A 57,671-nucleotide genomic window follows, 5' to 3' on the forward strand; every position below is an offset into this window, starting at 1 on the left:
ACATTTCGAATTTTTAACTCAAGAAGAAGGCGTTTATCTTTATCATAATGCCGACACAGCATCGCTGATGTTTGTAGCCAATGAATTGCGCAAAATTCAGGTCCCGAGCGGCAAAGTGACTTGGCAGATCGATCGTAATGTAAACACAACCAATGTTTGTATTGCGAACTGTAAATTCTGTAATTTCTTCCGCAGACCTGGCCACGACGAAAGCTATATTACTGATATTGAAACTTATAAAGTTAAAATTGAAGAAACTTTTCGTTTAGGTGGCGATCAACTATTATTACAAGGTGGTCATCACCCAGATTTAGGTTTAGCTTTTTATGCTGATCTTTTCAGAAAACTAAAAGAATTATATCCCGATTTAAAGCTTCACGCTTTAGGTCCGCCAGAAATTGCGCACGTTGCAAAACTAGAAGGCATTAGCCATACCGAAGTTTTAAAAGCACTAAAAGAGGCCGGAATGGATTCACTTCCAGGAGCTGGTGCAGAAATTCTGAATGACCGTGTAAGAAGATTGATCTCCAAAGGAAAATGTGGCGGACAAGAATGGCTCGATGTGATGCGGGCTTGCCATCAATTGGACATCACTACTTCGGCAACGATGATGTTTGGTCACGTAGAAACCATTGAAGAACGTTTTGAACATTTGGTTTGGATTAGACAGGTTCAGAGCGAAAAACCAGCAGATGCAAATGGATTCCTTGCCTTTATTCCTTGGCCTTTTCAAGATGATGGAACTTTGTTAAAAAGATTAAGAGGCATAACAAATGATGTTACTGCTGATGAATATATCCGAATGATTGCCTTGAGCCGCATTATGTTGCCCAATATTAAAAACATTCAGGCCAGTTGGTTAACGGTTGGTAAAGCAACTGCACAATTGTGTTTACATGCAGGTGCAAACGATTTTGGCTCGATCATGATTGAAGAAAACGTAGTTTCGGCAGCTGGTGCGCCACACCGTTTTACGGCAAATGGCATTCAGCAATCTATTAAAGCTGCCGGTTTTGAGCCACAACTCCGTGGCCAAAAATATAATTACCGAAGCCTGCCAGAACACTTAGAAGAACAGGTGATAACTTATTAATGAAATCAGTCATCCGATGAACCTGAACAATTTGCAGATATTCATTGGATGATTGTTTTTAAAGATTAGGAATTATCTAAAAACGGTCATCACCATAAATCCAATTCTGGGTATTAATAGCAGGAAGGATGCTGAAATAAATTCAGCATGACGAACTGGCTAGCATATCGCTCTAAGAGCAAGTATCACATAAAATAATAATCGAAATCATATTCGTCTCAGGAAAGTTTAGATAGTCAACGGATGACTGATAAAATATTTAAGCACCCAGCCGAAAATATTTCTTCCAATTGCCCACCTAAACCCGATATACGTGGAAAGCCACCGATTTTTCTTCGGTGCTTGGAACATTAGCGGGAAGAAACTCAAACAAGTATTACTTCAATTGCTTTCCACAAAAACTTAGTTATGATAGAAAGTCCCGTTTGAATTTAGGTATTCGATGAACTTTTTTCACAATAAACCTTGCAGGTTTTTAAAACCTAAGAGGTTTGGACGAACTAATGTCCCTCATCATTCATGGTATCGCTATAAGGATTTGCATGGGAATAATCGACAGCCGAAACTTTGTAATCTGTTGGTGCAAAGCTTTTCGAACTGCTCAGGGCCATGCCCAATTCGAAACGGGTTGGATAGGGCGTTTGCAATAAACTACCTGCAGGGATGTATGGAAAACTTTCTAAGTAGGTTTGCATTACACTCGGACTAACCCTTCTATTAATATAAGCCCTACTTAACTGACTAGTTTCTTTTAAACCTGCAGCGCCCAACAACTCTACCGCACTGGCCACAGTTAAATTATGGAAGTTTTTAACCCTTACCGTTTTATCTCCAACAACCAAACCTTTCATTAAACTCTGGTCTTGTGTAGCCACACCTGTAGGGCAAGTATTGCTGTTGCATTCCAGCGCTTGGATACAGCCCAAAGCGAACATCATTCCGCGGGCTGCATTACACATATCTGCTCCCAATGAAATATTTTTAACTAAATCAAAGCCCGTAGCAACCTTACCAGAGGCAATAATTTTAATATGTTTTTTAAGATCGAAACCATTTAAAACATCATACACAAACGCAACACCCTCACGCAGTGGCATACCTACAGAATTCGAAAACTCTTGAGGTGCTGCACCTGTTCCACCCTCGCCACCATCTACAGTAATAAAATCTGGATAGATTCCAGTTTCAATCATCGCTTTGCAAATGGCGTAAAACTCACTCTTACGACCAATACATAGTTTGAAACCCACAGGTTTACCATCAGATAAATCTCTTAAACTTTTAACAAACTCTAATAAGCCAATTGGCGAGTTGAAAGCTGAATGTGAAGGTGGAGAAAGTACGTCTTTACCCTCGGGCACTAAACGAATTCTTGCAACTTCGGCAGTTACTTTTTTGGCTGGCAACATACCGCCATGACCAGGTTTTGCTCCTTGAGACAATTTAATCTCGATCATTTTTACTTGATCAGTTTTCGCTCTCTCCGCGTAAGCATCATAATTGAAAGTTCCATCATCGTTACGGCAACCGAAATAACCTGTACCAATTTGCCAAATTAAATCGCCACTCGGCTGACGGTGATAATCACTTATTCCGCCTTCTCCCGTATTGTGAGCGAAGTTTCCCATTTTAGCACCACCGTTTAATGCCAAAATTGCATTCTGACTTAACGAACCAAAGCTCATGGCAGATATATTATAAATACTTGCCGAATATGGCTTTTTACAATCTGGGCCACCAACTAAAACACGTGGATCGAGATTTAATTCGTGATGGGAAATTGCCGCAATGCTATGACTTAACCACTCGTAACCATTTTCGTAAACGTTCAGTTGGGTTCCAAATGGAATAGTGTCGTTATCTTTTTTAGCTCGTTGATAAATTAAAGATCGGTTTAAGCGGTTATATGGCGTTCCGTTGGTATCGCTTTCTACAAAATATTGATAAACCTTTGGCCTTAATTCTTCCATAAAGTATCTTAATCGGCCAAAAACAGGATAATTTCTTACAATACTATGTTTTGGTTGATATAAATCGTAAACCCCAAGGATTACAAAAGGACCTGTGAAAAGGAATGTCCACCATAAAAAAGGATGGTATAAGCCCAGCATAATGGTTAGGGCAATTAAAAATGCGGCAATCGCGACGAAAGCTTTTCTCATGTTTTGTTATATTAAGTATGGTACCTACACTGTAGAATAATTATTGCTGAATTTTCTACTTTGTAAACCAATCGATGTTCTAAGTTTATTCTGCGAGACCACCAACCAGAAAATTGGTGTTTTAATGGCTCTGGTTTTCCTATTCCCTCAAAAGGAGTTCGCTCAATTTCTTTTATCAGGGCGTTTATTTTCTTGAGGATCGATTTATCCACATCCTGCCAATAGAGATAATCTTCCCTTGCACCCTCAAGAAATAATTTATTCATTCTCAACTAAGTCTTGCGCCTTTGCCAAACCTTTTTCATAATCGTTTAAGCCTTTTTCCAAACGAAGCGCATTTTTCGGGCTTTTTAACAAATAAAAAGTTTCCATCATGCTATCATAGTCAGCTTTCGAAAGCACTACAACATCTTCTCCCTTTGCACGGGTAACAAATAATGGGGTATGATTGGAAAAAACCTTATCCAAATAAGACTTTAAACTCTGCCTAAAAGAGGTGTAATTAGTAATTTCCATTCTATTGAATTAAGTCTCAAAGTTAAAAATAAAAAAATAACTGTACAATTATTTGTACATATTTAAAATCTTTATCATTAATAATTACTTTTAAACAACCAACCCATTAAATTGTTATTTTTACGCTATGCTTATCAAGATCTATCCAGAAAACCCAAACGAAAAGGCCATTGAACAGGTTGTAGAGATACTAAAAAAAGGCGGAATTATAATTTATCCTACTGATACCGTATATGGTTTGGGTTGCGATATTACCAATCCAAAGGCCATCGAAAAAATCGCTCGCATTCGGGGCATCAAACCAGAAAAGGCTAACTTTTCTTTTATTTGTCACGATTTAAAACACATTTCCGATTATATTAAACCGATCGACAATACCACTTTTAGGGTTTTGAAAAAAGCTTTACCTGGCCCTTTTACCTTTATTTTTAATGCCAATAACAACGTACCTAAATTACTAAGCTCGAATAAAAAAACAGTTGGTATTCGTGTGCCAGATAATAATATCGCCCGTTGTATTGTAAAGGAATTGGGTAATCCTATTTTATCAACTTCAATTAAGGATGATGATGATGTAATCGAATACTCAACGGATCCAGAATTGATACACGAGAAATATGAAAATTTGGTTGATTTGGTTATTGATGGTGGTTATGGAGATAATGAAGCATCGACAGTTATTGATTGTACCACCGGCGAATTTGAAGTAATCCGGGAGGGAAAAGGAAATATAGAGGATTTTTTATAGGATTTACCTTATAATTATTCTTAAAAACGCTAGACAACGCATTCATCATCATAAAATTATTCAATATTAGATTTATTTCTCCACAATCGTTAGAATTAACATTAAGTTAATCTGATAATAAGGCTTTTGCATATACATTTGTTGTAAACAAAACAAACTATATGAAAAGACCTTTACTTCTCATTTTATTTTTCCTCTTTTCTCTTCCAATTTTCGCTCAGGTAACGTTAACTACATCGCCTTATGCCGAAAATTTTAATGGAATTGGAACAGGATTGCCAACAGGCTTTACGGTAAGAACAGGTGCAAGCGCAACAACTTTAGGTGCAACAGCAATATTAACAACTGCGGCAACGGCCTGGAACAACACTAGCGGCGCATTTAAAAACTTCGCTTCTGCAACTGCAGGTTCTGCGGCTAGCACGGCTACGCAAGCCGCTGCCACTGATAGAGCACTTGGACTTAAACAAACAGGTGCTGTGGGAGATCCAGGTGGTGCTTTTGTATTTCAAATTGATAATACGACTGCCAAAACGGGCTTCAAACTATCTTTCGATTTGCAATCTTTAGATGTTGCGGCGGGTAGAACAACAGGCTGGAGAGTTGATTATGGCTTTGGAGCCACACCAACTTTTACAGATGCTGGCGCTGGAACAACAAATACTTCTACAGTTTTTGCAAACACAACAATTAACGTAGATTTTGGTACTGCATTAGATAATAGCGCAGGTCCAGTTTGGATTCGCGTGGTTGCACTTGTAGCCTCAACAGGTTCTGGAAGCAGACCTACAACAGCTATTGATAACTTCAATTTAACCTTTACATCTGGTGCAACAGCATCGCCAACGTTAACAGCAACACCGAACAGCTTAGATTTTGGAACGCAACTTACCAACACATCTTCAGCAGAAAAAACATTTGTTTTAGGATCAGCTAATTTGAACGCAACAAGTGTTGGCTTAACCACAGCAGCCCCTTTCGCTATTGCTAAAACTTCTGGAGGAACTTTTGCAACCTCCTTAACTTACACCAGTGCAGAACTCACATCGGGAAGTAATACGGTTTACACCAAATTTACGCCCTTAACTACTGGCACTTTAAATGGTTCTATTACTATTTCTGGAGGTGGAGCATCAACTCCGCCGTCAGTAGCTTTAACTGGTATTGGTCAATCTGCTGTTTTAACGGTTGATAAAACCTCACTAGATTTTGGTTCGCAAGTTTCAGGAACAAATTCAACAGCACAAACCTATACGTTAAGTGCAACAGGCTTAACAGACGTAGTCACAGTAGCGACAAATACACCTTTTTACATTTCGAAAGATAATGTAACTTTCAGTACTTCATTAACTTATTCCATTGCAGAATTGGCCACCAGTAAAACAGTTTATGCTCGTTTTACACCCTCAACGGCAACTTCATCAACAGATAATATTAGCATAGCAAGTGCAGGAGCAACTACACAAACCATTGCAGTAACAGGGATTGGTACTACACCGCCAGCGGCCCCAACACATATCGTGATCTCTGAAGTTTATGGTGGCGGAGGAAATTCTGGCGCTACATTCAAGAATGATTTCATCGAATTATATAATCCAGGTAACACTGCTGTAGATTTAACTGGCTGGTCTGTTCAATATTCAAGCGCTGCGGGAACAGGAACATGGGCCAAAACCGATTTAGCCGGAAGTATTCCCGCAAAAAGTTTCTTCTTAATTCAGGCAGCGGCTGGCACGGGCGGAACCGTTAATTTGCCAACACCAGATGTAATTGGAACTTTAGCACTTTCTGGTACAACTGGAAAAATTATTTTAAGCAATTCAAATTCATTGCTAACTGGCGCCAATCCATCTACAGCTGTTGTAGTAGATAAAGTAGGTTTCGGCCCAACTGCTACGGGCTTTGAAACCGCTCCAACTCCTGTAATCTCCAATACAACTTCTATCGAACGTAAGGCAGGCGCAACATCAACTGCTGCAACTTTATCCATTGGTGGCTCAGAAGAATTTAATGGAAACGGATACGATACAGATAACAATAATACCAATTTTGTAGTTACTGCACCAAATCCTCAAAACAGTTTAGTAAAAGAACCCACTGGTGCTAATCACCTTGTAATTTCTGAAGTTTACGGTGGCGGTGGAAACTCTGGTTCGGTTTATAAAAATGACTTTATCGAACTTTACAACCCTACATTAACAGCTGTTAATTTAACAGGTTGGTCGGTTCAATACGCAAGTGCCGCAGGTACTTCATGGCAAATCACACCTTTGAGCGGAACAATCGCACCAAAAAGCTTTTACCTCGTTCAGGAAGCTGCTGGAACTGCGGGCACAACAACCTTGCCTACTGTTGACAAGGCTGGAACCATTGCAATGGCTGCTGGTGCGGGTAAAGTTTTATTGGCAAATGTAGCTACAGCACAAACAGGAACAACGCCAACAGGAACGCAAATTGTAGATTTGGTGGGTTATGGTTTAACTGCAGTAGGTTTTGAAGGAACTGGGCCTGCACCTGTTCCAAGTGCTACATTTTCTGTAGAACGTAAGGCAAGTGCAACTTCTGATGCCACAACACTAGGCATTGGTGGCAGTGAAGAATTTGCAGGAAATGGTTATGATAGCGATGATAACTCCGTAGATTTTGTAAGCAAAGTTGCTAATCCTCAAAATTCTACGGTAACAGAACCGGCATCAACCTCTGGACCTTATTTAGTGACTACGCCAAAAACATTAGTTTTCAGTAATCAGGCGATTAATACTACATCAGCAGCTAAAAGCTATGTTTTATCTGCCGGAAACTTAACCAATACAACTACTCTAACAACAAGTGCACCTTACACTATTTCTAAGGATAACGTTACATTTTCAACAACCATAAATTACACTGCTGCAGATTTGGCAACAAATCAAACTGTTTATGTTAAATTTGGTCCGACAGTAATTGGTAATGCCACAGGCAGTATTTTACACGCAAGTGCTGGTGCAACTTCAGTTTTACTTTCTTTAACTGGACCAGCTGTTGATCCAAACCAAACTGCTTTTACTTTCGAAAACTGTACAACCGTTGGAAGTGCAGCTTTATCTGATGGCTTTTATCAATACAACGTAACTGGCCCTCAAACTTGGGGCTGTACCACAACTTTCGGTCATGATGCTGCTGATCCAACCGGTGTAGCCAGCTTAGGAAATGCATTGCAAATTAATGGTTATTCGAGCGGTAACATCCTGAATGAAGATTGGTTAATCTCTCCAGCTTTAAATATCTCGAGCTTTAATTATGCAATCTTATCTTTCTGGACTCGCTCGGCTTTTGCAGGAGATAAACTTCAATTAAAAATCTCTACAAATTACACGGGCTCGGGCAATCCTGCGCTTGCTACATGGACAAGCATCGATGGTAAATTTCCAGAAACAGGATCGGATAAATGGACTAAATCTGATAACATCGATTTATCAGCATACAAAGCTACTCCAGTTTATGTAGCTATTGTTTATAATTCTACCACATCATCTGCAAGCCGCTGGACGGTTGATGATTTTGCCGTAACCAATTCGAGTACACCACCAGCTGTTGATATAACGACTTCTCCATCAAGCGTGAGCTTTGGTTTTCAGGTAGCAAATTCTACTTCTCCTGCAAGCACATTCGGTTTTTCTGCCGGTAATTTAACTGGCGATGTAACCTTAACTGCTCCTGCTAACTTCACATTATCAAAAACAAGCGGTGGCACTTTTGGCAGCACATTAACTTATGCTAAAACAGATATTAATAATACATCACCAACTGTTTACGCTAAATTTTCTCCAACTACGGTAAATACGAGCTACGCTGGAAATGTATCCATCGCAACAACAGGCTCCGTTAACAAAACTGTTGCCTTTACCGGAAACACATTCGACATTGCCAATACTTTAGAAGTGGTAAACTGGAACATCGAATGGTTTGGTAGTCCTGCTCAAGACCCATCGAACGATATTCTTCAGGCTGCGAATGTTAAAACAGTCATCAACAATTTAAACGCAGATATTTATGGCCTTGCTGAAGTGGTAGATACAACCTTATTCAGAAACACGATTTTACCTGTGGGATACAATGTTTTATTCAGCGAATTTGGTTCTTATGCTGATGATAAAGCTGATGCTGATTATCCTTTAGCACAAAAACTGGCCTTTATGTATCGTACAGATTTAATTAAGCCGATTTCAACTTTAGGAATTTTAAGAGATACTTACAATCCTGCTGTTGCATCTACAAGTGTGGATGGAACTCCATACAAAAACTGGTCGTCGGGTCGTTTCCCTTACATGATGCAGGCCCAGGTAAAAATCAATAATAAGCTAGATACGGTTTATTTTATCGAGATCCACGCAAAGGCAAATACAGGTACTACCGCCGATCAAATTGATTCTTATAATCGTAGAAAAGGTGGAAACAAGCAAATGAAAGATTGGATTGATGCAAATCTTGCTGGTAAAAAAGTAATTATTCTTGGTGATTTTAACGATGTTTTGGATGCTGATAAAACCATTGCGCCAATGCCGGGAACAGGAACTTCTTATTCTGATTTTACGCAGGATGTTGCAAATTATTTCCCTGTAACCTTGCCTTTAAGCTTGACAGGAAAGCAATCGACAGCTGGATTTCCAACCGTTATTGATAACGTCATCATTACGAAAAGCCTTAACCTTAACTACATTCCAGCATCGGCTGAAGTATTAGATGCTGTTAAAAACCTGGTTACCAATTACAGTTCTACAACAACTGATCACTATCCGATTAAATCGAGATATCTATTTGGCAACGGCATTCCTACGATTGATGCAGTAGCAAATCAAGCCGTTTGTTATTCATCGGCCAATCAAACCATTGCGGTAACAGGAATTTCTTCAGGTCCTGAAACCTCACAAACTACTACCCTTTCAATAACTTCTGATAACGCAAACTTGTTCGATGTTTTATCAATCGCAGCAAATGGCACCGATAAAGGAACCATCACTTATCACTTAAAAAACAATGTAAGTGGTGTGGCAAATATTACCGTTACGGTAATGGATAACGGCGGAACAGACTTTGGAGGCGTAAATAAAATCTCTAAAACATTCAAATTAACGGTTACAGCGGCTGCAACAGGAACAATAACTGGAACAACAGCTGTATGTTTAAATGGTACAGCGCCAACCATCACTTTTACGGGTGCAAATGGAATAGCTCCATACACATTTACCTACAACATTAATGGAGGAACAAGTCAAACGATTACTACAGCCGGAACAAATTCTACAGTAACAGTTACTGCTCCAGCTACGGTTGCAGGCACTTTTACTTACAACTTAGTGAATGTTAAGGATGCAAACTGCGGCCAGCCACAAACTGGAACAGCAACGGTAACAGTTAGGGCTTTAGCAACTGCAAGCATTTCTGGTTCAACAGCCATTCCGCAAAACGGTACTGCTCCAGTAATTACTTTTACCGGCGCAAACGGAACTGCTCCATATACTTTCACCTACAATATCAATGGTGGAACAGGCAGAACAGTAACTTCAACGGGAAATACGGCAACAGTTTCTGTACCAACTACAGCTGTAGGAACGTTCGTTTATAATCTTATAAGCGTTGCTGATGTAAATTGCGGTCAGGCGCAAACAGGTTCGGCAACTGTATTGGTTCGTCCATTACCAGTAGCAACCATCGCAGGAACAACTTCAGTTTGTATTTTCAGCACATCGCCTGCGGTTACTTTTACAGGCTCGGTTGGAACAGCGCCTTACACTTTTACTTACACGGTAAATGGAAGTAGCAACAGAACGGTTACCACAAATTCAACAACAGCAACAGTTAGTGCCCCAACTGGAACAGCTGGAACTTTTACTTATACATTAGTCAGCGTTGCCGATGCTTATGCAAATCAATTGCAAACTGGAGCAGCTACGGTTACGGTAAATCCGTTACCTATCGTTTCCATCAGCAGCAATAAAGGCGTATCTATTTCAAAAGGCGACGCAATTATCTTATCAGCAACTGGCGGTACACAATACAGCTGGACAGGTGCAGAAATTACTGGCGGACAAACAACTGCGGCAGCAATCATTAGACCAAAACAAAGCGGAACCTACAAAGTAACGGTTACCAATGCAAGTGGCTGTGTAAGCGATCAATCCATCACCATTACGGTTATTGATGATTATAAATTAGAGGCAAGCACGGTAGTTACGCCAAATGGCGATGGTTATAATGATAAGTTCATCATCAAAAACATCGATTATTATCCTAACAATACTTTGAAGATTTTTGATAAGGCGGGTCGAATTTTGTACACGAAACATACCTACGCCAACGATTGGGATGGAACTGTAAATGGTAGTCCACTTTCTGAGGGAACCTACTACTACATTATCGATTTGGGAACAGGCATCGGTACTTTCAAAGGATTCATTAACATCATTAGAGACTAATTACAGACATGAAAGCAATTACAAAAAACATAAAGCAAATGCGTCGCGTAACGTTTCTATTTGCAGCAAGCACCCTATTTTTTAATACGGCAAAAGCACAGATTCTGCCTTTAAATGCGCAATATTTTCAGAACCGATATTTAATTAATCCATCAATGGCGGGTATTAATGAGGGTTTTAACATCAATGGAAGTTTTCGTAAGCAGTGGTCTAATATTCCGGGCGCACCGATTACCCAAAGCGTAACCTTAGATCAACAAGTAAACAAAGTGGGCTGGGGTGTAAATATTTACAACGAGAAATCGGGAGGAATTCAGCGCACCAAAGCCGTTGGAACATTTGCTTACCATTTACCTTTAAGTGATGATGACCAGAAGTTAAACTTCGGTATTTCATTTGGCGCTAGTCAGGATAAATTGGATCTAAGCAGTGTTAGAAATAGCGATTTGAACGACCCATCTATCGCCCGTTTTAACGACAGAGGTTATTATTTAGATGGTGATTTCGGTGTTTCTTATACTTCAAAAGGCTTAACCGTTGAGGGAGCTGTTCCAAACATGCGCTCAGTTTTCAGAAAAGATGATTTAAACTTTGCTGATAAACCTACATTTTATTCTGCTGTAGGTTATAAATTTAATTTAGGAACGGGAATTAATGGAATCAGTTTAGAGCCTAAAGGTGTTTTCAGGGGAATTAAAAATTATAAAAACCTTTGGGATGCTGGTGTAAATGCAAATTTCGCAAACGATAAATTATATGTGATGGCAATGTACCACAATACACAAAACGCAACAGTGGGTTTCGGAATGAACTATAAATCAACATTGTATTTTATGGCCTATTACAATACGGCAACATCTGCAATTGCAGGTTACACCGATGGCGATTTTGAAGTAAATATTAGGGTTAATATTGGGAAGAAACCATAACATGTCGTCATGCTGAACTTGTTTCAGAATCTTAGCTGTAAAAGTTTAGCCACAGATTCCATTCAGCGTCTTTCTGAACTTGATTCAGAATATTTTTGAAAGAAACAATAAATCAATAGCCGCAGATTCGCAGATTTTAAATCTATGAATTTGTGGCTTTTTTGCTTTCCGAGTTTTAATTGCCACAGAAGCTCAGAATACACAGAAAGTAACCTTTAGCTATAGCATTAAACCTCTATCCGCCTATCGGCACCTTTCTCCTTTAAGAGAAAGGGCTTGTAACAAAAACTTACTACTCCTTGCAATTTCCAACTTGCTATTCCGCCCTGCAATCCAGCCTAGAAACTGATGGCAGGAGAAAACGTCAAAGCTTTCGCAGAAAAAATTCAAAACACCAAATCCAAGGCATCGCGTACTCTGCGATTCTTCATCGCAGCTTGTGATGCCGCAATAAAAGCTTTGACGAATTTATCCAACATCAGTACCAAGACTTGGGTTTTTGGTTACTTTTGGGCTAAGCCAAAAGTGACTAAGCCCGCCGGCTAGGAGGCTCCAAAACATCCTTTTAACAACCCAAAAAAACATTTCTCAGCAAGCCAGTCTAGCGAAAAAACCTCTATCCGCCTATCGGCACCTTTCTCCTTTAAGAGAAAGAGCTTGTAACAAAAACTTACTACTCCTTGCAATTTCCACCTTACTATCCAGCTTAGTATATAATCTTAAAAATTACATTTATATTAATCTGCGAATCTGCGGCCAACTTTTTCTTATTTTTACCTCATGCCAAAACTCATCAACCTCGAAGTATTTCAACGTTTCTTTAAATCCGGACAAGTTGGAGGCTTTCTACTTCTCATCTGCGTGGCCATCTCCCTCCTCATAGCAAACACCGCATCAAAGGAAAGCTTTGAAGCTTTTTTAGAAACGAAACTTGGATTTGGCTCAGTTAACTACACCGTATTGGCATGGATTAATGATGCCTTTATGGCGATATTCTTCTTACTGGTCGGACTAGAAATAAAACGTGAATTAGTCGAGGGTGAATTATCGTCAGTTAAAAGCGCTGCTCTCCCGGTAATCGCCGCTTTGGGTGGAATGCTTATTCCGGCATTAATCTATACCCTCTTTAACAAAGGAACAGATACCGCTGGCGGTTGGGGAATCCCGATGGCGACTGACATTGCTTTTGCTTTGGCCATTATTGCCATGCTCGGTAAAAGTGTTCCAACTAGTTTAAAGATCTTTTTAGCGGCTCTGGCCATTGTTGATGATTTAGGTGCAATCCTTGTTATCGCCATTTTCTACACCAACCAAATTCATTTTGAATACTTAGCGATGGCGGGCGGGATTTTAGTTTTATTGAGCTTGATGAACTATTTCGGCGTAAAGAATTTAATATTCTATTTAATCCCAGGTATATTCCTTTGGTACTTCATTCATCATTCGGGCATTCACGCCACCATTGCAGGTGTGCTTTTGGCTTTCACCATACCTACAAATGAAACCGATGTTTTATCTCCTCTGGAGAAATTAGAACACGCTTTAACCGTTCCTGTAAACTATTTAATTATGCCAATTTTCGCCTTGGCGAATACCAATATCACCTTTCAAAAAGAAATGATTTCGGGTTTAATTTCTCCTTTGGGCTTGGGAATTATCGTAGGCTTATTTGTAGGAAAAACCATTGGCGTTACTTCCTTTAGCTGGCTAGCTGTGAAACTCAAATGGGCCGATTTACCAACTGGTGCCGGCTGGAAACATGTTATAGGTTTGGGTATGTTAGCAGGCATCGGTTTTACGATGTCGATATTTATTGCTTTGTTATCTTTCAGCGATGTGCTGCATGTTTCAGAGGCGAAGTTTGCGATATTAACGGCTTCGGTATTATCGGGTGTGGTGGGTTTTGTGTTTTTGAAATCGCTGAGGAATTAAGTTTAGTACATAGGAAACAGAGGCTATCAAAGAGCGTACGGAATTTTATACCAAGTAACTCCAATATTTCGAGTAAATGAGGTTTTCAGTAAACTGAATTTAAAAAAATCTTATTAGCTAACAGTTGTATAAATAAAAAACCCGAGGCTTGCTCGGGTTATAAATGTTTTTATAGTGCAGAAATAATGCTTTTTAAAGCATGACCCTCAAAATTATAGGTTATTTTAACTGTAATTTGAACGGGTTATTTACAGAATATTCGCCAAATAATTCTAACAGTTTAACTGTATTTTTACTTTCTGTTGGATGTTTTGCGATGTATTCTTGAACACGTGGCTGCTTAAGTGATGGGATACGGTTAGAAAAAAATGGCCATAGAATTTCAGATTTATATGACTTATCTAAATCCGGAAAATCAATTAGAGGTGTTATTTCATTCTGTTTTTTAAATAACTCTGAATATTCAAATATCCATTTGTTATTAATAAATTTTAAAGAACCCATCTCCAGATCTTGATATTTTAATGCAAAAAGATGACTAGTCTCTTGATGTTCAAGTGAAATTGGATGAGTTGTTTTATTAGAAAATATTTTTTTTAATTTATTTATCATAAGAATTGTTCAAAAGAATTTTGCTTATTTTTTCAAATCTGTTTGTTAAAACATAATCGATAACTTTTATCCTCTCTTTAATAAACAAATTACTAAAGTTTTTGTGTAATTTATTTAAAATTAAATCAAGTTTATTTCTATCTGTCCAAACTTTTATGTGAGCTGCATTGAAGCAACTATTTTGATGTAAATGATTGATTAAATCAAAGTGGTTACACTTCGCATTATTAGGAACGCTAATTTTTGGAACTGAATTTATAACGTATTTAGTGAGTTGTATCTTATCATTACTTGCCAATTCTTTGTACAAAGATATAACTTTTTCATCAGAATAATTCCATAGCAGACCTCTGGCAGTATCATAAATAGGTGAAAAGTAAGGCTTATGGTGGTTTTTAATGTGCGAAATTACACCCCAGTTATAATAATGCCTATCATTATTACCAGAGAGTGCATCGAATAAAATCATGTGCAAAAAGCTGTCTATTATTTCATCTGCATCATCGTGAAAAACTTTTCGAAGTGCAAATAATACATCTTCAATGTTAATCTCGCCTTTAAGCTTGTTATTTCTATCTAGTTCATCAATCCATTCTGTATTAGGTTCATTTAAATAACTGGTTAAAATATTTGCACCATGACTCAATAACTGTTCATCTGAATGGAAGTGCTGACTTAAATACCTAACATAGTCTTCTGCAAAAATTAATTTTGAATTAGCAATCGAAATATCAAAACTCTGGCCTAAAACTGTTAAAAAATGTTCTGTAATACTTTCATTAGGATACCATTTGTGCCCAATTTTCGCAATATATTTTTTCCAGGTTTTAGTGTTACTCTTTTTACCCTCCTTATAAACGTAAAGCCTGATTAAATCTTTTGGTGCATCGCCGCCAACAGTTTCTGATAATACTACTACTTGATGGCTTTTGGCCACATAAAATTGGTTTATTGAGGGAACAAAACCCGACCGCTTTTCAATTTTATAAGAAATTAATTTTTTGCTTTTTTTCAAGTTAAAATCCTTTAAAGTGAATTACGCTATACTTTGATTTAAGCCGTCAATAATCTTGATGATTTTAAAAGCATCCTCATCTTCGAACAAACCTAAGATTCCATTTTGATTAATGTCTGTAAAAGGCCTATCAAACAACATCGATTTATTAATTGTACCATTTTGAGTTAAATAGTCAATCAAGGTATTCATAAAGGTCATTTGCTCTGCTGAAATATTTGGACGATTGATAAAATCGGCAAACATCTCTTTGGCAACACTGGCTTCTAAACCAATAATTGAACGAATAAAAAGCACAAAATTTTCTCCGTTCAAAGCCTCATCAAGATGCGATGCTGCTTCAGGGTCTTCCTCAAACAAAAGGTTCTTAATCTGCGCTAACTCATCACCCGAGATGGGTTGATTATTTTTTATTTTATTAATTACCAAGAATGTTCTATGTTTCCTTATAAAAGATTCAACTCTTGCTTTGTAAGTGGGCAAGCCCTCGTACGGAATCAAAATATCGTGTATTTCAATCTGCCCCGTCAACTCATCAGTAAAATTAGTGTAAACTTGTGGTTGTTTAGGTTTATCCAAAAACTTCATCAATTCTCTTATTTCAATTCGAAAATTTTCTAAAGCCTTTAAATCTATGTTTTGCCAAAAGGTATCATTAAGCGATTTTTTCAGTAAATCTTTCTTAGCCGCAACATGCGGAATGGTCGTTTGCTTTAGTAATTCGTTTGAAGTTGTTTTTACCTGCTGAATCAAATTGGCAATAGATTTGTCTTCATTCAGGTAATAATCCATTATACGGTAGCTAATTACATCGAGTTTTTTGGCATCGAAATCGGGGTCGGCATTTACAATTAACGCTGTAATTGTTTTATCGAGCGAGCGTACTTTATCTTCTGTTAAATTGTTCCAATAATTACGGTCGGAGAAAGCCTTAATTAACCTTAAATAAGGCCTGTTAACGAAACTGTTCTCATCAAGCCTGATAACTTCGGCAAGTAATTCATCTAATAATTGATTTCTGAATTCATTCAACTCATCATCTTCAATTAAACTTTCCAGGCTTACTGCCAGCTTAACTTTTAGCTGAAATATTCTTTGTGTAATTGAAATGGTTGCTCCAGGTTCAATTCCTTTTGGGTTATCGCCAAAAAATTCAATATTCCCGCAATAATCAAAAATGTAAAATTCCTTTTTATCTTTTCCGATATCAAAAACATCGGCACAAAGTCGTGTACCTCTACCCACCATTTGCCAGTATTTGGCACTCGAGCGCACAGGTTTAAAAAATACCAGATTTAAGATTTCAGGCACATCTATACCTGTATCCAACATATCTACCGAAACTACAATTTGAGGAAGTTTATTGGCTTGCTTAAATAAATTAATTGTTTCTTCTGGTTGGTCTGATGAGTGTGTAACCACTTCCAGGAATTTACCTTTTAAGCTCGGGTACATTTTATTAAAGCAAGTTTCGATAAATCTTGCATGGCTTTGATTTTTAGCAAAAATGATGGTTTTGCCAATGGTATCGCCATTATTCACTTTCAGGCCTGTATCCATTAATAGCTGAAGTACCTTATAAACCGTATTCTCGTTAAACAACCATTCGTTTAAAGCTGCCGAATCAACTTCATCAGGAATATTATCCTCATTATCGGCAAAGGTTTCTTCATATTTTAGTTTATCCTCATCAGATAATTCTGCATACTTAATACCTTGCCTCGGAAATTTTAAAGGAACTTTTAAAGCCACGGGAGGCACTAAAAACTTATCATCAACAGCTCGGTTTAGCTCGTAAGAAAATGTTGGCACACCAGTTTCCAGTTCAAAAAGTTCATAAGTATCTTTATGCGTTTCTTCCTTTGGTGTAGCGGTCAAGCCAAGCCTGATGGCATCGAAGTAATTAAAGATAGCTTTATACTTTTGATAAATAGAACGGTGGACTTCATCAAAAATAACCAAATCGAAATAACCCGGCGTAAACAAACGGCGCTCGCCAACAAACTCATTATCAATACAATTAATCATGGTTTGATAGGTAGAAAAAACCATTCGAACCTGGTCTGAAGTTTTATCCTTTGTTAAATTTACAGAAGTTAATTGTGGCAAATAATCGTTAAAAGCACTTTTTGCCTGTGAAACCAATGGTGTTCTATCAGCCAGAAACAAAATCCTTTTTACATGATTTGTTCTGGTTAAAACATCAACAAAAGCTGCAGCAGTACGGGTTTTGCCACTGCCCGTTGCCATAATAAACAGTAAATCTCTTTTATAATTTAATAAAGATTCTTTGGCTCTTTATATGGATTCAATTTGATAGTAGCGCCCAGCAATTGTTTTATCAACGGCTTGGTCTGCTATAGGTGTGGCAATTATACGGCGATTGATAAGCGTTTCTAAATCTTCTTCGCTGTAAAAACCCTGAACTTCGCGTGGCGGATAGTTTAAATCATCCCAAATGTAATGCTCGAAACCATTACTGGCGAATAAAATCGGGCGTGAACCAAATTCCTTTTCCAAGGCATCGGCATAGCGGCTTGCCTGTTTTAAACCTTTATCGCGACCATCTACCTTTGTTTTCTTAGCTTCTACAACTGCCAAAGCTTTGCCATCAGCACCGAATAAAACGTAATCTGCCCTATCGGTTCCGCTGGCGCTATGTTTTAATAAATATTCTGATTTTGTATCGATTGAATTTACATCCCAACCTGCTTCCATTAATAACAAATCGATGTAAAGTTCGCGGGTTAATGCTTCTGACGGACTATGATATTCAATACCTGTCGGCGTTTCAGTAACTACTTCTTTGAGTTTAATTTCTGCAAGCTGTGTAATTTCTTCATTTGCTTTTACGCCAATTTTCTTAATATCGAAAGGTTCGCTTTGTAACTTATCGCCATAATAGCTTACCAACCATTGCGAAAAGGCGTGCAGGTTAATAATGCAGGTATAAGCATCTTTAAAACTGATTTTCTTTTTGCTAAAATGAACGGCATTATTCCCCGTTCTTCGAATGGCATTAATATCGGTAAATAAAGTATTGCCAACCAAACGGACAAAACCAGGTTTGTGCATTAAGGCATTAAGGGTGTTCTCGTCATCATCGTAAATAACATCTAAATTACGGTCGGTATCGAACATCCAGATAACCATTTCTTCTAATGCCTTGCGACAGAAAATAGCACAGGCTTCTGCATCTTCCTGCAAAAAGTTTTCGGCTTTATGGGCCTGCTCAAAAAAAGATTCAAAATTATCGGCTAGAAAATGAAAGTTACCTGAGGGCATAATTTATTAACGTATGATTTAGATTACCAAATTAAAACAATTTACATTATAATATTTAATAATTAACACCTAACACCATAAACAATTTAAAAATCAGATAGTTAAAGCAGCAATAAACGTACAAACAATTAACAAATACAATTTAAACAATTAACATTTTCAGGCTGTTCCTCAATGTCTCTCTGTCATTCTAAGGAACGAAGAACCCGCAACCGATTAGCAATGCTCTTAAATTTCTCTCTGTCATTCTGAGCACAGCGAAGAATCCCCAGCCGATTAGCAAGCTCTTAAATCTCTCTCTGTCATTCTGAGCACAGCGAAGAATCCCCAGCCGATTAGCAAAGCTCTAACATAACCCACCAATTTTGCTTCTGCGGTATATTCTCGTTAGTACTCCGTAGATTAGAGATTCTTCACTGCGTTCAGAATGACAAGCAACGCAACTCATGCTTGCTCCGTAGGTCTTCACTGCATTCAGAATAACAGAGTTCTCAGAATGACAACATTTCTTGGCGCTATTCCTCATAAATGTCGCTATTCATAAATCGCCAATCAGGGTTTTCAGTTTCAATCAAAGCATTTTTTTTGACTCTCGTCCAACCCTTTATTTCTTTTTCACGCTCTATTGCGTGTTCTATATATTGGTATCTTTCAAAAAAAACCAAGTATTAACAGTTGTACTTTTTCGTGAAAGCATATTTATTATTATCATTTTCGAGGTGTTGTTTAAGCCTTACCTCTAAATCGTTTGTAACTCCAGTATATACGACCGTTTTGTTCTTATTAGTTAGTATATAAACAAAGTAATTGTGGCTCATAGAATTAAAAGTAACTGATTTTAATTGAATAGCACAATCTTGTCATTCTGAGGTACGAAGACCGCGAAGCAGCTACGAAGTAAATCCCCAACCGAATTGGCGATGAACTTAAATTTCTCGCTGTCATTCTGAGCATAGCGAAGAATCCCCAACCGATTAGCAATGCTCAAAAGTACCCCACTAATTTGGTTCGGTGGTGTATTCTCGTTAGTACTCCGTAGATTAGAGATTCTTCACTGCGTTCAGAATGACAAGCAACGCAACTCATGCTTGCTCCGTAGGTCTTCACTGCATTCAGAATGACAGAGTTCTCAGAATGACAACATTTCTTGGCGCTATTCCTCATAAATGTCGCTATTCATAAATCGCCAATCAGGGTTTTCAGTTTCAATCAAAGCATTTTTTTTGACTCTCGTCCAACCTTTTATTTCTTTTTCACGCTCTATTGCATGTTCTATATATTGGTATCTTTCAAAAAAAACCAAGTAATAACAGTTGTACTTTTTCGTGAAAGCATATTTATTATTAACATTTTCGAGGTGTTGTTTAAGCCTTACCTCTAAATCGTTTGTAACTCCAGTATATACGACCGTTTTGTTTTTATTGGTTAGTATATAAACAAAGTAATTGTGGCTCATAGAATTAAAAGTAACTGATTTTAATTGAATAGCATAATCTTGTCATTCTGAGGAATGAAGACCGCGAAGCAGCTTCGAAGTAAATCCCCAACCGAATTGGCGATGAACTTAAATTTCTCGCTGTCATTCTGAGCATAGCGAAGAATCCCCAAGCGATTAGCAATGCTCGAACATAACCCACCAATTTGGTTCGGTGGTGTATTCTCTTTAGTACTCCGTAGCTTAGAGATTATTCATTATCTGCTTGTATTTTTAACGGTACTCATGCTTGCTCCGCAGGTCTTCACTGCGTTCAGAATGACAAAGCATTCAGAATGACAAACCTATAATATTGCTGTCATTCTGAGGTACGAAGACCGCGAAGCAGCTACGAAGTAAATCCCCAACCGAATTGGCGATGAACTTAAATTTCTCGCTGTCATTCTGAGCATAGCGAAGAATCCCCAAGCGATTAGCAATGCCCAAAAGTACCCCACTAATTTGGTTCGGTGCTGTATTCTCTTTAGTACTCCGTAGCTTAGAGATTCTTCACTGCGTTCAGAATGACAGAGCATTCAGAATGACAAACTTATAATATTGCTGTCATTCTGAGGAATGAAGACCGCGAAGCAGCTACGAAGTAAATCTCCAACCGAATTGGCGATGAACTTAAATTTCTCTCTGTCATTCTGAGCACAGCGAAGAACCCCCAGCCGATTAGCAAGCTCTTAAATCTCTTTCTGTCATTCTGAGCACAGCGAAGAATCCCCAGCCGATTATCAAGCTCTTAAATCTCTCTCTGTCATTCTGAGCACAGCGAAGAATCTGCAACCGATTAGCAAAGCTCTTAAATTTCTCGCTGTCATTCTGAGCATAGCGAAGAATCCCCAAGCGATTAGCAATGCTCGAACATAACCCACCAATTTGGTTCGGTGGTGTATTCTCTTTAGTACTCCGTAGATTAGAGATTCTTCACTGCATTCAGAATGACAAACCTATAATATTGCTGTCATTCTGAGGAATGAAGACCGCGAAGCAGCTACGAAGTAAATCCCCAACCGAATTGGCGATGAACTTAAATTTCTCGCTGTCATTCTGAGCATAGCGAAGAATCCCTAAGCGATTAGCAATGCTCAAACGTAACCCACCAATTTGGTTCGGTTGTGTATTCTCTTTAGTACTCCGTAGCTTAGAGATTATTCATTATCTGCTTGTATTTTTAACGGTACTCATGCTTGCTCCGCAGGTCTTCACTGCGTTCAGAATGACAGAGCATTCAGAATGACAAACCTATAATATTGCTGTCATTCTGAGGAATGAAGACCGCGAAGCAGCTACGAAGTAAATCTGCAACCGATTTGCACTGTGTTAGCATAACGCATTGTTCCCTTTGGCTACGGGTTATTAAAGCTTTGCGTTTCATCGCTTGGGGATTCTTCACTGCGTTCAGAATGACAAAATGTTACCTAAACATTTTCTGCAGCAAAGCCTGAAACAAGTTTTCTGATGCTTTTATCTGCGCCTTAACCTTTTCTTTTTGTAATTCGATGTTTTTAATTTGCACTGCAAATTGGTTTTGGAGAGCGATAGGGGGAGCTAAAATTTTAAACTTATTGATTTTAGCTAGGGTGAATCTTCTAATAGCTGCTCCTGCCATATAATTTCTTATGTAATTTTCTTTAACATATTCATTATTCAACCAATAACATAGATACTGCTCGTTTATTAACTGTAAATTCGGCTTAATAAGAGCCAAGCTTGAAAGCATACTAAATTCAAATTCATAATTATTAACTGCCGCCACCCCAGTTGTAGCACCATCTTTTATATATAAAACATCATCTTTTTTCGGATTACATCTTGAATATATCCCTAAATGGTCTTCCTCACTTATAAATGTTGGATTAGAATAGAAATCGACTAAATTTTTTCTTACATGCTTTGCGGTAATATATGGCCTGCCAGATAGATGATTTGGTGGAGAAAAATGAGTTCCATCTGTTATTTTTAAACATAACTTTTTTAACTCTTCATTATTCCACCCCTTTTCATTTCTTACGGGGTCGCCGAACATATCAATAAAAAGGCTTTGCGCTAAAGCATCATAATGTTTAAGCAGTGCTAAATCCTTTTTACGCAAAACATCTGTCTTATCTAAAATCTCGGCAATTTGCTTTTGAATGGGTAATGGAGGGAGTGGGATTTCGATTTTAGATATGTCACTTAATCCGATACTCGGATAGGCTGAATCCTTTATTAACTGAGATGGGTTGAAGTAAAACAAAAAGTAACTACAATAAGCTGAATCTAAAAAGTTCAGATTTGGAGTCACTGAAGCAAGGTGACTTACATAAAAAGAGTCTTCTTCTAATTTATAAATTCTGTTAAGCGTAGCAGACATACCACTTTTGGCAAAAATAACACTTCCCTTTTTCAAAATCTTTAATCTACAGGCCTTAGCATTTACCTCGTTTATTGTTGGTAGCTCACTTAAATCTTTTCCATTAGTTAATTCCAAAAGATGACCTGCTCTAATAAATGGTAATCCATCATTTATTGTAAAACATGGGTCCTTAGGCGCTGACTGACCTGCGGACACTTCAGATACCTCATTTAACCACACTTTCTCCCAATTCATACCAATTCTTTCGCTAACAAAGTTTTCAAATCAGCCATCAAAGCTGTTCTTTCTTCATCTAAAACCAAAATTTGTTTAATAATAGTTTCAGGTTTATCGTAAGTTTTTTCTTCGTGTACCACTTCTTTGTAGCGGTTAATGCTTAAATCGTAATTGTTTTCTTGTATTTCGGCAAGCGGTACCAAGAAACTTTGTTCGGTACGGCTACGGTTTTGTTCAATGGTAGTAGTACGGTTATGCCAGCGGTTTACTACATCGGGTATATCGTTGTCGCTAATTACCTGGCGTTTATCATCTAAACTGAGTCCGTCGGCTTTCATATCGTAGAACCAAACTTTATCGGTACCGCCAGCGCCTGTTTTGGTAAAAAACAAAATGGCAGTGCTTACCCCTGCATAAGGTTTAAAAACACCGCTCGGCATACTAATTACGCCCGTTAATTGATTGTTATCTATAATTTCTTTACGGATTTGCTTGTGTGCATTACTGCTGCCAAATAAAACACCATCGGGTACAATTACCGCAGCACGGCCGCCAACTTTTAAGCCGCGTAAAATTAAGGCCAAGAAAAGCAATTCGGTTTTAGTGGTTTTGACCACGCTGCTTAAACTGCTATCAACCGCTTCGGCATCTAACGAGCCTTTAAACGGCGGGTTAGCCAGAATTAAACTGGCCTGTGCTTTAAAACCGCTATTGGCCTCGCTCAAAGCATCAACATCAATTAATTTTGGGTGTTCTATGCCGTGTAACAGTAAATTCATGGCACCGATACGAATCATGGTGGCATCGAATTCCATACCCAAAAACATATCGCCCTCGTAACGCTTGCGGGTAGCTTCTTTATTTAAGATATCGGGATTTTGCTCCAATACATATTCAGCAGCTTTTACCAAGAAACCAGATGAACCTGCCGATGGGTCGCAGATGGTATCTTCAATGGTGGGCTGGGTCATTTCCACCATCATACGGATAATGTGGCGTGGTGTACGGAACTGTCCGTTGGTGCCTGCAGTAGCAATTTTGCTTAGCAAATATTCGTAAACATCGCCCTTGGTGTCACGGTCGTTCATATCAACTGCCGATAATAAATCGACCACCAATTGCAGCAAACGCGGTGTCGGAATCATAAACGTAGCGCCTTTCATATATCGGTTAAATACCGAATCAGTTGCGGCACCTTTATTTTTCATGAAATCGAAAACACCATCAAGCTTACGGAAATGCTCGAACATTTCTTCGGCACCTAAATCTTTAAAAACACTCCAACGCAGGTTTTGCTCGTCGGCCTTATAAATTGGGTTATCTGTGGGTGTTCCTAAAATCCTGGCTTTATTATCTTGCAGAATTTGCAATTCATCTAATCGCCTGATAAATAGCAGGTAAGTAATTTGCTCAATAACAGTTAAGGGGTTAGAAATTCCTCCAGACCAAAAGGTTTCCCAAATTTTATCTATTTGTGATTTTAACGAAGAGTTTAGAATGTAAAGAGTTTAGAATTTTGTTTCGCAAAGCTAATAAATTTCAGTTGGCAGTTTAAGCATCGGCATAAGCATTTTAAGGTTTTGTTTAATTTGCTGATTAGCTTGAATACTTAATATTTTAAAAGAAAAGATTTAAAAAACATTATCTAATTTTTTGTTTGTTTCACATTGCCGTAAAGATAGATTACAGGCAATGTTTAACCTTACGGTTTCCCGTATCTCTAAATAAAAATACTTCACTCCAAAAAGATTAATCACAAAGGAAACAGAGATTTCACAGAGAACACAGAAAAGCGCTTACGCTCGTCCTTATCCAGCTTTGCAATGAAAAATTTGAAGTAAGATCCTCCCCCTTTTACTCAATCAACTTCCATTCTGGATGCAATGTTAAATATGTCGCATTAACCGATTTATTCATCGGATGAACGGTTACAGAAATACTTTTACCTTTAAGAAACTCAAAACCAATACCATCTTTCTGGGCATCATAAACAAGAACAGTATCCTTATTTTCGTTAAGGTAGGTCGACACTTTTTCCACAGCAGGAAATTTAAGTTTGGTATCAGCTATGCTCTTTCCTGTGGTAAATCCATCTTGAGTCTTAAATTTATCTGAGGTAATTCGAATTTGCTTTACATCTTTCATGCGCATGCTGGTATCCCGATAAGAAGAATAAATGGCGATCTCATTTCTCATTCCACCAGTAGAATCATTGCTGTACCAAATACCCCAAGCTTTTCCCATGGCCGCATCTCCAGCATTTGGCCTACCCAATAATTTCCCTACATTTTCTACATCCTCGCCAAGAGAAATCTCCCCCACCGAGCGACCTGGAACAACAAGAAAACGTTCATCAACAATTTTGCCAGGCCCCGATTCGATACTTGCAATCGAATCCGTTTTATGTTCAGCATTTTGAGATGACTGACAAGCCGCAAAGCTTATGCACAATCCCAATAGGATAAGTTTTGTAGATTTCATTGCTGTAGAACAGCTCATTACAAATTCTGTTTGAAAAAATATATCACCCTAAGGTTTTAAGGCATTATTTTCTAATTTTACAGCTTATGGAAAATAAAACCATCGCCCGCACTTTACGTCTCCTATCGCAATTAATGGAATTGCATGAAGAGAATCCTTTCAAAATAAAATCGATAGCAAACGCCTATTTTAAGGTTGATAAATTGCCTTTTGCACTAAAGGATAAGCCTATTGAAGATATAGATAAAATTGATGGAATAGGTAAAGGATTGGCAGGTAAAATAATAGAGCTACTACAAACTGGCGAACTTAAAGAATTGAATGATATTATTCAGCAAACACCAGAGGGCGTTGTGGATATGCTCGGGATTAAGGGAATTGGTCCGAAGAAAATATTGATTATTTGGCGAACACTGGGTATAGAGAGCATTGGCGAACTATATTATGCCTGTAACGAAAATCGGTTAATTGAGGCGAAAGGTTTTGGCTTAAAAACCCAAGAGGAAATTAAAAATGCCATCGAATTTAAATTGGCGGCAAACGGAAGATTTTTATACGCACAAGTAGAGGGATTTGCGAATACATTACATACACAACTCTCAGAATGGTTGGTAAGGTTCGGCAGCCATTCATCATTAGGTTTCGCAGGTCAATATCGCCGTGCTTGCGAAATCATCGATGAGTTAGAGTTTGTTATCGGTACTGAGCATTTGGAACAAGTACTTGCCAGTTTGGAATCGTTTGAGCCACTTTCATTAATTGCTGGTGTAGATGCTTTTATTACCACAACTAGTGCTGGTTTAAGAGTTAAAATTTTCGTGGTTGATAAAGCTGATTTTTACCTGCAATGGTTTAAGCAAACTGGAAACGCCGAACATGTAGAAAAGGTATTGCAATTAGCTGGAAATGGCCCTTTTGCAAATGAAGAGGAAATTTACAGCAAAGCTGGATTAGCTTTTATAGAACCCGAACTTCGTGAGGATTTTGATGAAATCGAATTGGCCAAGGCGAATAAACTCCCAACACTAATCGCATACAATGATTTAAAAGGCAGTTTACACAACCACTCTACCTGGAGCGATGGCGTTCATACTCTCGAACAAATGGCTGTTTATTGTAAGGATACTTTAAACATGCAGTATTTCGGAATTTGCGACCACTCAAAAACTGCCGTTTATGCTAAAGGATTAAATGAACAACGTGTTTTCGGGCAACATCGAGAAATTGATGAATTGAACAAAAAACTGGCACCTTTTAAGATTTTCAAAGGAATTGAGAGTGATATTTTAAGTGATGGTTCTTTAGATTATTCGGATGATATACTAAAAACATTCGATTTCGTTGTCGCATCTGTACATAGTAATCTGCGTATGGATGAGACTAAAGCCACTGCCCGCCTGCTTAAAGCGATTGAAAATCCCTACACCACAATTTTGGGGCATCCAACCGGGCGCTTATTGTTAAGCCGAGCAGGCTACCCGATTGATTATAAAAAAATTATCGATGCCTGTGCTTCCAATAATGTGGTTATCGAAATCAATGCAAATCCGTTACGTTTGGATTTAGATTGGCGTTGGCACCGTTATGCATTGGAAAAAGGTGTTTTGCTATCGGTAAATCCCGATGCACACCGAACAGAGGGTTTCCATGATATGCGATTTGGAATATTAGTGGCCCGTAAAGGTGGCTTAAGCGCCGATAAGTGTTTAAATGCTTTTTCTTTGGAAGAGATAACGGAGTATTTTAACAAGAAAAAAGGTTAGCCGCAGATTCGCAGATTAATTTTAGGAGAATACTAAATCGAAATAATATTAAGTTCATCAATGAAAATCTGCGAATCTGCGGCTAAAAAACAAATTATACATAACTTTACCCCATGATAAGTGAAATTGCCAACCGCATATTTAACCAAGTAATTACAGACTATCACAAGTTTGATGATATCGACCAACCGGTTGAAAACCCTTACGATGCTGAAAGTTTAGAGCATCTGTTTTATGTTAAAAACTGGATTGATACCGCTCAATGGCACATGGAAGATGTTGTCCGCAATCCGCAAATCGACCCGATTGAGGGTTTGAGTTGGAAACGACGCATTGATGCACAAAACCAGATTCGTACCGATATGGTAGAATTTATAGATGGTTACTTCTTGAATCTCTACCAGGGAATTTCTGCTTTGCCTGATGCGAAAATCAATACGGAAAGTCCGGCTTGGGCAATTGACAGACTCTCTATCTTGGCTTTGAAAATTTACCACATGCAGGAAGAGGCTGAACGCAAAACTGCATCTTCCGAACACCGTGAGCAATGCCAAACCAAGCTTAATGTATTGTTATCTCAACGCAATGATTTATCAACCAGCATAAATGAATTATTGGCTGATATTGAGGCCGGCAAGAAATACATGAAAGTGTATAAACAAATGAAAATGTATAACGACCCGAGTTTAAATCCGGTATTGTATAATAAAGCGTAACTCCACAAGTCGTCATTGCGAGGCACGAAGCAATCCTACAAATTCGCTATTTAACCCATAGCTTTAAGATTGCTTCGTGCCTCGCAATGACGAGTGATTCAAAAAGCCATGTCATCAACAGAAAAAATTATCGTTTTGCGCTTTTCGGCCATGGGCGATGTGGCAATGGTTGCTTCTGTTTTAAGAGAATTTTCTGCGCAAAATCCATCGGTGGAAATTGTAATGGTTAGTCGGGAGGCATTTAAACCATTTTTTGATGGAATAGATAACCTGACTTTTCATTCCATTCAACCCAAAACCACTCACAAAGGCATAGATGGCTTGTATAGGCTTTACCAAGAACTTAGAAAATATAAACCCACTGCAATTGCAGACTTGCATGATAATTTACGAAGTAGGGCAATCTCCACTTTCTTTCGCCTAACGGGACTAAAAATGAAAAGAATAGATAAAGGCAGAGCCGATAAAAAAGCGCTAACCCGTGCCGTAAATAAAATTTTTAAACCCTTACGCCAAACGGTTGAGCGTTACGCCGATGTGTTTAGAGAATTGGGATTTGATGTTGAATTAAGTCATAAGCTGAAGAAATCTCCACAAAAAATTCCTGCTAAAGCTGAAAATTTATTCCAAAACAAGTTGGCTAAAAAAGTGGGTATCTCTCCTTTTGCACAGCATATTTATAAAATATATCCATCAGAAAAAATGGAAAAAGTCATTTCTGAATTAAGCCTGTTGGGTTACGAACTTTTCATTTTCGGCGGAGGAAAAACTGAACGGGCAACAGCTGAAAAATGGGCTAAAGCTTATCCCGATACTCATAATTTAATCGGAAATTTTAACCTGACCGAAGAACTCGCCATTATTTCGAACCTCGATTTAATGTTGAGTATGGATTCTTCAGGCATGCACATGGCCTCCTTAGTTGGCGTCCCTGTAGTGTCAGTTTGGGGCCCGACACATCCCTACGCTGGTTTCTTGGGTTATGGTCAGTTGGAAAGTGATTGCATTCAAATCAACCATCCCACCCGGCCAAATTCCATTTATGGAAACAAACCCTGCTTGTGCGGTGTTGAGAGTTGTATGGATTTGATTAATCCTGAAACGATTGTAAATAAAATTAAAGAAAAACTAAATGGCTAAGCAGTTACTATTGGTTCGTCACGGGAAATCGGACTGGGGAAATATAGATTTAAAAGATTTCGACCGACCATTAAACAAACGTGGTAAAGAAAATGCACCCGAAATGGCAGAACGCTTGGTGAACAGAGGCTTCAAATTCGATTTGATGTTGAGCAGTCCGGCAAAGCGAGCAAAATCTACGGCAAAGTTTTTCGCTGAGGCTTATCAAGTTGATGATATTAATTACGAGGAATCTATTTACGAGGCTGATACTAATACGCTGTTGAAAGTGGTTAACAGCTTGGACGATGCTGCTGACACTGTAATTATGTTTGGTCATAATCCAGGTTTTACTGATTTCGCCAATGAGTTAAGTGATGCTGACGTTTATAATATTCCAACTGCAGGAATGGTGTTAATGAATTTCCCATTTGATTCGTGGAAAATGGTTAGCCGCGGAACCGGGGAATTGGTGTTTTTTGATTATCCTAAGAATAGTGATGAGATTTAGGTTGCTATAAGGCGTGGCACTTGTTGGACAAAAATCCTCCCCCTGCCCGCTCCAAAGGGGGATAGCATCGTGCCTACAACAATCTCCACATTTAAAACATGCAGGTTTTGCACCGTGTCTCCCCCGCTGGCGGGGGAATTAAAGGGGGTAGTTTAACCCTAAAAGCACATTCCTTTTGTTAACTAAACCTGATAGAACGAAAAGCTTTTTTAGCAGTGACCTCAAATAACATTGTCATGCTGAGGAACGAGGCAACTGCAACCGATGAAACAGATTCTTCGTTCCTCAGAATGACAGAAGTTTAAAAACTTGAAGGGATAGCAGGGCTGAAAAATCAAAAGAATTACTGAACGCTGTTTTCCAAAAAATAAAAAATATAACAGAATCGATAAAAATATTAGAATCGTAATATTTTGTTATCTTTGAACTATAAATAACGAAAGTCCGGCAATAGACATTTCGGTGAATTCATAACCTCATCTCCTTTGGTTATTTCATAATTCGTATCGCCGGAAGATTTATCCATTAAATTATCTGTACATGAATTTTGATTATAATACTACGCGTAGCCATTTGATTTTATCGGAATATGGCCGCAACGTTCAGAATATGGTGAAGTATATTTGCGAATTGCCCACCATTGAAGAACGTAATAAATATGCCCAGGCGGTTATTGACCTGATGGGATTTTTGCAGCCACATTTACGTGATGTTGCCGATTTCAAGCATAAACTTTGGGACCATTTACACATTATTTCTGGTTACCAGATTGATGTGGATAGTCCGTATCCGAAACCTTTGATAGAAAATGCTTACATCAAACCGGAACCTTTAGCTTATCCTCAACAACGAATTACCTACAAACATTATGGTAAAACGGTTGAGAATTTGATTGAAAAAGCGATGGGTGAGCAAAACCCCGAGCAGAAAAAAGCGATGGTTCAAGGTATTGCAAACTTTATGAAAATGGCTTACGTTACCTGGAATAAGGATAATGTGAGTGATGATACGATTATTAAAGATTTAAAATATTTATCTGGCGGACTGCTATCTCTTGATGAGGGCGTGAACCTTGCAAAAGTAGAATTTAGGGCGCCAAATCCACGCCAGAACAACAACAATAACCGCGGTAGAACTGGCAGCAACACGAATAATAACGGCAAGAATCGTCAAAACAACAATAATAATAATAATAACCGCAGGCCAAATAATAATAACAAACCTAAATACTAATAATTTTTAATTGTCATGTTGAGCCTGTCGAAACACTGTCTTCGATAAACTCAGACTGACACTTAACTTAAAAAAATATATGAACGCATTTGAAATAACAGGCGGAATTAAATTAAAAGGCGAAATTACTCCTCAAGGCGCCAAAAACGAGGCATTACAGATTTTATCGGCTGTATTGCTTACCGAAGAGAAAATAACCATCAGCAATATTCCGGATATTAAGGATGTAAATAAACTGATTGAATTATTGGGCGATTTGGGCGTTACTGTAGAGCGCATTAATAAGGATACCTACACTTTTGAGGCTAAAAATATCGATTTAAACTTTTTTGAATCGGAAACTTTTAAAGCCAAAGGTGGCGGTTTACGTGGTTCGATTATGATTGTTGGTCCGCTGTTGGCACGTTTTGGCAGAGCTGCGATTCCTAAGCCAGGTGGCGATAAAATCGGTCGCAGAAGATTGGATACGCACTTTATCGGTTTCGAAAAGTTAGGTGCAAAATTCGTTTACGATAGCAAAAAAGCGTTCTTTAATGTTGATGCTACCGATTTAAAAGGTGCTTATATTCTGTTAGATGAAGCATCGGTAACGGGAACGGCTAATATTGTAATGGCTGCTGTTTTGGCTAAAGGAACAACAACGATTTACAATGCCGCTTGCGAACCTTATTTACAGCAACTTTGCAAAATGCTTAATCTCATGGGCGCAAAAATTTCGGGTATCGGTTCTAACTTATTAACCATTGAGGGCGTTAAAGTTTTAGGCGGAACGGAACACAGAATGTTGCCTGATATGATTGAGATTGGCTCTTTCATTGGCATGGCGGCTATGACGGAGTCTGAAATAACGATTAAAAATGTTTGTTACGATGAACTTGGTGTAATTCCAGAGGTTTTCAAAAAGTTAGGTATTAAATTAGAGCGCAGAGGCGATGACATTTATGTACCATCGCAAAAGCATTACGAAATTGATACTTTTATCGATGGTTCGATATTAACCATAGCCGATTCACCTTGGCCGGGATTTACGCCCGATTTATTGAGTATCGTTTTGGTTGTGGCAACACAAGCAAAAGGAAACGTTTTAATCCACCAGAAAATGTTCGAGAGTCGTTTATTCTTCGTGGATAAATTGATTGATATGGGCGCTCAAATTATTCTTTGCGACCCGCACCGTGCTACTGTCAACGGAATTGATAAAAAATACAAACTTCGTGGTATCAGTATGACTTCTCCAGATATTAGAGCGGGTGTTTCATTATTAATTGCCGCACTTTCTGCAGAGGGTAAATCGACGATTTACAACATCGAACAGATTGAGCGTGGCTACCAGGATATTGATACGCGTTTACGTGCTTTAGGTGCGCAAATTAAGCGTGTAAATGCTGATGCGCCAAGCCATTAGTTTGAGCGGAAAGCTGAAAGATTAAAGGCTAAAGCAAAAATAGCATGACATAGAAACGCCCGAGTAAGAAATTACTCGGGCGTTTTTTATGGCTTTTCGTCTTTGCGAGGCACGAAGCAATCTTAATGCTATGGGTTGAAAATAGCGACATACAAAAGAGATTGCTTCGTACCTCGCAATGACGACCGTTTTAGTAAAGACTCAACCCATCATCCATCACACATATTCCATCTTACATCCTTACCCCGATATCGCGTTTATAATATCATACTGTGTAATAATTTCAATTTTTCCTGATTCATCTTCAACTAAAACAGCAGAATTTTCTTTATTGATTAATGAAGAAATTTTATCAATCGAAGTATTCAAATCAACAAAAGGAAAAGTGGCGGTCATGATTTCTGAAATCGGTGCAGATTTCAAACCTGGGTTTTCGAGTAAAGCTGTAAGGATATCGCTTTCGGCGATTTTACCTACAATCATTCCTTGTTGCGTTACCGGAATCTGAGAAATATTCATCGATTTGATAGTATTGATGGCCTCCAAGACAGATTTGGTTGCATCAAGCGTTACAATTTCTGTCGCTTCTTTTTTAGCCAAAATTGATTTTGCTGTAAGTTTTTCATCTTGTAAGAATCCGCGTTCACGCAACCAATCTTCGTTGTACATTTTCCCCATGTAACGGCTTCCGTGGTCGTGGAAAATAACCACAACTACATCTTCTGGTTTTAATTTGTCTTTCAATTGAATTAAACCACCAATTGCTGCACCGGCAGAGTTCCCAACGAAAATACCCTCTTTACGGGCGATATCACGGGTCATTAAAGCAGCATCTTTATCTGTTACTTTCTCAAATAAATCAATAACATCAAAATTTACGTTAGCTGGCAAGAAATCCTCTCCAATTCCCTCAGTGATGTATGGATAAATTTCATCCTTATCAAAAATTCCAGTTTCCTTGTATTTTTTGAAAACCGAACCGTAAGTATCAATTCCCCAAATTTGGATATTCGGATTTTTCTCTTTCAAATATTTACCTGTTCCTGAGATTGTGCCGCCTGTACCCACACCTACAACCAAATGTGTAATTTTACCCTCGGTTTGTTCCCAAATTTCAGGACCGGTTGATTCGTAATGTGCCTGTGAATTGGCTAAATTATCATATTGGTTGGGTTTCCAAGAATTAGGAACTTCACGCTCTAAACGTGATGAAACTGAATAATAAGAACGTGGGTCTTCAGGCTCAACGTTCGTCGGACAAACAATAACTTCAGCGCCAAAAGCACGTAAAGCATCAACCTTTTCTTTTGATTGTTTATCAGTAGTGGTAAAAATACATTTGTATCCTTTGATGATAGCGGCCATTGCTAAGCCCATTCCAGTATTTCCTGATGTTCCCTCGATAATAGTTCCGCCTGGTTTTAATTTACCACTCTTCTCTGCATCATCAATCATTTTAATCGCCATGCGGTCTTTAATTGAGTTGCCAGGATTAGTTGTTTCTATTTTCGCTAAAATTGTTCCAGGAACACCTTTTGTAATCGTATTTAATTTTACCAATGGTGTATTACCAATGGTTTCTAAAATATTATTGTACCACATGCACCAAAATTAAGCAAAGGCATTAAGTATTTTATAAACTATATTTTATTTGAAACATAATTTCGAAAATTAAAATTTAATAGAATTTTATTGCTTAATCTACAATAATGATAGGTATTATAGATTGATTATTGGGTGAAATGCAATATTGGTTTTAGATGAGTCGCAGATTAGCAGATTAAAAATCAATTATAACTTCTAAATAAATTACAATTAATAAGATGCTGAGATGAATTCAGCATGACGACAGTATAAAAATCTGCGAATCTGCGGCCAAACTATTCCTTTTACGCAAGTTTATAAACCTTGCCTGGTAATGAAACAGTAATTCCTTGCATTTCTAAAGTTAGAATTACAATCGCCAGTTTGCTTTGCTGAATATTTAATGCGATACAGAGCTCATCAATAGAAAGCTGACCGTTTTGCAATGCATCAACAACTTTTTGTTCATTAGCAGTAAGGTTTAAGTGCAACGTAGTTTGAGCCTGCTTTTTCTTCTCTTTTACTTCATCATCCCAGCCGAGATAGTAAATTAAATCGTTTGCGTTGTTAATCAGCCCCGCCCTATTTGTTTTGATTAGAAAATTGCAACCCTCAGAAAAAACATCATTTGTTCTGCCAGGGAAAGCATAAACATCTTTGTTGTAAGAATTGGCAATTTCTGCCGTGATTAAGGCACCACCTTTAATGGATGCCTCCACAACAATTGTAGCATCGGCAATGCCGGCAATAATTCGATTTCGTTGAGGAAAATTTTGTCTGTCGGGATTGGTTAAAGTTGGAAACTCTGAAAGTAAACCGCCATTTAAAACCATCTTTTGAGAAACCGATTTATGTATCTGCGGATATAACCTATCTAAGCCATGGCCTAAAACACCAACCGTAGAAATATCATTGGCAATGCATTCCTTATGTGTCGTAACATCTATTCCGTAAGCCAAGCCACTTACAATTATAACATTATAAGGTGCTAAAACTTCGCAAAGTTGCTTACAGAGATTTTTACCATATTCGGTTGCATTACGAGTACCTACAATACTGATTATTCGAGGATGATTTAAATCGGCATTGCCCTTAAAATACAGTAAAATGGGAGAATCAAAACAGTTTTTTAGCCGCTTTGGATAATTATCATCAGAGAAAAACAGCACCTCGATACCATGCTTTTCTGTAAATTTCAGCTCTTCTGCCGCTCTTTTTAAGGCATCAGTAGTAAGAATAGCTTCTACGGTTTTCGCACCAATACCAGGAATTTGGAGCAGCTGATTTTTAGTGGCCGAAAAAACATTTTCAGCACTTCCACAGTAAGCCAGCAAGTTTTTGGCATTTACCGGACCAATAGATTTGATAAAAGTTAAAGCGATTTTATGGAGCGTACTCATTAATTTTTAGGCTAAGGTTAAATAAATGCGGGATGATTTATTTCCTTAAAAGGCAACCTAAAAATCGATATCTATTAAACTTTTAATTGGAATATGGATATTATTCTTGAGTTGGATGTATTTCTCGGTAACCGCCCAAACTGTAGTATCAACACGTTTCGGACCTATTGTTGTATTAAAAGTGATAACAGCTTTAGATTTAAATTCATTTCCAAGTCTTTGAGCTTCATTGAGTTTGGTTTTTAATTCTAAAGTGTGGTCTTCTTTTGCATTGATGATATTTAAATAACTTATATGTTCCTTTTCTACAATTTCTATCGGCATGATATCTCTTTAACGATTAATGTTAAACAAGCTTATTGAAATTTTAGAAAAAATGCAAGCTTTAAACTGTCATTTTATGTAATTATTAAGATAAAAAAAGCCGTTGATGATCATCAACGGCTTCAAAATTATTATTTAAGATTATTTTAACTTCATTTTCCTGGTTTCAATCATTCCTTTAAATTCATGATCCATTTTACCACTTAAGTCTTCAGCAAGGGCTCTAGATAAGCCAGTTGTACTGCTCAAAGTATTGTCTTTTAAATATGAAGTGAAAGCTCCAGTTGCAGAGTAATTCAGGGCTTGGGCCAATAATTTTTCTGTAGGATCACCAAAGTCCTTAGTTACATCATCAGCTATATCCTTATCAACTGTCATACCATCAAAATAACCACCAACATTTAATTGGTTTTTAGTTTCGAATTGCGGGATGTACAAATCATTTTTATCAATGCGAAGCGAGAAAAACCCTACTGGCTTTCCGTAGGTTTTTTTACCAATTAACTTAACATCAACAACTGGTTTTAAATTATTAATTAAAAGTTCACTTGCAGATGCAGTTCCGCTCAACACAAGAAAATAAACCCTATTTAAGCCGTTAACAGAACCTCTTTTCGCAAAATATTCTTGATTTCCAGCTGCCATTGTTGGCTTGTAAGAATAATCAAAATAAGAATATAATCTTGTTACCCCATCATTTCCTTTAGCATAAAACTTCTGATTTTGAAGTATTGTAGCCTGATTATCCTGCATGGTTTGCGTCCAATAAGTGGTATACATTACCTTACCATTTTGCGCCGTTGGTGCAATTAAATTCGTAAATGCTTCTGATGTTGCAACAGAACCACCGCCATTGTAACGTAAATCTACAACCAGCTCATTAATTCCATCGGTTGCAAATTGTGCAAAAGCTGCATCCAAAAGCGATGTAGAATTTGTTGTGAAGCTGTTAAAAACGATGTATCCCACTTTTTTGGTTCCAACGTTATAGGTTTTACTAAATAACACAGGGTTGATATTGTAGGTACCTTTTGTAATGGTTAAATCTTGACTAGTTCCATCGGGCTTGGTTACAGTTAAAGCAATGGAAGCATTTGAACCGAATATAGCGTTTACCACATAATCAATACTGGCATCGCTGGTGTTAATGGTTGTGCTGCCATTAATTTTTGTAATCTGGTAACCTCTTTTTAAACCTTGAGTAGCTGCTGGAGAAGTGGCATAAACATATTTAATTCGTAAATCGTTCGTTCCTGAATAAAAAGCAGAAAAACCAAAATCACCAGCTACACCGCCCAACTCACTTGCCACAGTTCCGTCATCAATAAAAGAGTATTTGTCTTTTCCACCCGTACTTGGCAACGCTTTAATCGCCGCTAGCACAGCATTATTAGAACTATATTGTCTCGGGTTAAAAGCAGAATAAGCAGGCATGCCAACATTCCAGTAATAAGTTTGCTGAGCATAAAGATAAATTGAATCCCTTGTCAGTTCAGCACGAGTCCCTGGAGTTCCAGATGGAACACCATCAGAACTATCTGATTTCGATTTTTTACAAGATGATGTAAATCCCACCACAACTAATAACAAGCACAAAAAAGTATTTTGTGCGAAAAACTTTCTTAACATATTTATTTGTAAATTTCTAGTGACACAATATACGGCAAATTAATTAATTTGGATTGCTGCCTATCATAATTATTTGCACCAACAACTAACGCATTATTAACTGATAAATTGTTGCTGTTGAGGATGTTCTGAAAAATCTCTACTTTTGATTGATTTAATTCCTCTGAGAAGTAAACAGTGAGGTATTTTTCAAGCCCGTTCCATTCTGTTTGCTTTATTTTATTAAGTTGTTGTTCTGGATTTCCTGCTGTTACAATAAATATTTGTTTGCGATCTAAAACCAATTCTTGCATAAACTCAAGCATGTTTTTATACAGTAATAACTTTAATGGCAAACGAGCATTTTGATGAAGCAGGTCGAAATTGTATTGATACTTTTTATCGATACCAAATTGAGCAGCCGTTTTTTCAAATAGCTGACCTGCGCCGTTTTCCTCAAATTCGGTTCTCATAAATTCGAGAACGGATGTTGCCAATTTCTGTTCGGTATATTCTACGAACTGTGCAAAAAGATAGTAAACCTGTAACAGGTAATCATTTTCCGGATAAAGCACATTATCTAGCTCAAAAATTACGATTTGTTTATCCTTAACATATTGATATGCATCCATGTTACAAAGTGAAAAGTTTTAGGTCCGCCGAAAGATCGTATCCAAACACCCCATTAAATTCAGGAGATTGTTTGAGCGGAATGGAATTATCGCTCGAAAAGATGCAATCTCCATGGATGTAAACCGCAAAATTCGGATATGCAGTTTTATCACTACTTAGGTAATTTGGAAGAACATCTGTCTCTGGTAATAAAACCTGAATACCGTATTCGCCAAATAAAACTGCCGATTTTGCCAATGGTTCTATTTCGTAATCGTGAAGTGGAATGATGCAATCTATAGATTCTGTGATGCAAAAATTCAATAAAATATGAGCGATGCTATCTTTATTTAAAATGCCCAATGAAGAGAAAACATAGTTTTCTGTGATAATTCCTGGCACATCACCATAATCTGCAAGCACAACAAAATGGTTTGGGAATGCTTTCATCAGCTTTAAAGCCTTAGCATTATTTCCTCCTGTAATTAATATTTTCAAATTATATTATTGTATTTTGTGATTTTAATAATGTCTAAATTTAGTCTTTCAAAAAACAGTTTTCAATCCTATAAATCCATGATTCTTTTTTGATCTACCAATAAACATCTAGGTTTCCCTAGTTATAGCAGCCAAAGTCTTGAAAATCCCTAAATCCTCAAAATCTTGATCCTACACGATTAACCCATCTTTCATGGTTACCACACGATCGCTCGTTTTGGCCAAATGCTCATTATGCGTAACGATAACAAATGTTTGATGAAAATTATCACGTAAGCTAACAAAAAGTTGGTGCAGCGCCGAAGCATTTTCCGAATCTAAATTTCCAGATGGCTCGTCGGCAAGAATAATCGATGGATTATTAATTAAGGCTCTTGCAATGGCAACTCTTTGCTGCTCTCCTCCTGATAGCTGATTTGGTTTATGGTTCGCCCTATCCTTTAAACCGAATAAATCAAGCAGTTCTAAAGCTCGTGTTTCTGCCTGTTTTTTATTTGTTTTGGCGATAAAAGCCGGAATACAAATATTTTCTATCGCACTAAATTCGGGCAACAAATGGTGAAATTGAAATACAAATCCAATATTTTGATTTCGAAAAGCGCTTAATAAATCTCCACTGAGCTTGCTAACAACTGTACCCTTTAATTCGACAGCACCCTCATCTGGTTTATCGAGTGTGCCTAAAATATGCAATAATGTGCTTTTTCCAGCTCCAGACGGACCAATGATACTCACAATCTCCCCTTTTTGTACCTCGAAATTTACACCCTTTAAAATTTGTAGATTTCCGTACGATTTTCTAATTCCAGTAGCTTTTAGCATAGTTCAAATTTAATAAAAAAGCTTAAAGACAAAAGGTAAAACGGAAAGCAAAATGACTGAATCCTTATTCTGCCAACCTATCTCCTTAAACCCAACTATGTTATAAAGAATTATTAACTGAAAAATTAAAATAAAGTTTGCAAATATCATTTTCTTATCTAACTTTGAAAAACAAAGCACTTTCAAAATGAACAACCCAGAGGAACAATTAAACGCATTAAAGGATATTAGGCAAATGATGGATAGATCGACCAGATTTATCTCCTTAAGTGGTTTATCTGGTGTTTTTGCTGGAATCATAGCGTTAATTGGTGCTTACTTTGCAAATGAGGAGATCAATAAGTTCATTGGCAAAAGAGGCTATGGATATGGGGTTGATGGCGAAAGTGATTTGGAATTTAATCTTTTGAAACTTGGCGTATTTGTTCTGATAATTGCCTTAGCAGGAGGAATACTGTTCACCTATAGAAAGAGTCAGCGTAATAATCTTCCTATTTGGGATAAAACCTCGAAATCATTGCTCATTAATCTGTTGGTTCCTTTGGCTGCTGGCGGATTATTCATTATTGCCCTGCTTATCAATCATCCAAACACATACAGTACCATCGCCCCTACTTGTTTAATATTTTACGGCTTGGCCCTAATAAACGCAAGTAAATATACTTATAGCGACATTCGTTATTTGGGTTATTGTGAAATGATTTTAGGGTTGGTATGTATGTTTTATATTGGATATGGATTATGGTTCTGGGCTTTTGGCTTTGGTGTATTGCATATTTTTTATGGGCTGTTAATGTATTTCAAATACGAGAGAGGCCAATAAGATGAAGAACCCTATTGCAGATTTAAATAAGATATTCGACAGTCGGATTAGGTTAGGCGTAATGTCTATGCTGGTAGTAAACGATGAAATTGGTTTTAACGATTTAAAACAGATGCTCGAGCTAACTGACGGAAATTTGGCTTCACACTTGAACACTTTGGAGCAGGCAGAATTTATTAAGGTGCATAAAGGTTTTATTGGCCGCAAAACAAGTACTACCTACTCGATTACAGCGACAGGCAAACAAGCTTTTAAGGCTCATTTAGAGGCACTTGAAAAAATGATCAATAAACTTTAAGCTATTTTTTTTGACTATACACTTTGAATTACAAAGCACTTTTAAATTAATAAAATGAAAAACAAATCCAACTTTTTGCTCCTAGCTGCCCTATTGGGCGGTTTGCTTTTTAACTTTCTTTTTTGGAAAGAAAGATTGGCGCTTAACCTATTTATTTACAGCGCCTATTTATTGATGATCACTGTTATAAATCCTGATGTTATTAAAAGTACAAAACTAAAAATTTATGGTTTAGCTCATATTTTAGCGTCCGTACTTGTAGTTATTAATAATTCGGATTTAACATTAGTCAGCTACTATATAAGTTTGATTCTATTTATTGGTTTTGCCCATAACCAACAGATTCGAACAGTTTTCATTACTTTCCTTGCTGCCGTTATTCAAATGGTAACCGTTCCATTTAATGCTCTTCAAAACCTTAGTAAGGTCAGAATTGGAAATTTAAATCTAAAACCCGTTTTTAAACTAATCAAGTATATCTTTATTCCCTTTATAATCGTAACCCTGTTTACCTGTCTTTATTCAGCTGCAAATGAAGTTTTTGGAAATGCAATAAATACCTTGCTTACCAATGTTTCTAATCTCATTTACGATGTTCTACATTTCTTCTTTAAAGATTTAATTATCAACCGCATAGCATTCTTCATTTTCGGTTTAATTTTATCTGGAGGATTGATTATCACCTTTTTTAATAAAGGTTTAGCACTGGCAGAACTTAAGTACAAAGAGCAACTTTTAAGGATAAGAAGTGAGTTTAAGAAAAAAACGGTCTGGTTCGAGTTTGCCCAAGTATTTACTGGTGATTTATTATTGAGAAAACTAGCGCTCAAAACCGAATTCATTACAGGTTTGATTTCATTTATAGCGTTAAACCTATTATTACTATTCCTTAACATTATAGATATCTGGTGGTTATGGTTGGGTAAAGGAAAGGCATTAGCCGAAACAAACTATTCGGCAGAGCTGCATGATGGCACCAATGCTTTAATATTTAGTATAATAATGGCGATGGCCGTTATCGTTTATTTCTTCCGGGGAAACTTAAACTTTTATAGCAAAAGTAAAGTGTTAAGAATTTTAGCCTACGCCTGGATGATTCAAAACTTTATTCTTATTATTTCTGTGTTTATTCGAGATGCCCACTACATCGAATTTCATGGCCTAACGCACAAAAGAATAGGAGTAATCGTTTTTGCTATACTCTGCATTATAGGGTTGGCAACTGTTTACTTTAAAGTTGCCAAACAGAAAACATTTTTCTATCTCTTGAAAATTAATGGCAACATCTGGTTTGTGTTGTTGCTTGCGTTCAGCATCATAAATTGGGATGTTTTTATAGTGAAATACAACTTGGCGCATAAAGAAACCATTGCTTTCGATTCTGATTATTTGCTGTCCCTATCTGATAAAACACTGCCCGTTTTGGATAAAAACAGAATGAAATTGCAACATACCGAGTCGAAAAGCGAATACGGAACAGAAATAGCAAAACCCGAAACCTTAGCAGCTAATCAACAGAAATTAAATCAAAGAATCGGTTTTTTTAAAGAACGTTACGAAAGAGTGAGTTGGGTATCCTGGAATTTACAGGATTGGACAACTGCTAAATATTTTAATAATAAGCAAATAAGAGACTAAGTAATTACTAAATAATAAAAAAATATTAATTCAATTATATCATGAAAAATCAAAGAGAAATGAACCCATCAAACCTAAGAATTACAATTATTTTGACAGCAATCGCTTTAATCTTAGCTATACCACTCATTACTATGCAGTTTACCAACGAAGTAAATTGGACATTATCAGACTTTGTAGTGATGGGTATCTTGTTGCTCAGCACTGGTTTAGCAATTGAGCTTGTGATGAGAAATTTAAAAACCGGCACCTCCAGAACAATCCTTCTGGTAATCATTTTACTGGCTTTGTTCTTGATTTGGGCAGAATTGGCTGTTGGCATTTTCGGAACTCCGTTTGCAGGAAGTTAACATAAAATATAAATACGCCAATTACACTGTAATTTTAATTCTAAAATAACATTAATGAAAAAAGTACTCTCAATTACGATAGTCCTCCTAGTTGTTCTAATATCGGCATGTTCTAATGATAATAAAACCATTTCAACAACAGAGAAAATAACAAGTAAGGTCAAGTACGAGCCAAAAATAAAATATAGCTCCTCGATTATTATAGATAATACCGATATGGTTATGTACCCATTAAATTTAAACGACGGGGATAACGATAGCTATATAAGATCAGCTGAAGCAAACTACTGGAATTTAATTTTTTATAATGTAAACTCTGGCAAGAGTGAATTGCTAACGTATAAAAAACTAATCATCAATAGCTTTAAAATTGGCCATAATGAATCTGGAGCAAATAGTTCAGCCTCATTTTCAGATCAATTTATTTATTATGAAATTATTAATTCTGATTATAATGGTGATAAAAAACTAACGGGGAACGATCCTAAAAAACTTTTCATCTCTAATCTCCAAGGAAAATCATTCCATCAAATTTCACCGAAAAACTACTCGATTTATACCTGGAAAATTGACAATAAGCATGATTTAATTTTAATGAACCTAATCAAAGATTCCAATGGAGATAAGGAATTTAATGAAAAAGACGATGTTGAATATTTCATCTATAATTTAAAAGCAGGAAACCCTGCTAAACCTATTTTTGATGATGCTTTTAAAAAGGGACTAAGAGCATTGGCAAAAAAGGTTTTGTAAAATTGCAGGAACAAGTTGGCCAAGAAGCACAATCTTGGTAAACTAAACCCGATATGCGAGGAAAGCAACCGATTCTTCTTCGGTTGCTTGGAACATTAGCGGGGCTGTATTTTCCGATTAACATAAAACGTTCATTTTCTAGAAAAAATCGGCATTTGCTATTTGTTTAAAGGGTTTGAAATTGTAGCTTTGGGCAAATTTTGTAGCAAATGAATATTCACGAATACCAGGGTAAACAAATATTAAAAAGTTTCGGTGTTAACGTTCAAGAAGGAATTGTTGCCGATACTCCGGAGCAAGCTGTTGAGGCTGCTAAGCAACTGAAGATTGATTATAACTCTGATTGGGTTGTAATTAAAGCGCAAATCCACGCAGGTGGACGCGGTAAAGGTGGCGGTGTTAAATTGGCCAAAAACTTAGAGGAAGTTAAACAACGTGCAACCGATATTATTGGTATGCAATTGGTTACGCCTCAAACCGGACCAGAAGGTAAATTGGTGAGTAAGATTTTAGTTGCTCAGGATGTTTATTATCCAGGTGCTTCAGAAACTAAGGAATTCTACGTTTCAGTATTGTTAGATCGTGCAAAAGGTCGCAATATTATCATGTACAGTACCGAAGGTGGTATGGATATCGAGGAAGTTGCTGAACATACGCCACACTTAATTTTTAAGGAAGATATCGATCCTAAGGTTGGCTTACAAGGTTTCCAAGCTCGTAAAATAGCTTTCAAACTAGGTTTAAGTGGTGGTGCACATAAAGAAATGGTTAAATTTATAACAGCTCTGTATAAGGCTTATGATGCAACCGATTCTGCAATGTTCGAAATTAACCCGGTATTAAAAACTAGCGATGATAAAATTATTGCTGTTGATGCTAAGGTTGATTTAGATGAAAATGCACTATTCCGTCACCCTGATTATGCAGCAATGCGTGATACGATGGAAGAAGATCCGATGGAAGTTGAGGCAAGTGCTTCTAACCTAAACTTTGTTAACCTTGATGGTAATGTGGGTTGTATGGTTAACGGTGCTGGTTTAGCAATGGCTACCATGGATATTATTAAATTGGCTGGTGGTGAACCCGCTAACTTCTTAGACGTTGGTGGAACTGCAAATGCTCAAACTGTTAAAGCTGCTTTCAACATTATTTTGAAAGATAAAAATGTTAAGGCCATCTTAATTAATATTTTCGGCGGTATTGTTCGTTGCGATCGTGTTGCGCAAGGTGTTATCGATGCTTACCAAGAAATTGGTGATATTCCGGTTCCAATTATTTGTCGCTTACAAGGTACAAACGCAGTTGAAGCTAAAAAATTAATAGATGAATCTGGACTTAAAGTTTACTCGGCAATTGCATTAAAAGAAGCTGCTGATTTAGTTACTAAAGTATTGGCTGAACAAGAATAATAAGCTTAAAGCGGAAAGAATAAAGCTTAAAGCAATATCATAAAGTATAAAAACCTTTCAGTGCGAACTGGAAGGTTTTTTTGTTTCCAAACTTTGCCGTCATTGCGAAGCCGATTTTTCTTCAGCTGTGGCAATCTAATTTGATAAGATACAATTATTTGAAAACCAAGCTACTGTATTCTTCGGTTGCGAAAGTCCTGCTATCACTGCAATCTTTTTGTTAGTGTCATGCTGAGCTTGTCGAAGCACTTCAACAAAAAGTATTTTCGTTTTATCAGGTTTATTTAATTTAGGTTAATCGTTTTTCGGTTAAAAAGTTCCCAACTAAACTGACGAAGTTCTGCCTCGCGATCGCTATATTTTTTTTACGGTAAAGTTACTAACTCTAAATAGCCTATTGCAAAGTAGAGTTAGTTACTTTTATTGGCCACTAAACTTCGAAACTAAACTTAAGAAATTCTGCCCCGCTATCACCTATCGAAACTTCTTAAGTTAAAGTGATCGATACTCAAGAATATCACCAGGTTGACAATCTAGCACACCGCAAATGGCTTCTAAAGTCTCCAAGCGAATGGCCTTGGCTTTACCTGTTTTAATGATTGACAAATTAGACATCGTAATTCCAACCCGCTCACTTAATTCGGTGAGCGACATTTTGCGACGGGCAAGCATTACATCTAAGTTTATGATAATTGGCATTATTGGGTATAAAGTTAGATGGTTAAGTCGTTTTCTTGTTTCAACTCAATTCCTTTCTTAAATACAAAAGCAATAGTTAAAATCGTTAATCCAAAAATTAGTAGCCAAATTTGAAAATCAACATTTTTTACTATATCAAATAGTAAATCTTTATGAATACTTGATTGTTGTAAATATTCCAATCCATTGAATACAAACACCAGAAATGGCATAATGGTACAATACCAACCTATTCTATTAAGAAGTTTACTATTCTCTTCAGTAAAAACGTTTCCAACCTCTACAGAATTTATAAATCGATACAAATAAACAAAAACCCTTGAACTCAGGAAACATATCAACAATATGAATAAGCCTTTAACAACACCAAAAACACTTGTACTACCGGCATCTTGATAGCCATCTGCAAATCCTCTAGATGCATCATTTAAAGAAAACAGCACAACTGCAACCAGAGTGGTTATATAACCTAACTTTATAAGTCTAATTTGATTGATAGTTTTCATATTATATTGTTAAATCGTTTTCTTGTTTAATTAGGACCGCTTCCATTATTACCTTGGAAAGAAGAATAATTATTATGCCTATCCCAACATTAGAAAGATCCACCATAGACCCACCACTGTTAAAACTCATTTCAATATTATTTATAATTTGATTCCCAACTAAAGACCTGGTATTTAAGTTTACATTATTCACGATTGTACCAGCAGTATATACATAGATTATTTCAGTTAGTTCTCGGAGAATAAGAACCACACCAAACCATGTTATTAGCCTAAAACTTCTTACAATCAAAAAGTCACCTGCTAAATAAATATTAATTAGACTAATTAATATGATGAGCAAAATAAATATTAAGAACCCTCGAATTAACGCAAAAAATGCCCATAAGAAAGTATAAGTCTTATGATCAGAATTAACTTTTAAAAGTGCATATCCCATAAATGATATACTGTTCAATATTTCAACTGAATGATCGGCAGGGCCATTTTGTAGCTTATTTACAAATTTATTAACAACATCTGAATCTTGATATTTTTCATATAATTTGTGATCAGCATCTTTGTAAATCCTAACATTTCCTACAGTCTTTCCATTTTTATATTGAATAACAGTATCTGGTAAGCTTGTATGAAAATACATTGGCAATAAGTATCCCTTTTCTTTATCTCCAAACCGACCTCCATTTATTCTTATATAACTAGGGAAATTAAATATATTGCTTCCTATCTGTAGGATTATTGTTAGGCCAAAAAGAATGAGCCCTAAAATTAAAAGTGCCTTTATAATTCTGGCCAGCAGTTTATATTTCATATTTAAATGGTTAAATCGTTTTCTTGTTTAAGCTTTCTTGAGTAAGAAAGCAACTCATAAATAATGGTAAATACCACAATTAGCGAAAGCATCGTTATATTACTATTCCCTATGTTGCTGTAATCATATTTAAATAGGTGGTTAGTTAATTCCTCAATATATCCATCTAACAAAAACTTGGATAAGAATTTTAATATAAAAAATAGAACCGCTCCAGCACCTACAATTTGCCACAACCTTTCCTGCTTTAGGTTTTCAAGAGATGAGGGTTTCTTGTTAGCAATTATCAAGATCGTTAGGCCTAGAATTAGGTAAAAAAGCGTTGCCGCACCAATTTCACCAATACCATCATTCGATAAGATAATGGCTTGTGCCATCGTTGGTTTAAATTCATAAACGCCAATATGGCTGTCTGTAAATTTAGCGTTATTAAGAACTCTAATCTCATGCTTTGCATTGCTTTCCATTAATTTAATCGCAATCACACCATCTCTATAATTATCAATAGCAGTAAATAGACAGCTTACAATGGATGTTATAGCGATAATAATCAAACTTATCCCTGCATATCTAAAAACTTTAAAAATTTTATTCATAATTATATCGTTAAATCGTTTTCTTGTTTAAGCTTTTTTGCATAGGCAATTATGCCATAAACTGCGTTAAAGATTACGATGGCTAAATAGCCAAGGTTGTAGAAACCTGAGGTATTATCAAAGTGTTCAAACTGCTCTTTAGTTAGATAGCCAACATATTTATCTAGAAGCAGGCTAATGGCTATTTTTAGAACCAAGAAAAGACCTCCAAAACCCCATATAAGTTTGGCTAAGGTTTTCTCTGTTAGGTGATCCAAAGTAATTTTTCTCTTTTTTATAATCCTCAGCAAAGCAAAAGAAGAGATGAGATAAAAAAGCATGGTTGCCCCACCATCTTTATATATACCATTCTCTAGCAGCACAGCTTGAAGAAATGTTGGTTTCATCTCAATTTCGCCAACCTGTTTATTGGTGTACTTGAAGCCATCTATAAGTTCAATTTTTGGATTTCCAATTCTCTTTACACTAAAACTGATTGCCTCATTTTTATAATTTATTAGCGCAAATACAAAATGGGCTGCAAGGGAAAGTATGCAGAAAGCAATTAATGTGGTTACTGAATTTTTTAAAATTTGATTAAGCGTATTCATTACTAAAAAATTAAAATGCTTTTTTTTGAGTGGATATTTCGAATTCAGGCATATTTAAAAAGTTTATAACAGCTTTTAACCTGACAAAAATTCTCAGACCAAAAATCATCCAATAATTGCTTCCTTTATTTTTTAGCTTAAAAAACAGAAATTTGAGAACCGTCATATATTTTTAATAATTTATGAAGCAAACATAAAAAAATAATTATTATAAATCAAAATATATTTATTGATTTACAATAAATAATAGCTGAATAACAATCATTATGCTTACTCGAAATTAAAATATGACCAAAACTTTATTGGAATGATTTTTGTTATAAGTAAAACTATAAAAAACATGTGCAAACAGCAACATTTTCAGTATTTTATCCTTTCGGATTGCTATACAATTTCGTAACTTTGCACACTTCAATAATTAAAGAGCACACAAAACGTATAAATGAGACAACTCAAGATAACGCAATCCATTACCAACCGTGAAAGTCAGTCGTTAGATAAATACCTACACGAAATTGGTAAAGTAGATTTAATAACAGCAGAGGAAGAAGTAATTTTAGCAAGAAAGATTCGTGAAGGTGATCAAGCTGCGTTAGAGCGATTGACTAAAACCAACTTACGTTTCGTAGTATCTGTTGCAAAACAATATCAAAATCAAGGTTTAACTTTAGGAGATTTAATCAACGAAGGAAATTTAGGCCTAATTAAAGCAGCAAAACGTTTTGATGAAACAAAAGGTTTCAAATTCATCTCTTATGCTGTTTGGTGGATTCGTCAATCAATTTTGCAAGCTATTGCTGAACAAAGCCGTATTGTTCGTTTACCGCTTAACCAAGTTGGTTCATTAAGTAAAATCAGCAAGGCTTTTTCAAAGTTAGAGCAAGAATTCGAACGTGAGCCATCTCCAGAAGAATTGGCAGAGATTTTAGAAACTACTGTAGATAAAATTTCTGACACTTTAAGTAACTCTGGTCGTCACGTATCGATGGATGCTCCTTTCGTTCAAGGCGAAGAAAATACATTATTAGATGTATTGGAAAACCACGAGCCGAATACTGATAGTTCATTAATCAACGAATCATTATCAGAAGAAATTAAACGTTCTTTATCTACTTTAACAGAAAGAGAAAGAGAAATTATCGTTTTATTCTTCGGCTTAGGCTCTAATCATCCTTTATCTCTAGAAGAAATTGGGGAAAAATTTAACCTAACTCGTGAACGTGTGAGGCAAATTAAGGATAAAGCGCTACAACGCCTACGCCATACTTCAAGAAGTAAAATCTTAAAATCTTATTTGGGATAAATTCCACAATAGATTTTCTACTTATATTAAAAGATCGACAATTACTGTCGATCTTTTTTTGGTTAATAGAACTAAGTTTATCGTTATGATTTTATATATTTAAATGATGTCTATTAACTTGCTCAAAAAATCTATATTAATTTATAAGCCAATATTTGTTTGGAATATTCTAGTAAGCTCATTAACTTCTTATTTCTTCGTTATAAAGGGTTTTAATGGCCCAGACGTATATTCGTGGGCATTATTTATTAAGTTAATCGGCTGGGTGTTTTCAGTTGGACTTTATGTTATGTTTTACAAATCGACATCCTATTTCTTTAAAAATCAAGGGATAAGCTTTACACGAATTATGGTCAATTTCGTTTTATATGATTTAGCACTTTTTGGAGGAATATTACTTATTTTATTTTTATGCCAGAGCTTTACGTAGACAGCGTTAACCATTGGTTCGGCGATAGGGAAATTCTGAGCAGTGTTTATCTAAACTGTAAAATTGGTGAGGTAGTTGGCCTTTTAGGCAGAAATGGCTGTGGAAAATCGACATTATTAAAAAATTATCTTCGGAAGCATTAAGCCCAGTTTCAAATACCTTAATGTAAATGAAAAGATGTGTGCGAAAGGGTATCTATCTAAAAACATATCATATTTACCGCAAGATAATTTTATTCCCGATCAAATTAATCTGTCGGCCGCGATTGATATATTTTGCAAAAAGAATCGTGATCAATTAATGCAGATTAAGTTTGTTTCAGATAATCTAGATGCAAAGTTTTACAATTTATCTGGCGGAGAAGCTAGATACTTGGAGTGCTTGCTCATGATCTACAGTGATCATGAATATGTGCTACTGGATGAACCATTTTCTCAACTTTCTCCATTATGGGTAGAAGATTTAAAAACCCACATTAATCATGCTAAAATTGCTAAGGGCTTCATCATCACAGATCATTATTACAGATCAATCCTCGATGTTTCTGATAGAATTGTATTGTTGCATAATAGATGTAACTACACTATCAATAATGAGGATGACTTAATTTTACATGGCTACCTACCAGGTTACACCGCTTAAGGAAAGATCAAAATTACCACCAAGACACTAAGAACACCAAGAAGATTAAATCTTTGCGCACTTTGCGTCTTTGTGGTGAGTTAAAACAGCTATTAAAACAACAAGTGTTTAACAGTTAAACCGTTATTAATTAATTGTTTTAAGGAGTCGATACCAATGCGCAAGTGAGTTTCCACATACTTTTCGGTGACGCTGCTATCACTTTCGGCAGTCTTAACACCTTCAGGAATCATGGGTTGATCTGATACCAAAAGCAATGCACCAGCGGGAATTTTATTGGCGAACGCTGTAGTGAAGATCGTCGCAGTTTCCATATCAACAGCCATTGCACGTAAAGTTTTTAAGTATTTTTTAAACTCCTTATCGTGCTCCCAAACCCTACGGTTGGTTGTATAACAAGTTCCTGTCCAATAATCTCTTCCATGATCGCGAATAGTTGTAGAAATTGCTTTTTGCAAAGCGAATGCTGGTAAAGCGGGCACTTCAGCAGGGAGGTAATCGTTTGAAGTTCCTTCTCCCCTAATTGCTGCTATTGGAAGAATTAAATCTCCAAGTTGATTTTTCTTTTTTAAGCCACCACATTTACCTAAGAATAAAACTGCTTTAGGTTTAATTGCTGTTAACAAATCCATCATGGTAGCCGCCAACGGACTACCCATACCAAAATTGATAAGCGTGATTCCGTTTGCTGTAACACTTTGCATTGGCTTATCTAAGCCCATAATTGGTGCGTTATCATTCCATTCAGAAAACATGGTTAAATATTTACTGAAGTTTGTTAACAGAATATAATCACCAAATTGATCTAAAGGTCTGCCAGTATATCTTGGCAACCAATTTTTAACAATTTCATCTTTAGATTTTAATCCCGATTTAACAGGACTTTCTACTTCTTTTATCTTTTTTGCTTTCTCTACAATTGCTTCGTCTTTTTTTACGTCCTTTTCTTCGTTCATATTTTTTAGCTTAGAGCATAGCGCTTGGCGCCTAGCGTTAATAAATATTATATTAAAAAAAATCCCCCCGCTTTCGCGAGAGGATTTGATTTTTTATGCGGCTTGCAACTTTTTAAAGTCAGCCTTTTCAAATTTTTCTATCGCATAATCGAGATTAATGTGCAATTCCTTGACATCTTTCTGCGTGGGTGTATCAAACATTGCATCAAGCATAATCGCCTCACAAATGGATCTTAAACCACGAGCTCCTAATTTATATTCCATTGCCTTATCAACAATGAAATCCAAAACATCATCCTCAAAAACTAAGTTAACATCTTCGTAAGCAAAAAGCTTAACATATTGCTTAATTAATGAGTTTTTGGGTGCTGTCAAGATATTTCTTAACGATTCCTTATCCAAGGGATTTAAATGAGAAAGTACCGGAATACGACCGATTAATTCTGGGATCAATCCAAATGATTTTAAATCTTGCGGTGTAATATACTTATAAAGATTTTTAAGATCTAAAACGGTCTCATCTTTCTTTACTCTGTAACCTACAGCTTGTGTACGCAAACGATTTGCAATCTTACGTTCAATACCATCAAACGCACCGCCACAGATAAACAAAATGTTGTTTGTGTTTACAGGGATCATTTTCTGGTCTGGGTGTTTACGACCGCCCTGAGGTGGAACATTAACGACTGTACCTTCCAAAATCTTCAATAAAGCTTGTTGAACACCTTCACCAGATACATCACGTGTGATAGATGGATTATCGCTCTTACGGGCAACCTTATCTACTTCATCAATGTAAACGATACCACGTTCAGCAGCTGCAACATCATAATCTGCAGCTTGTAATAAGCGTGTTAAAATACTTTCAACATCTTCACCAACATAACCAGCTTCGGTTAAAACAGTTGCATCACAAATACAGAAAGGCACGTGCAAAATTTTTGCAATTGTTTTTGCCAAAAGTGTTTTTCCTGTCCCCGTTTCGCCAACCAACATGATATTTGATTTTTCAATCTCTATCTCATCTTTATCAACTTTTTGATTTAAGCGTTTATAGTGATTGTAAACCGCAACGGATAAAACTTTTTTAGCATCATCCTGACCGATAACATACTGATCTATGTGTTGCTTAATTTCAAGAGGCTTTAATAAATTAATCGCCTCTTGAATATTTTTTGTCCCTTTCGTTCCTAATTCTTGAGCAAGCAATTGATTGGCCTGCGTTACACATTTATCGCAGATAAATGCATCCATGCCTTCAATTAACATTAACGTTTCATGCTTGCCAGAATGGCAGAACGAGCAACGGGATTCCTTATTTTGTTTCGCCATTTTTTCTTGCGTTTCTCGATAAAACTTCATCAATCATACCAAATCCTTTGGCTTCATCAGCACTCATCCAATAATCACGATCTGAAGCTTTCTCTACCCAATCATAAGTTTGGCCAGAATGCTCTGAAATAATATCGTATAATTCCTTTTTCAATTTTAGCATCTCTCTCAAGTTGATCTCCATATCAGATGCCACACCTTGTGCACCTCCTGATGGTTGGTGAATCATTACTCTTGAGTGTGGTAAAGCAGAACGTTTTCCCTTAGCACCTGCAACCAATAAAACAGCACCCATTGATGCGGCCATACCTGTACAAATTGTAGCTACATCTGGTTGAATATACTGCATGGTATCATAAATACCTAAACCAGCATAAACTGAACCACCTGGTGAGTTAATGTAGATTTGAATGTCTCTATCAGCATCTGTTGATTGTAAAAACAACAACTGAGCCTGAATGATGTTTGCATTCTGATCGTAAATTGCATCACCTAAAAAGATAATACGGTCCATCATTAATCTCGAAAAAACATCCATTTGAGCTACGTTCATTTGGCGTTCTTCAATAATATATGGCGTCATCGATTGTGGGGAAAGATTAGCCTGTGAAATAAACTTATCTACATGTAAACCGCCAATTCCCTGATGTTTAACGGCAAATTTTCTGAATTCTTGTGAATCTATGTTCATGGTTATATAGTTTGGCGTTTTGCGATAAGCGTTTTATGCATTACAAAATACGCGAGTTATTTTAATAAATATTTCCTGAAGTTGGTTAATTTCCGTGCCAATTTATCTAATTCCTCAAGATAATCATGCAGTTCTATGTCAGAAATATATTTTCTTCGTTCTAAAACTACTAAAATATTCGCATTCTCGAACGCCGATCGATGTGCAATATTCAGATAATGAGCGAATTCCTTATTTGAAACAGAGCCAGAGCCTTCTGCAATATTATTAGATATGCTAAGAGCAGCCCCATTGAGCTGCTCTGCAAATCTGTATTTTTTATCTACTGACAATCGGTCAGCTATATCAAGTAGTTTATCAATTAAATCAATAGACAACTGCCAAACTTCGAGAGATTGAAATTTAAATTGAGCCATTGCTAAATATAGAAATAGCACAATCAATTTCAAAACGCCTTACGCCAAACGCCTTACTTTTTATCCAAAGCCACAAACTTATCGTAATCAATTGCTTTCTCTTCTAAAGTAACAATAGATTTTATTTGTTCGAAAGTTTTTAGTGCTTTAACTTCTTCGAAAGTACGGTTTGCATTTTCCTTATCCTGCAAGAATTGAACGGCATATTGCGCCAATTGGTCTTCAGGAAGTGGACTTTGGCTATACATTTTAAACTGGGCATCTAATTTAGCTTTAGCAGCTTGAACCACATCCTCATATTTAATTTCGATGCTATTATCCTTAATGATTTTGTTCTCGATTAAAGTCCATTTAAGGTTTTTAGCGAAATCATCATAACCTTCTGCTAATTCTTCATCGGTTAATTTTTCGTTTGTAGCTTTTAACCAACGACGTAAAAATTCATCTGGCAATTCAAAAGCATGTTTCTTCAAGAGGTCTTCGTAAATATCATTTGAGAGTTTACGCTCTGCATCTTGTTTTAACATACCCTCAACTTCTTCGGTAATTTTTGTTCTAAAACCAGCTTCGTCAGTCACCGTTCCTTCACCAAATATCTTATCGAAAAATTCTTGGTTCAAATCAGCCTCCTCTAAACGATTTACATTTTTAACAACCAACTTGAAGTTAGATTTTAATTCTGCAGCGTCTTCTTCAGAAATATTTAAAGCCTTAGCAATTACTGCAGCGTCTTCAAGTGCTTTCTGAATATCGATCGTCACTTCATCGTTTTGCTTTAAGCCAATTAATGATTTGTGGATCTTTTTATCTTTAATTTGATCTAAACGAACTGTGGCACTGCTTGTTATGCCACTTTCAAAAACAGAACCATCAGGAGAGAGTTGGGTTAACTCAGTATATAAGACGTCATCCTCAGCCGAAACCTCAGGATTACTCATTTTACCATAACTACGACGGATACTTTTGATACGAGTCTCTAAAGTTTCTTGGTCTGCCTTAATAACGTATTCTGTAAACTTATCTTTTGATGAAATATTCACCTCAAAAGCAGGCGCCAAACCCAACTCATAATCAAACTCGAATTCATCTGTATTATCCCATTTAAATTCACGGGGATCATCCAATTGAGGAAGCGGCTGACCCAAGATTTCTAATTTTTGCTCAGCAATGTAATTCGTTAAAGTATCGCTTAACAAATTGTTAACCTCATCTACCAAAATAGTTTTGCCGTACATTTTTTTAATATGTCCTGCTGGAACCATTCCTTTACGGAAACCAGGTAATTGTGCTTTTTTAGCTTGGTCTTTAATGGCCTTATCTACTTTTTCACTATAATCAGCAGGTGTGATTTTGATTTTTACAACAGCATTTAAGTTGCCGGTTTTTTCCTGTGTAATATTCATTTTTTTGAGATATGAGTATTGAGATGTGCAATTATATTTGAGAATCGAGATATGAAATTTGAGACAAATGGCACATATCGCTTCAATTAAAACAGCACATCGATTTTAATTTTTTAACCAATGTCATTTAAAAAATAAAACCGTTCCGAGTAAATCGGAACGGCTTCATTTGTAGTGCGGATGAAGGGACTCGAACCCCCACGCCGTGAAGCGCCAGATCCTAAGTCTGGTGCGGCTACCAATTACGCCACATCCGCAATTAGGATTTATTTTGGATTGCAAAGATAGAAAACAGAATGAATTATCAAAAAGGAATTGATATAATTTCTTAAATATTTTTCACTGCCAATGCTAAGTTGCTTATTCTAAACGAGAAAGATTTAAAAGAAATTTAAATAAAACAAACTCCTAGAAGATCTCTTTTACCAAATAGTCTTTTCCATTGAAATTGAAGCTTTCATTTTTCGCCTTTCCAATTAAATTTTTTCCAATCGGCGATGCCTGAGAAACGGCGAAAAACTTTTTTCCATCAAAATTTAATTCACCCGCACTAATGCTAATGTAAAAATTTCCCTCTGAAGTTAAAACCAAACTTCCGTTTTTAACAACTTTATCAGATTCTACATTCTCTATTTGTTGCAGAGCAATTTTTTGCTGGCCAGCCTCATAAAGCAATTTATTATTGCGATCCATTTCCTGTTGCATCATTTCTCGGGTAGTTTCGTACTTGTCGCCTGCACTACTTTTGGTATCATCATTTGATGCTTGCCTAGCCTGCTGTAACGAATACTCAATATTTTCTATTCGATTTTGAATAAATGTTAGGCAAAGCTGATATAAGTTAGATTTGAGATGTGAGATGTTAGACATAAGTATGGTGTATTATCTGCGAAGTGCGAAAGCAAGATTTAAAATTAAATTTATTTTTTGTTGAGGGATATCTTCTAAATGATTAATCAATAAAATTTTCATCCTAGCTCTCTTTTCTTGCAACAAATCTTCGTGGTTTATTTTATTTCCATCAACGAAACCGATGTAAGGCTGATGAAGCTTTTTGTGAATCCAAAGATAACAGATCATTTTTCCTTTGTGGTAATAAAAAGGCATCCCATATTTCCAATGCTCCGTAATCTCCGCATAACCAATTAATAGCGACCTTAAATATTGCAGGCAACTTTTATTAGGCTCATCTTTTTGCTCGAAATAGTTGTCTAAAGGATTTAACATGAATGATAAAAAATGAAGTCTATAAAGCTGACTCAAAACTCCAAACTAACGCCTCCAAACTTAATCCTCTATCCAACGAACTTTTTCTTCCATTGAAGTACGATTTGGCGCCCATGGTTTTTCGTTGTGATATCCCATATAAAACAAACCGATGCATTTTTCATTTTCGCCCAATCTTAAAAATTCACCTAAATCATCAATTAGTGGTGGCGAGCTCCAATAAGCACCAACTTTTAAGCTTTCTGCAGTTAATGCCATATTTTGAACAGCACAAGAAACCGCAGCTAACTCTTCCCATTCGGGAATTTTACCACTCAACTGCATATTAATAGCTATAATACAATCTGCCTGACTTGTTTTTTCTGCAAAGCTATCGTACTTCTTCTGTAGAAATTGTTGTGGCGAAACCAATGCCTTATAAAGCTTGCCAAGCTCGGCTCCTAACCTTGCTAAACCAGTTTTTCTAATGACCACAAAACGCCAAGGTTGGGTTAATTTATGTGTTGGTGCATAATTTGCAGTTTCTAAAATCTGATTGATTACCTCAACAGGAATTTCTTTTTTTATATAACTCGCAGGGAAAATACTGCGGCGTTCTTTTATAACTTGTGATACAACTTCGTAATTACTCATGCTGTAAATATAAGGTAAAAGGCCGAGGGTAGAACGCAGAGGCTAGTAATGCGAAAAGATTTGACGATTTAATAACTAAAACCTGAGTATTGGGAAAGGAACCTTTAACTGAAAACTACTAACTGCGAGCTGCCAACTGTTTCCGTATTTGTTTAACCTTTGCAAAAAAAGCAATACTTTCCTTATCAACCAAAAACTCCATGGTTTCGCTAAGTTCATCTTTGATCCAGTTATGCTTAGTAATCAAATTGGCCAGAATATTCAAGCAATGAGATTTAACAGCAACAGGAACTTTTTCATCAATTAACCATGCAAAAACAACATCCACTAGATTATCAGAGTTATAATTAACGATGATTTCTTCAATTTCTGGCGAAGCATTTTTCTTAGTCATGAAAGCTAAAATTTTGACATAATGCCTTAATGCAGAAAGATTATGTTGAAATGGAAGTTTCTGCAAGAAGTAGATTGCATGTGGCATAAACCTCTCGATATGATTGGAATAGATACGCTCTAAAATCCAAGCTGCTCGAAAACCAATTTGTTCATCCTTATGGAAACTTAAATCAATTAAATCTTTGGCAGAAAAGTTTTCTGTTAAAGAGAAAGATGCAAGTTCTTCTACCTTAGTTTTACCGAGTGGAATTTTTAAAGCATCAAATAAATATTGCATCTTCAAAAATATAAAATGCTTATTATTTAAAAAATACTATAGGTGCAATAAATAAATTTTACGAATTTTAGGAATGAGCACAAACGAAACCAAAAAGGATAAGCATTTAGTTAAGCACCTCATTATCCGTTTAGTCTTACTATTTATTCCCGCAATATTATTATTTGCATTATCTGCCATATTAACAGATCCATATTATGCCCTTTTTTCTGCCTTTGCTGCCCTTGTATCTCCATCAATTGGGTTTATCTTTATAATTATTGAGGCGATTGTATTGCATCGCAAAAAGAAATTAGATCTTAGAAACATCAATCTGATTATGATTTGCGTGTTTTTAACGATTTACATTATTATTTTAATTAACCACCCTTAATCTATCAGATCTATATCCATCATGCAATTCCCGAAGAATTACCGAACTTTATAACCTAAACCCGATTGAACGAATGCCGTTTTTCTCGGCAGCAGGTAAAGCGGGACTGAATTAGCCATGAAAAACTAAAGGCTGGTTTTCAAATTAAAACCTACCACTAAAGCGACTATAGACTTTCGACTGTGGACTATAAACTGTATCTTTGCGGCTTATTTATTTACAGTATGATTTCAGTTTCTAA

At 36.6% G+C, this 57,671-nt stretch carries 56 protein-coding genes, 1 tRNA gene and 1 pseudogene (2 of these 58 only partly in view); 23 read left to right on the forward strand and 35 right to left on the reverse strand.

Annotation, left to right across the window (positions count from 1 at the left end):
• Nucleotides 1–1,093 carry the 3' portion of a cyclic dehypoxanthinyl futalosine synthase gene (gene mqnC / locus EZ449_RS09475; RefSeq protein ID WP_131558045.1) on the forward strand. 32 nt of this gene lie to the left of the window's left edge, so only the last 1,093 of its 1,125 coding nucleotides appear in the window; its start codon lies beyond the left edge, outside the window; it ends in the stop codon at nucleotides 1,091–1,093.
• A gap of 500 nt (nucleotides 1,094–1,593) precedes the next feature.
• Here mqnC and EZ449_RS09480 read toward each other — a convergent pair whose 3' ends face one another.
• Genes EZ449_RS09480 through EZ449_RS09490 form a run of 3 tightly spaced genes read right to left on the reverse strand, consistent with a single transcriptional unit; the run spans nucleotide 1,594 to nucleotide 3,771 of the window.
• Nucleotides 1,594–3,255, reverse strand: a complete 1,662-nt coding sequence (locus EZ449_RS09480) for an FMN-binding glutamate synthase family protein (protein WP_131558047.1) — start codon at nucleotides 3,253–3,255, stop codon at nucleotides 1,594–1,596.
• Nucleotides 3,256–3,266: 11 nt separating this feature from the next.
• A complete protein-coding gene (locus EZ449_RS09485) occupies nucleotides 3,267–3,521 on the reverse strand; it encodes a Txe/YoeB family addiction module toxin (RefSeq protein WP_131558049.1) in 255 nt (84 codons plus the stop codon).
• Nucleotides 3,514–3,771 (reverse strand): type II toxin-antitoxin system Phd/YefM family antitoxin, encoded by a 258-nt coding sequence (locus EZ449_RS09490; RefSeq protein WP_131558051.1) that lies wholly within the window; start codon nucleotides 3,769–3,771, stop codon nucleotides 3,514–3,516. Before EZ449_RS09490 ends, EZ449_RS09485 begins: the two co-directional genes overlap by 8 nt.
• A 127-nt stretch (nucleotides 3,772–3,898) precedes the next feature.
• Here EZ449_RS09490 and EZ449_RS09495 point away from each other — a divergent pair, with 127 nt between their 5' ends.
• The 5 genes from EZ449_RS09495 to nhaA all read left to right on the forward strand — a co-directional run bounded on the left by EZ449_RS09495 (nucleotide 3,899) and on the right by nhaA (nucleotide 13,835).
• Complete coding sequence (locus EZ449_RS09495; RefSeq protein WP_131558053.1) at nucleotides 3,899–4,519, forward strand: L-threonylcarbamoyladenylate synthase; 621 nt, start codon at nucleotides 3,899–3,901, stop codon at nucleotides 4,517–4,519.
• A gap of 161 nt (nucleotides 4,520–4,680) precedes the next feature.
• On the forward strand, nucleotides 4,681–10,974 hold the full coding sequence (locus EZ449_RS09500) for a lamin tail domain-containing protein (protein ID WP_131558055.1): 6,294 nt from the start codon (nucleotides 4,681–4,683) through the stop codon (nucleotides 10,972–10,974).
• An 8-nt stretch (nucleotides 10,975–10,982) separates the two neighbouring features.
• Nucleotides 10,983–11,903, forward strand: coding sequence for a PorP/SprF family type IX secretion system membrane protein (locus tag EZ449_RS09505; protein ID WP_131558057.1), 921 nt, complete (start codon nucleotides 10,983–10,985; stop codon nucleotides 11,901–11,903).
• Between the two features lie 348 nt (nucleotides 11,904–12,251).
• Nucleotides 12,252–12,449: a hypothetical protein gene (locus tag EZ449_RS09510; RefSeq protein ID WP_131558059.1), complete on the forward strand. Its 198-nt coding sequence runs from the start codon at nucleotides 12,252–12,254 to the stop codon at nucleotides 12,447–12,449.
• A gap of 234 nt (nucleotides 12,450–12,683) precedes the next feature.
• Nucleotides 12,684–13,835 carry a Na+/H+ antiporter NhaA gene (gene nhaA, locus EZ449_RS09515; protein WP_131558061.1) on the forward strand — a complete coding sequence of 384 codons (1,152 nt, stop codon included), beginning with the start codon at nucleotides 12,684–12,686 and terminating at the stop codon, nucleotides 13,833–13,835.
• 219 nt (nucleotides 13,836–14,054) lie between these two features.
• On the opposite strand, the gene EZ449_RS09520 is transcribed toward nhaA, so the two are convergent.
• The 10 genes and pseudogenes from EZ449_RS09520 to EZ449_RS09560 form a co-directional block, all read right to left on the reverse strand.
• A complete protein-coding gene (locus EZ449_RS09520) occupies nucleotides 14,055–14,447 on the reverse strand; it encodes a HipA N-terminal domain-containing protein (RefSeq protein WP_131558063.1) in 393 nt (130 codons plus the stop codon).
• Nucleotides 14,437–15,462, reverse strand: a complete 1,026-nt coding sequence (locus EZ449_RS09525) for a HipA domain-containing protein (RefSeq protein WP_131558065.1) — start codon at nucleotides 15,460–15,462, stop codon at nucleotides 14,437–14,439. The genes EZ449_RS09520 and EZ449_RS09525 overlap by 11 nt, the downstream gene beginning before the upstream one ends.
• Nucleotides 15,463–15,483: 21 nt before the next feature.
• Nucleotides 15,484–17,022 (reverse strand): type I restriction-modification enzyme R subunit C-terminal domain-containing protein, encoded by a 1,539-nt coding sequence (locus EZ449_RS09530; RefSeq protein WP_262711121.1) that lies wholly within the window; start codon nucleotides 17,020–17,022, stop codon nucleotides 15,484–15,486.
• A 201-nt stretch (nucleotides 17,023–17,223) separates the two neighbouring features.
• Nucleotides 17,224–17,736, reverse strand: a pseudogene (locus EZ449_RS23285) (DEAD/DEAH box helicase family protein); the annotation flags it as partial.
• Between the two features lie 24 nt (nucleotides 17,737–17,760).
• The gene (locus EZ449_RS09535; RefSeq protein WP_131558069.1) at nucleotides 17,761–18,747 is read right to left on the reverse strand and encodes a type I restriction endonuclease; all 987 of its coding nucleotides are present in this window, start codon (nucleotides 18,745–18,747) and stop codon (nucleotides 17,761–17,763) included.
• Between the two features lie 668 nt (nucleotides 18,748–19,415).
• The gene (locus tag EZ449_RS22820) at nucleotides 19,416–19,565 is read right to left on the reverse strand and encodes a GIY-YIG nuclease family protein (RefSeq protein ID WP_131558071.1); all 150 of its coding nucleotides are present in this window, start codon (nucleotides 19,563–19,565) and stop codon (nucleotides 19,416–19,418) included.
• Nucleotides 19,566–19,900: 335 nt separating this feature from the next.
• The gene (locus EZ449_RS09545; RefSeq protein ID WP_131558073.1) at nucleotides 19,901–20,203 is read right to left on the reverse strand and encodes a GIY-YIG nuclease family protein; all 303 of its coding nucleotides are present in this window, start codon (nucleotides 20,201–20,203) and stop codon (nucleotides 19,901–19,903) included.
• A gap of 1,441 nt (nucleotides 20,204–21,644) precedes the next feature.
• Nucleotides 21,645–22,820, reverse strand: coding sequence for a restriction endonuclease subunit S (locus tag EZ449_RS09550; protein ID WP_131558075.1), 1,176 nt, complete (start codon nucleotides 22,818–22,820; stop codon nucleotides 21,645–21,647).
• Nucleotides 22,817–24,301 carry a type I restriction-modification system subunit M gene (locus EZ449_RS09555; protein ID WP_131558078.1) on the reverse strand — a complete coding sequence of 495 codons (1,485 nt, stop codon included), beginning with the start codon at nucleotides 24,299–24,301 and terminating at the stop codon, nucleotides 22,817–22,819. The genes EZ449_RS09550 and EZ449_RS09555 overlap by 4 nt, the downstream gene beginning before the upstream one ends.
• 355 nt (nucleotides 24,302–24,656) lie before the next feature.
• Entirely contained in the window at nucleotides 24,657–25,301 is a 645-nt protein-coding gene (locus EZ449_RS09560; protein WP_131558080.1) for a hypothetical protein, read from the reverse strand.
• A 68-nt stretch (nucleotides 25,302–25,369) separates the two neighbouring features.
• Between EZ449_RS09560 and EZ449_RS09565 the strand changes: the two genes are divergently transcribed.
• From EZ449_RS09565 to murA, 6 genes are all read left to right on the forward strand, one after another.
• Nucleotides 25,370–27,046 carry a helix-hairpin-helix domain-containing protein gene (locus EZ449_RS09565; RefSeq protein WP_131558082.1) on the forward strand — a complete coding sequence of 559 codons (1,677 nt, stop codon included), beginning with the start codon at nucleotides 25,370–25,372 and terminating at the stop codon, nucleotides 27,044–27,046.
• A 113-nt stretch (nucleotides 27,047–27,159) separates the two neighbouring features.
• Nucleotides 27,160–27,762: a DUF4254 domain-containing protein gene (locus EZ449_RS09570; protein WP_131558084.1), complete on the forward strand. Its 603-nt coding sequence runs from the start codon at nucleotides 27,160–27,162 to the stop codon at nucleotides 27,760–27,762.
• Between the two features lie 108 nt (nucleotides 27,763–27,870).
• Nucleotides 27,871–28,902 carry a glycosyltransferase family 9 protein gene (locus tag EZ449_RS09575; protein ID WP_131558086.1) on the forward strand — a complete coding sequence of 344 codons (1,032 nt, stop codon included), beginning with the start codon at nucleotides 27,871–27,873 and terminating at the stop codon, nucleotides 28,900–28,902.
• Nucleotides 28,895–29,392, forward strand: coding sequence for a SixA phosphatase family protein (locus EZ449_RS09580; RefSeq protein ID WP_131558089.1), 498 nt, complete (start codon nucleotides 28,895–28,897; stop codon nucleotides 29,390–29,392). The genes EZ449_RS09575 and EZ449_RS09580 overlap by 8 nt, the downstream gene beginning before the upstream one ends.
• Nucleotides 29,393–29,932: 540 nt before the next feature.
• The gene (locus EZ449_RS09585; RefSeq protein ID WP_131558091.1) at nucleotides 29,933–30,625 is read left to right on the forward strand and encodes a DUF4290 domain-containing protein; all 693 of its coding nucleotides are present in this window, start codon (nucleotides 29,933–29,935) and stop codon (nucleotides 30,623–30,625) included.
• Nucleotides 30,626–30,704: 79 nt separating this feature from the next.
• A complete protein-coding gene (gene murA, locus EZ449_RS09590; protein ID WP_131558093.1) occupies nucleotides 30,705–32,030 on the forward strand; it encodes a UDP-N-acetylglucosamine 1-carboxyvinyltransferase in 1,326 nt (441 codons plus the stop codon).
• 240 nt (nucleotides 32,031–32,270) lie between these two features.
• Here the strand turns inward: murA and EZ449_RS09595 are convergent, their stop codons facing one another.
• The 7 genes from EZ449_RS09595 to EZ449_RS09625 form a co-directional block, all read right to left on the reverse strand.
• Complete coding sequence (locus EZ449_RS09595; protein ID WP_131558095.1) at nucleotides 32,271–33,632, reverse strand: pyridoxal-phosphate dependent enzyme; 1,362 nt, start codon at nucleotides 33,630–33,632, stop codon at nucleotides 32,271–32,273.
• A 287-nt stretch (nucleotides 33,633–33,919) separates the two neighbouring features.
• Nucleotides 33,920–35,014 (reverse strand): DNA-processing protein DprA, encoded by a 1,095-nt coding sequence (gene dprA, locus EZ449_RS09600; protein WP_131558098.1) that lies wholly within the window; start codon nucleotides 35,012–35,014, stop codon nucleotides 33,920–33,922.
• A gap of 57 nt (nucleotides 35,015–35,071) precedes the next feature.
• Complete coding sequence (locus EZ449_RS09605) at nucleotides 35,072–35,338, reverse strand: hypothetical protein (RefSeq protein WP_131558100.1); 267 nt, start codon at nucleotides 35,336–35,338, stop codon at nucleotides 35,072–35,074.
• A 141-nt stretch (nucleotides 35,339–35,479) separates the two neighbouring features.
• Nucleotides 35,480–36,967, reverse strand: a complete 1,488-nt coding sequence (locus EZ449_RS09610; protein WP_131558102.1) for a S41 family peptidase — start codon at nucleotides 36,965–36,967, stop codon at nucleotides 35,480–35,482.
• Between the two features lie 2 nt (nucleotides 36,968–36,969).
• The gene (locus EZ449_RS09615) at nucleotides 36,970–37,578 is read right to left on the reverse strand and encodes an HAD hydrolase-like protein (RefSeq protein WP_131558105.1); all 609 of its coding nucleotides are present in this window, start codon (nucleotides 37,576–37,578) and stop codon (nucleotides 36,970–36,972) included.
• A 1-nt stretch (nucleotide 37,579) separates the two neighbouring features.
• A complete protein-coding gene (locus EZ449_RS09620) occupies nucleotides 37,580–38,056 on the reverse strand; it encodes an ATP-grasp domain-containing protein (protein ID WP_131558107.1) in 477 nt (158 codons plus the stop codon).
• Between the two features lie 171 nt (nucleotides 38,057–38,227).
• Nucleotides 38,228–38,878, reverse strand: coding sequence for an ABC transporter ATP-binding protein (locus EZ449_RS09625; RefSeq protein ID WP_131558110.1), 651 nt, complete (start codon nucleotides 38,876–38,878; stop codon nucleotides 38,228–38,230).
• Between the two features lie 187 nt (nucleotides 38,879–39,065).
• Between EZ449_RS09625 and EZ449_RS09630 the strand changes: the two genes are divergently transcribed.
• The 6 genes from EZ449_RS09630 (at nucleotide 39,066) to sucC (ending at nucleotide 44,149) form a co-directional block, all read left to right on the forward strand.
• Nucleotides 39,066–39,701, forward strand: coding sequence for a hypothetical protein (locus EZ449_RS09630; protein ID WP_131558112.1), 636 nt, complete (start codon nucleotides 39,066–39,068; stop codon nucleotides 39,699–39,701).
• A 1-nt stretch (nucleotide 39,702) separates the two neighbouring features.
• Nucleotides 39,703–39,999: a winged helix-turn-helix domain-containing protein gene (locus EZ449_RS09635; RefSeq protein WP_131558114.1), complete on the forward strand. Its 297-nt coding sequence runs from the start codon at nucleotides 39,703–39,705 to the stop codon at nucleotides 39,997–39,999.
• A 54-nt stretch (nucleotides 40,000–40,053) separates the two neighbouring features.
• Complete coding sequence (locus EZ449_RS09640) at nucleotides 40,054–41,637, forward strand: DUF4153 domain-containing protein (protein WP_131558117.1); 1,584 nt, start codon at nucleotides 40,054–40,056, stop codon at nucleotides 41,635–41,637.
• A 41-nt stretch (nucleotides 41,638–41,678) separates the two neighbouring features.
• Nucleotides 41,679–41,987, forward strand: coding sequence for a hypothetical protein (locus EZ449_RS09645; RefSeq protein ID WP_131558119.1), 309 nt, complete (start codon nucleotides 41,679–41,681; stop codon nucleotides 41,985–41,987).
• Nucleotides 41,988–42,041: 54 nt separating this feature from the next.
• Complete coding sequence (locus EZ449_RS09650) at nucleotides 42,042–42,740, forward strand: hypothetical protein (RefSeq protein ID WP_131558121.1); 699 nt, start codon at nucleotides 42,042–42,044, stop codon at nucleotides 42,738–42,740.
• A 209-nt stretch (nucleotides 42,741–42,949) separates the two neighbouring features.
• Nucleotides 42,950–44,149, forward strand: a complete 1,200-nt coding sequence (sucC, locus tag EZ449_RS09655) for an ADP-forming succinate--CoA ligase subunit beta (RefSeq protein WP_131558123.1) — start codon at nucleotides 42,950–42,952, stop codon at nucleotides 44,147–44,149.
• A 492-nt stretch (nucleotides 44,150–44,641) separates the two neighbouring features.
• Here sucC and EZ449_RS09660 read toward each other — a convergent pair whose 3' ends face one another.
• Genes EZ449_RS09660 through EZ449_RS09680 form a run of 5 tightly spaced genes read right to left on the reverse strand, consistent with a single transcriptional unit; the run spans nucleotide 44,642 to nucleotide 47,351 of the window.
• Nucleotides 44,642–44,848, reverse strand: coding sequence for a helix-turn-helix domain-containing protein (locus EZ449_RS09660; RefSeq protein WP_131558125.1), 207 nt, complete (start codon nucleotides 44,846–44,848; stop codon nucleotides 44,642–44,644).
• A gap of 14 nt (nucleotides 44,849–44,862) precedes the next feature.
• Nucleotides 44,863–45,354, reverse strand: coding sequence for a DUF2975 domain-containing protein (locus EZ449_RS09665; RefSeq protein ID WP_131558128.1), 492 nt, complete (start codon nucleotides 45,352–45,354; stop codon nucleotides 44,863–44,865).
• Between the two features lies 1 nt (nucleotide 45,355).
• A complete protein-coding gene (locus EZ449_RS09670; RefSeq protein ID WP_131558130.1) occupies nucleotides 45,356–46,165 on the reverse strand; it encodes a DUF2975 domain-containing protein in 810 nt (269 codons plus the stop codon).
• A 2-nt stretch (nucleotides 46,166–46,167) separates the two neighbouring features.
• On the reverse strand, nucleotides 46,168–46,761 hold the full coding sequence (locus tag EZ449_RS09675; protein ID WP_131558132.1) for a hypothetical protein: 594 nt from the start codon (nucleotides 46,759–46,761) through the stop codon (nucleotides 46,168–46,170).
• Between the two features lie 2 nt (nucleotides 46,762–46,763).
• Nucleotides 46,764–47,351, reverse strand: coding sequence for a hypothetical protein (locus tag EZ449_RS09680; protein WP_131558134.1), 588 nt, complete (start codon nucleotides 47,349–47,351; stop codon nucleotides 46,764–46,766).
• A gap of 442 nt (nucleotides 47,352–47,793) precedes the next feature.
• Here EZ449_RS09680 and EZ449_RS09685 point away from each other — a divergent pair, with 442 nt between their 5' ends.
• The 3 genes from EZ449_RS09685 to EZ449_RS09695 all read left to right on the forward strand — a co-directional run bounded on the left by EZ449_RS09685 (nucleotide 47,794) and on the right by EZ449_RS09695 (nucleotide 49,726).
• A complete protein-coding gene (locus tag EZ449_RS09685; protein WP_131558136.1) occupies nucleotides 47,794–48,654 on the forward strand; it encodes a sigma-70 family RNA polymerase sigma factor in 861 nt (286 codons plus the stop codon).
• 411 nt (nucleotides 48,655–49,065) lie between these two features.
• The gene (locus EZ449_RS23485) at nucleotides 49,066–49,227 is read left to right on the forward strand and encodes an ATP-binding cassette domain-containing protein (protein ID WP_131558138.1); all 162 of its coding nucleotides are present in this window, start codon (nucleotides 49,066–49,068) and stop codon (nucleotides 49,225–49,227) included.
• Nucleotides 49,223–49,726 carry an ATP-binding cassette domain-containing protein gene (locus tag EZ449_RS09695; protein WP_394347132.1) on the forward strand — a complete coding sequence of 168 codons (504 nt, stop codon included), beginning with the start codon at nucleotides 49,223–49,225 and terminating at the stop codon, nucleotides 49,724–49,726. Before EZ449_RS23485 ends, EZ449_RS09695 begins: the two co-directional genes overlap by 5 nt.
• A 92-nt stretch (nucleotides 49,727–49,818) precedes the next feature.
• Here EZ449_RS09695 and EZ449_RS09700 read toward each other — a convergent pair whose 3' ends face one another.
• The 10 genes from EZ449_RS09700 to EZ449_RS09745 all read right to left on the reverse strand — a co-directional run bounded on the left by EZ449_RS09700 (nucleotide 49,819) and on the right by EZ449_RS09745 (nucleotide 57,057).
• A complete protein-coding gene (locus tag EZ449_RS09700) occupies nucleotides 49,819–50,682 on the reverse strand; it encodes an AMP nucleosidase (protein ID WP_205942977.1) in 864 nt (287 codons plus the stop codon).
• 93 nt (nucleotides 50,683–50,775) lie between these two features.
• A complete protein-coding gene (gene clpX, locus EZ449_RS09705; RefSeq protein ID WP_131558142.1) occupies nucleotides 50,776–52,014 on the reverse strand; it encodes an ATP-dependent Clp protease ATP-binding subunit ClpX in 1,239 nt (412 codons plus the stop codon).
• Nucleotides 51,998–52,705: an ATP-dependent Clp endopeptidase proteolytic subunit ClpP gene (clpP, locus tag EZ449_RS09710; protein WP_131558144.1), complete on the reverse strand. Its 708-nt coding sequence runs from the start codon at nucleotides 52,703–52,705 to the stop codon at nucleotides 51,998–52,000. Before clpP ends, clpX begins: the two co-directional genes overlap by 17 nt.
• A 56-nt stretch (nucleotides 52,706–52,761) precedes the next feature.
• A complete protein-coding gene (locus EZ449_RS09715) occupies nucleotides 52,762–53,121 on the reverse strand; it encodes a four helix bundle protein (RefSeq protein ID WP_131558146.1) in 360 nt (119 codons plus the stop codon).
• 53 nt (nucleotides 53,122–53,174) lie between these two features.
• On the reverse strand, nucleotides 53,175–54,524 hold the full coding sequence (gene tig, locus EZ449_RS09720; protein ID WP_131558148.1) for a trigger factor: 1,350 nt from the start codon (nucleotides 54,522–54,524) through the stop codon (nucleotides 53,175–53,177).
• 175 nt (nucleotides 54,525–54,699) lie between these two features.
• Nucleotides 54,700–54,781: transfer RNA gene (locus tag EZ449_RS09725), tRNA-Leu, on the reverse strand.
• A 151-nt stretch (nucleotides 54,782–54,932) separates the two neighbouring features.
• A complete protein-coding gene (locus EZ449_RS09730; protein WP_225872279.1) occupies nucleotides 54,933–55,394 on the reverse strand; it encodes a 3-oxoacyl-ACP synthase in 462 nt (153 codons plus the stop codon).
• A 12-nt stretch (nucleotides 55,395–55,406) separates the two neighbouring features.
• The gene (locus tag EZ449_RS09735) at nucleotides 55,407–55,751 is read right to left on the reverse strand and encodes a DUF1801 domain-containing protein (protein WP_131558150.1); all 345 of its coding nucleotides are present in this window, start codon (nucleotides 55,749–55,751) and stop codon (nucleotides 55,407–55,409) included.
• Between the two features lie 60 nt (nucleotides 55,752–55,811).
• On the reverse strand, nucleotides 55,812–56,384 hold the full coding sequence (locus tag EZ449_RS09740; protein ID WP_131558152.1) for a nitroreductase family protein: 573 nt from the start codon (nucleotides 56,382–56,384) through the stop codon (nucleotides 55,812–55,814).
• A 118-nt stretch (nucleotides 56,385–56,502) separates the two neighbouring features.
• The gene (locus EZ449_RS09745) at nucleotides 56,503–57,057 is read right to left on the reverse strand and encodes a hypothetical protein (RefSeq protein ID WP_131558154.1); all 555 of its coding nucleotides are present in this window, start codon (nucleotides 57,055–57,057) and stop codon (nucleotides 56,503–56,505) included.
• A gap of 73 nt (nucleotides 57,058–57,130) precedes the next feature.
• On the opposite strand from EZ449_RS09745, the gene EZ449_RS09750 reads away from it, so the two are divergent.
• Nucleotides 57,131–57,430 (forward strand): hypothetical protein, encoded by a 300-nt coding sequence (locus EZ449_RS09750; protein WP_131558156.1) that lies wholly within the window; start codon nucleotides 57,131–57,133, stop codon nucleotides 57,428–57,430.
• Nucleotides 57,431–57,654: 224 nt separating this feature from the next.
• Nucleotides 57,655–57,671, forward strand: the 5' end (the start) of a protein-coding gene (locus tag EZ449_RS09755; protein WP_131558158.1) for an ABC-F family ATP-binding cassette domain-containing protein. It continues 1,606 nt past the right edge of the window; the window shows 17 of its 1,623 coding nt (coding positions 1–17); its start codon is at nucleotides 57,655–57,657; its stop codon lies beyond the right edge, outside the window.

The organism is Pedobacter frigidisoli, from assembly GCF_004331675.1.
Lineage (GTDB): Bacteria > Bacteroidota > Bacteroidia > Sphingobacteriales > Sphingobacteriaceae > Pedobacter > Pedobacter frigidisoli.

What these genes read in the sequence shown, in the direction of transcription:
- EZ449_RS09480 (WP_131558047.1), bottom strand. Translation starts at nt 3,255, where the DNA reads ATGAGAAAAGCTTTCGTCGCGATTGCCGCATTTTTAATTGCCCTAACC.
- EZ449_RS09485 (WP_131558049.1), bottom strand. Translation starts at nt 3,521, where the DNA reads ATGAATAAATTATTTCTTGAGGGTGCAAGGGAAGATTATCTCTATTGG.
- EZ449_RS09490 (WP_131558051.1), bottom strand. Translation starts at nt 3,771, where the DNA reads ATGGAAATTACTAATTACACCTCTTTTAGGCAGAGTTTAAAGTCTTAT.
- EZ449_RS09495 (WP_131558053.1), top strand. Translation starts at nt 3,899, where the DNA reads ATGCTTATCAAGATCTATCCAGAAAACCCAAACGAAAAGGCCATTGAA.
- EZ449_RS09500 (WP_131558055.1), top strand. Translation starts at nt 4,681, where the DNA reads ATGAAAAGACCTTTACTTCTCATTTTATTTTTCCTCTTTTCTCTTCCA.
- EZ449_RS09505 (WP_131558057.1), top strand. Translation starts at nt 10,983, where the DNA reads ATGAAAGCAATTACAAAAAACATAAAGCAAATGCGTCGCGTAACGTTT.
- EZ449_RS09510 (WP_131558059.1), top strand. Translation starts at nt 12,252, where the DNA reads ATGGCAGGAGAAAACGTCAAAGCTTTCGCAGAAAAAATTCAAAACACC.
- nhaA (WP_131558061.1), top strand. Translation starts at nt 12,684, where the DNA reads ATGCCAAAACTCATCAACCTCGAAGTATTTCAACGTTTCTTTAAATCC.
- EZ449_RS09520 (WP_131558063.1), bottom strand. Translation starts at nt 14,447, where the DNA reads ATGATAAATAAATTAAAAAAAATATTTTCTAATAAAACAACTCATCCA.
- EZ449_RS09530 (WP_262711121.1), bottom strand. Translation starts at nt 17,022, where the DNA reads ATGGATACAGGCCTGAAAGTGAATAATGGCGATACCATTGGCAAAACC.
- EZ449_RS09535 (WP_131558069.1), bottom strand. Translation starts at nt 18,747, where the DNA reads ATGCCCTCAGGTAACTTTCATTTTCTAGCCGATAATTTTGAATCTTTT.
- EZ449_RS22820 (WP_131558071.1), bottom strand. Translation starts at nt 19,565, where the DNA reads ATGAGCCACAATTACTTTGTTTATATACTAACTAATAAGAACAAAACG.
- EZ449_RS09545 (WP_131558073.1), bottom strand. Translation starts at nt 20,203, where the DNA reads ATGAGCCACAATTACTTTGTTTATATACTAACCAATAAAAACAAAACG.
- EZ449_RS09550 (WP_131558075.1), bottom strand. Translation starts at nt 22,820, where the DNA reads ATGAATTGGGAGAAAGTGTGGTTAAATGAGGTATCTGAAGTGTCCGCA.
- EZ449_RS09560 (WP_131558080.1), bottom strand. Translation starts at nt 25,301, where the DNA reads ATGAGCTGTTCTACAGCAATGAAATCTACAAAACTTATCCTATTGGGA.
- EZ449_RS09565 (WP_131558082.1), top strand. Translation starts at nt 25,370, where the DNA reads ATGGAAAATAAAACCATCGCCCGCACTTTACGTCTCCTATCGCAATTA.
- EZ449_RS09570 (WP_131558084.1), top strand. Translation starts at nt 27,160, where the DNA reads ATGATAAGTGAAATTGCCAACCGCATATTTAACCAAGTAATTACAGAC.
- EZ449_RS09575 (WP_131558086.1), top strand. Translation starts at nt 27,871, where the DNA reads ATGTCATCAACAGAAAAAATTATCGTTTTGCGCTTTTCGGCCATGGGC.
- EZ449_RS09580 (WP_131558089.1), top strand. Translation starts at nt 28,895, where the DNA reads ATGGCTAAGCAGTTACTATTGGTTCGTCACGGGAAATCGGACTGGGGA.
- EZ449_RS09585 (WP_131558091.1), top strand. Translation starts at nt 29,933, where the DNA reads ATGAATTTTGATTATAATACTACGCGTAGCCATTTGATTTTATCGGAA.
- murA (WP_131558093.1), top strand. Translation starts at nt 30,705, where the DNA reads ATGAACGCATTTGAAATAACAGGCGGAATTAAATTAAAAGGCGAAATT.
- EZ449_RS09595 (WP_131558095.1), bottom strand. Translation starts at nt 33,632, where the DNA reads ATGTGGTACAATAATATTTTAGAAACCATTGGTAATACACCATTGGTA.
- dprA (WP_131558098.1), bottom strand. Translation starts at nt 35,014, where the DNA reads ATGAGTACGCTCCATAAAATCGCTTTAACTTTTATCAAATCTATTGGT.
- EZ449_RS09605 (WP_131558100.1), bottom strand. Translation starts at nt 35,338, where the DNA reads ATGCCGATAGAAATTGTAGAAAAGGAACATATAAGTTATTTAAATATC.
- EZ449_RS09610 (WP_131558102.1), bottom strand. Translation starts at nt 36,967, where the DNA reads ATGTTAAGAAAGTTTTTCGCACAAAATACTTTTTTGTGCTTGTTATTA.
- EZ449_RS09615 (WP_131558105.1), bottom strand. Translation starts at nt 37,578, where the DNA reads ATGGATGCATATCAATATGTTAAGGATAAACAAATCGTAATTTTTGAG.
- EZ449_RS09625 (WP_131558110.1), bottom strand. Translation starts at nt 38,878, where the DNA reads ATGCTAAAAGCTACTGGAATTAGAAAATCGTACGGAAATCTACAAATT.
- EZ449_RS09630 (WP_131558112.1), top strand. Translation starts at nt 39,066, where the DNA reads ATGAACAACCCAGAGGAACAATTAAACGCATTAAAGGATATTAGGCAA.
- EZ449_RS09635 (WP_131558114.1), top strand. Translation starts at nt 39,703, where the DNA reads ATGAAGAACCCTATTGCAGATTTAAATAAGATATTCGACAGTCGGATT.
- EZ449_RS09640 (WP_131558117.1), top strand. Translation starts at nt 40,054, where the DNA reads ATGAAAAACAAATCCAACTTTTTGCTCCTAGCTGCCCTATTGGGCGGT.
- EZ449_RS09645 (WP_131558119.1), top strand. Translation starts at nt 41,679, where the DNA reads ATGAAAAATCAAAGAGAAATGAACCCATCAAACCTAAGAATTACAATT.
- EZ449_RS09650 (WP_131558121.1), top strand. Translation starts at nt 42,042, where the DNA reads ATGAAAAAAGTACTCTCAATTACGATAGTCCTCCTAGTTGTTCTAATA.
- sucC (WP_131558123.1), top strand. Translation starts at nt 42,950, where the DNA reads ATGAATATTCACGAATACCAGGGTAAACAAATATTAAAAAGTTTCGGT.
- EZ449_RS09660 (WP_131558125.1), bottom strand. Translation starts at nt 44,848, where the DNA reads ATGCCAATTATCATAAACTTAGATGTAATGCTTGCCCGTCGCAAAATG.
- EZ449_RS09665 (WP_131558128.1), bottom strand. Translation starts at nt 45,354, where the DNA reads ATGAAAACTATCAATCAAATTAGACTTATAAAGTTAGGTTATATAACC.
- EZ449_RS09670 (WP_131558130.1), bottom strand. Translation starts at nt 46,165, where the DNA reads ATGAAATATAAACTGCTGGCCAGAATTATAAAGGCACTTTTAATTTTA.
- EZ449_RS09675 (WP_131558132.1), bottom strand. Translation starts at nt 46,761, where the DNA reads ATGAATAAAATTTTTAAAGTTTTTAGATATGCAGGGATAAGTTTGATT.
- EZ449_RS09680 (WP_131558134.1), bottom strand. Translation starts at nt 47,351, where the DNA reads ATGAATACGCTTAATCAAATTTTAAAAAATTCAGTAACCACATTAATT.
- EZ449_RS09685 (WP_131558136.1), top strand. Translation starts at nt 47,794, where the DNA reads ATGAGACAACTCAAGATAACGCAATCCATTACCAACCGTGAAAGTCAG.
- EZ449_RS23485 (WP_131558138.1), top strand. Translation starts at nt 49,066, where the DNA reads ATGCCAGAGCTTTACGTAGACAGCGTTAACCATTGGTTCGGCGATAGG.
- EZ449_RS09700 (WP_205942977.1), bottom strand. Translation starts at nt 50,682, where the DNA reads ATGAACGAAGAAAAGGACGTAAAAAAAGACGAAGCAATTGTAGAGAAA.
- clpX (WP_131558142.1), bottom strand. Translation starts at nt 52,014, where the DNA reads ATGGCGAAACAAAATAAGGAATCCCGTTGCTCGTTCTGCCATTCTGGC.
- clpP (WP_131558144.1), bottom strand. Translation starts at nt 52,705, where the DNA reads ATGAACATAGATTCACAAGAATTCAGAAAATTTGCCGTTAAACATCAG.
- EZ449_RS09715 (WP_131558146.1), bottom strand. Translation starts at nt 53,121, where the DNA reads ATGGCTCAATTTAAATTTCAATCTCTCGAAGTTTGGCAGTTGTCTATT.
- tig (WP_131558148.1), bottom strand. Translation starts at nt 54,524, where the DNA reads ATGAATATTACACAGGAAAAAACCGGCAACTTAAATGCTGTTGTAAAA.
- EZ449_RS09730 (WP_225872279.1), bottom strand. Translation starts at nt 55,394, where the DNA reads ATGTCTAACATCTCACATCTCAAATCTAACTTATATCAGCTTTGCCTA.
- EZ449_RS09735 (WP_131558150.1), bottom strand. Translation starts at nt 55,751, where the DNA reads ATGTTAAATCCTTTAGACAACTATTTCGAGCAAAAAGATGAGCCTAAT.
- EZ449_RS09740 (WP_131558152.1), bottom strand. Translation starts at nt 56,384, where the DNA reads ATGAGTAATTACGAAGTTGTATCACAAGTTATAAAAGAACGCCGCAGT.
- EZ449_RS09745 (WP_131558154.1), bottom strand. Translation starts at nt 57,057, where the DNA reads ATGCAATATTTATTTGATGCTTTAAAAATTCCACTCGGTAAAACTAAG.
- EZ449_RS09750 (WP_131558156.1), top strand. Translation starts at nt 57,131, where the DNA reads ATGAGCACAAACGAAACCAAAAAGGATAAGCATTTAGTTAAGCACCTC.